The organism is Thermosediminibacter litoriperuensis (assembly GCF_008124715.1).
Classification (GTDB): domain Bacteria; phylum Bacillota; class Thermosediminibacteria; order Thermosediminibacterales; family Thermosediminibacteraceae; genus Thermosediminibacter; species Thermosediminibacter litoriperuensis.
The window spans coordinates 57,672-115,342 of the sequence record NZ_VNHO01000004.1; the positions used below are offsets into that span (position 1 = coordinate 57,672).

Genomic DNA, 57,671 nt, shown 5'->3' on the forward strand with positions numbered 1-57,671 from the left:
GCCAGCATTCCGATCCACGGAGAAATACCGAATTTGTAGAATAAAATCGTTGAAGTATAGGCACCTATGCCAAAAAAGGCTGCATGTCCGAAAGAGGTCTGGCCTGCAAAGCCGGTTATTATATTCCAGGCCTCTCCGAGCCCGGCGAAAATCAGGAAAATAACCATCACATGCCGGAAATTTATGTTTGAATTCATAAAGGGGAGCAGCAGTATAACTATAAGAATCCCGTAGAGGGTGTCAATTCTAAAATTCTTCACATTCACACCAATCACCTCACCATCCGAAAAGGCCTTTCGGCCTGAACTGCAGCACCAGCAGGTATATCAAAAATACTATAGCGTATTTGAACTGGGTGCCTAGGAAAAACCCTCCTAGAGCTTCAGAAAGCCCAATCAATACCCCGCCGTAAAGGGCGCCGGCTATATTGCCGAACCCACCCAGGGCTACGATAACAAAGGCAAGGAGGCTGTAGAGGGCCCCAGATTCGGGATAAATCGGAAAAAAGGTGGCCAGCAGAGCCCCAGCTACTCCGACGCACGCTCCCGATATTCCGAAGGTAACGGCATAAATCTTTTCCGTATTTATACCCATGAGTTTTGCTGTGTCCCTGCTCTGAGCCGCAGCCTGAATTGCCCTTCCGGTTTTGGTGTTCTTGATAAACCAAACGACCAAGAAGGTCATCATTATGCTTCCCAGAGCTGCTACCAGTTGGGGTATACCGATAATAACGCTGCCCATCTCCAGCTTTTTATCGGTCACCAGCGAGGTGGTTATAAACCGATAGTTGGGAGTCCACAGGTACTGGGCGAAATTTCTTATAAAAAGGCTCAATCCGAAAGTCGCAAGAAGAGCCGTGAGCCCGGGCGCATTTATAACCCGCTTTATAATCAATTTGTAAGTCAGAAAGCTCAATACGAAAGTGACGAGGGCTGCAATTGGCAGTGATGCGAGAGGATCCAGCCTCAAAAGGGTGTAAAGCCAGAAAACAGTGTACATGGATACCATCAGGAAATCTCCGTGGGCGAAATTTATGATATCCATGACACCCCATATCAGCGTCAAGCCCACAGCAACGAGAGAATAAACAAAGCCCACAAGAATTCCGCTCAAAATTATCTGCAACAGCATATCCATCCCCCTTCCTGCGGCAAATTTTAAAAAAAGGGGCCAAAACGCCCCTTTTTTTAACTGCTACCTCTTATCCCAGGCCGGAAAAGCAGGTATGGGCTCTTTGGTCTGGCTAGTTTCAGGCCAAACAGCCTCGTATACGCCATTCTGAATCTGGGTCATAACCGACGCGGAGTAGACGTTCTGCCCATCTTCTCCGAACTTGATCTTGCCCGATACGAAGTAGGGTGCTGCGAATTCATGGTTTTTGAGCACTTCCAGTACCTTTGCCGGATCGGTGGAACCCGCCCTGTTTATGGCTTCGGCTATCACCATGGCTGAAGCAAAGTCTTCCAGGGTCGGACCGTCAATGTCAACTCCGGCCTTTGCCTTGTATATCTCATTTATCTTTGCGAGCACAGGCATTTTTTCAAAAAGCGCGGATGTGGTTGCATTCGGACCCGCAAAATAGTCGGCGTCTTTTCCTAGATTTTTCACAAACTGGGGATCTTGGTACCCTCCGCAGTACGACAACACCACTTTGGGTACCACGTTCATCTCCTTGTATTTCTTTACAAACATGGTCATGTCTCCGATGTATGAAGCGTGGAATATAGCGTCGGGTGCCGCCGCCTTAATTTTCTGCACCTCGGTATCCACATTGGACACATTGGCAGGATATTTTACATCAGCCACCAGCTCGAAACCGTCTGCTTTATAGTTCTGTATTTCTTTTTCCACCATTTGGAAGGCATGGACGCCGTATTCGTTGTCGATATAAACCACAGCTATCTTACGAATTCCCGCGTTGTATTTTTCATTCAAGTATTTCAAATAATCGAAGAATAACTTTGTCTCCATGCCATCATGTGGGGCTATCCTCGTAAACCATTTAAGGCCCCTTTCAGTAAGAGCCGCCGAACTGGACGAACCCGCCACAAAAGGTATACCAAACCTTTCGGCGACCTGGCTGGCCGGTTTGGTAGCGGAGCTATGATAGCATCCTATTAAAGCTGCAACCTTTTCATTCTGTATAAGCCTTTCGGCTTCCGATTTGGCAACTTCCGGGTTCGCCTGGTGGTCTGCAAAGATAAACTCCACCTTTGCTCCCTTCAGGTTGGGCAGACCCGCTGTCTTCGCCAGCTCCAGGTCTATTTCGGGGTGTTCCCCGTTTATTAATTCCTGGGCAGTCTCAATAGCATACTTGAGCTTAACACCAGTAGCCGAAGCAGGACCGGTGAGAGGAAGTATGGCTCCGATTTTGATTACCCCATCGGTCTTATCCGGCTGACTCTGGTTTTGTCCGCACCCAGAAAGCGCTGTGGTTAGGACTAAAACAAGCACAAGTAAAACCGGGCCTATTTTCCTCATTTTGATCCCCCTTTTTTATGAAAAATGGTTTTTATTTTTATTAATTTTTATATTATAGTATATTAATTCTATAATCTTTTTTAAATACCTTCCATTTATTATAAAAAGGTTCACTTTTTGTATAATTCTTTTATTGGAACCGGTGGCGGGTATTAATCATATTCTATTAATTAAGAATACCCCGCTCTGTGCAAAAGATAACAAAGGGGGCTTGGGATGGAGAAACATGTCATCACCCTGGATAGACTACCCATCGGCAAAACGGGCAGGGTGGCGGCGATCCTCCACAAGGGGCTTAGCCGCCGTAGGTTTCTGGACCTGGGATTCGTCCCTGGAACGCTCATCACAACTTATTTCACCAGCTTCACCGGCGATCCGACAGCTTACCGGATCCGGGGTACAACCATTGCTCTGCGAAAAGAAGACTCTTCCAAAATATTGGTAATTACCGAATGAAGTTTTATAAGGTGAGAGATATGGATTTTTTGATGGATGATAATTTCCCCAGACCTCTTGTGGCTCTTGCCGGAAACCCCAATACCGGCAAAAGCACGATTTTCAACGCCCTGACCGGGCTGAAGCAGCATACCGGTAACTGGCCGGGAAAAACCGTGAGCCTCGCCCGGGGAACTTTTTACCACAGAAACGTGAAGTTTTGCGTCGTTGATTTGCCGGGTACTTATTCTCTTCTCGCCAATTCGCTTGAAGAACAGGTAGCCCGCAATTTTATTCTGTTCAACAGGCCCGACGTAATGCTGGTGATAACCGACGCCACTTGCCTCGAGAGAAACCTGAACCTGGCACTGCAGATAATGGAAATTACCGACAGGATTATAGTCTGCGTGAATTTGATAGATGAAGCCGCTAAGAAAGGGATATATGTGGATGGCGACGTCCTCTCGAAGGAATTGGGAGTCCCCGTGGTAGCCACCGCTGCGCGCAGGGGTATAGGGCTATTTGAGCTAAAAGAAATGATATTTAAGGTGTATTCCGGAAAAGTCAAGCCGTCGCCGCGAAAAGTGAACTACGGCGAAGAACTGGAAAAAGCCATAGGAGAACTAGTACCCCGCCTGGAAAATACCTTTTCGGGCAGAATCAATCCCCGATGGGCAGCTTTGAGTATAATATCGGGCGATTATTCAATTGAAGACCTCGAAGAACTCGTTAAGATCAGAGATGAAAGCCGGGAGGAAAGCGCATATGGATATTCATTTTTTTCACAGCTCCCGGGAAACCGGGGACTCAAATGATATTTCGCATGAATCGACAGACGTAAAAGACCTAATTGTGGAGAAAATATACGAGAAGGCCGAAAGCATAACCCGGAAGGCTGTAAGATACGACAGGTTCAGGGAAGACCTGGACAAAAAGATAGACTTGTTGCTGACTTCCAGAGTTACAGGTATTCTTTTCATGCTCCTACTTTTGGGCGTTATATTCTGGCTGACCCTCATTGGAGCCAATTACCCTTCCCAGCTTCTGGCGAAAGTTCTTTTTGGAATCCAGGGTTTTCTTGAAAGCTTCCTGATGTCGATTGGAGCCCCCGAGTGGGTCAACGGTTTTTTAGTCACCGGAATGTACAGGACCCTGGCGTGGGTGGTATCGGTTATGCTGCCTCCCATGGCGATATTCTTTCCCCTATTCACCTTTCTGGAAGACTTGGGTTACCTGCCTCGGGTAGCCTTCAACCTGGACTATTTTTTTAAAAGAGCGGGCGCCCATGGAAAACAGGCCCTCACCATGAGCATGGGCTTCGGTTGTAATGCCGCCGGCGTCGTATCCTGCCGGATAATAAACTCACCGCGGGAACGCATGATAGCCATTCTCACCAACAACTTCGTACCCTGTAACGGCCGCTTTCCGACGCTGATCCTGCTCGCGTCCCTTTTTATAGGAGGGCTGGCACCTAATCTGGGGTGGCTGCTGGCTTCCCTTACCGTATCCGGCTTAGTCGTTTTCGGAATATTAATAACGCTCCTGGTATCGAAACTGCTTTCCTCCACCCTGCTTAAGGGGCTGCCTTCATCCTTTATCCTGGAACTTCCACCATACCGCCCTCCCCATATCGGCAGTATAATAATCCGCTCCATATACGAGCGCACTCTTTTCGTCCTTGGGCGGGCTGTGGCCGTGGCGGCTCCCGCCGGGGGCATCATATGGCTTCTTGCCCACATAAAATTCGAAAACCAGAGCCTGCTGGCCCAGGCTGCGGCCTTTTTAGACCCGCTCGGCCGGCTGATGGGCCTGGACGGATATATTCTCATGGCTTTTATCGCAGGACTGCCCGCCAACGAAATAGTGCTACCCATACTGCTCATGGGGTATCTAGCCCAGGGGACCATGATTTCTCCCGACGATTTCACAAGCCTCAAGGAGCTGCTGGTGAACCACGGCTGGACCACCCTTACCGCCATCAACACCATGCTGTTTTCCCTGCTCCACTTTCCCTGCGCCACCACGCTGTGGACCATAAGAAGCGAAACCGGAGGGGCCAGGTGGGCGGTTTGCGCAGCGGCGCTCACGACCGCCGTTGCACTGCTGGTGTGTTTTATAACTGCGTCCCTTTACAGGCTGGTAATGTGGGTTATTTTTTGAAATCATCACGAAAAAGCGGTTCCCTTTTACGGAAACCGCTTTTTTCAGTGTCTTTGTTTTTCAGCCCAGCATTTCAAGAAAAGCCTGGACCCGGGTCTTTATCTGCTCCGAATCATTTTCGCTGTAATCAGTTTCAATGAGAAGAAGGGGTACCCCTTCCCTCTGCATGGGCCGGGAAAACGCCTTCTCCCGGCGGATACTGCAAACCTTCATGATGGGGACAATTCCCTAAAAATACCTAAAAAAATTCCCTCCCCGGAAGTGATCCCACCTCCGGAGAGGGAGTTCTAAAATGGTTTTAACCGGAATCGCCGCTGCCTTCATTCTTACGAATAAAGCGGTAAAGCACAAATCTTACCGCAAGAAGACTTATCACCAGCTCGGGCAATAGGTAACTGCCGTTGTAAATCGCCGAGTAGACGAGGGCATTCATACCCTCGGGAGCGTAGGAGGCAAAGAAGATTACACCTGAAAGAAGGTGCGAAAGGAACCGCCCCAAAATACCCGCGGGTATGCCGAGATAAATCCTGCCTCCGAACAACCCTGCGAGACCCAGCAGTCCGAATGCGAGCGGGTAGTCTAAAATTACCTGTGCCGGGTGAACGATGTAGGGTTCTATCACTAGCTGCAGAAGACCGTATACCGTCCCTGCCAGAACCCCTTTGGCAGCTCCATGCCGTACCGAGTAGAGGATGATGGGCACCATGCTACCCAGGGTAACGGAGCCGCCGTAGGGGGCCTGAAAGACCTTGATGAAACTCAGTATAGTGGCAATCCCAATCATCAGTGCCCCTTCGATAAATGCAGATAGATTCTGTCTTCTCATGGTCATCCCTCCGCCTTTTTAATATAAAAATAAAAGCCCACCCGTATAGGTGGGCAAGTAAATCGGCGCGATTCACGTGCTTCCCTACGCGGGCATTACCCCGTTCAGGTTCTGGGGTCGAAGCCCTACCATCGGGCTTCCTCTCAGCCGGAGCTCCCCCAGCACGTTCAACAACTATTTTATTATATTATACTATATTATACATACACGAAAAAACCATTTATTCCAATTTATTATACATCTATAGAAGATTATTGCCAATACCCTCACGTCCTATCCCGCATCAGCTTAACAAACCGGACTATGATTGTAGGGAAAGCAATAACCAGCCCCGGCAAAGAAACCCGGATGCTGGCAGGAGAAGATTTCTTCAGGCTGAAAACCTTGAAGTAAAAATTGAGCGCACCGGTGCGGGAACGTCGTTAAGCCTTTTCTCATAACTTCCTTATTTTCAACAATCTGATTCCGTTGAGAGTCACCAGTAAAGTGACCCCCATATCGGCCATAATGGCGAGCCACAGCGTCAACCAGCCCGGGAAAACGGCCGCAACCGCCAGGACTTTAATGACCAGCGACAGTGTTATATTCTGGCGTATCACCTGCAGCGCAGCCCTGCTCAGGCGGACCGTAAAAGCCACTTTGGTCAGGTCGTCGGTCATTAACACTATGTCCGCCGTCTCAAGGGCCGTATCGGTACCGGTCCCGCCCATGGCTATTCCCACAGTAGCTGCAGCCAGCGCGGGAGCGTCATTTATACCATCCCCCACCATGGCAACCTTTCCGTACTTTTTTATCAAATCTTCCAGGGCCCTTACCTTATCCTGCGGCAGCAGTTCGGCGAAAAATTCATCGACACCGGCACGAGCGGCTACAGCTTTAGCAGTGGCTTCATTGTCGCCGGTAAGCATGACCGTCCGCTCGATGCCGGCGCGTTTGAGTGAAGCCACCGTATTTTTGCTCGATTCCCTAATCTCATCGGCAACGGCTATAATTCCTATGATGCCGCTTTCCGTACCCACCAGGATGGCCGTCTTTCCTTCCTCCTGAAGGCGCTTCACGTCCTCCGTTATTCCTCCGGTCTCTATGCCCCTCTCCTCAAAAAACTTTATACTTCCTATGAATATCGTTTCTCCGCCCACGAAACCCCTCGCCCCCCGGCCTGTGAAAGCTGCGAAACCCTCAACCGGCATTATTTTTATACCCCGGGCTTCCGCGGCTTTAACTATCGCAATGGCAAGGGGGTGTTCCGATCGCTTTTCGACGCTGGCAGCCTTGCGCAGCACTTCTGTTTCAGATTCGGTGCCCACGGGTATTACATCGGTAACCACCGGCTCCCCTCTCGTAAGAGTGCCGGTCTTGTCAAAAGCGACAACCTTCAGCGACCCTGCTTCTTCCAGGTATATTCCGCCTTTTATCAAAACTCCGTTCCTGGCCGCGTTGCCTATAGCACTTACTATTGCGGCGGGCGTGGAAACCACCAGAGCGCACGGACACGATACCACCAGCAAAGCCAGGCCGCGGTACAGCCACGGCCGCCATTCATAACCTAGGAAAAGCGGCGGGACCAGTGCTACGGTACCGGCGAGCATAATCACTATGGGGGTATAAACAGCTGCAAACCGGTCCACAAAAGCCTGAGCCGGAGCGCGTCTTGTCTGGGCTTCTTCAACCAGGTGTATAATTTTCGCCAAGGTGGTATCCTGGACGAGTTTCGTCACTTTGACTTCCAGTGAGCCGTGAATGTTAAGGGTTCCCGCATAGACCTCGTCACCGGGTCCCTTCTCAGCGGGTATGGATTCTCCGGTGACAGCCGCCTCGTTTACCGCCGACTCGCCCTTTATTATGACCCCGTCCATGGCTATCTTCTCCCCGGGACGGATTACCATTATATCGTCTATATTAATCTCATCTACGGGAACATCCGCCTCGCCCCACGGCTTTTTTATTCTGGCCGTCTTGGGTGCTATGTCCATGAGGCGGCGTATCGACTGTCTCGCTCTCTCCATGGTCCAGGATTCCAGCATTTCCGAAACCGAGTAGAGGAACGACACAACAGCACCCTCTTCCAGCTCGCCAATTGCCACTGCCCCCATAACAGCTATGCTCATGAGCACGCTCATATTAAAATTAAGGCGTCTTAAAGAATAACAAGCCTTCCGGAAATTCCCCCAGCCTCCGGTGACCATGGCTAGCAGGAACAGAGGGACATAGATGTGAGTTGACATACCTGTTTTCTTGCCAATATAAGCCGCCAAAAGGGCAACCGCGGACACCGCCGTCCGGAGCAATTCGCTGTTTATCTTAATTCCAGTCCCTGCCTGAGTCTGCTCCTCTTGTTCCTCAACCGGGATTATTTTATAGTTTTCTTTAAGACCTTCCCGGCGGATTGCAGCGAGGTCAACCTCACCTTCCACGGTGAGTTTACCTGTAGCCGGGTTTAAAACAGCCCTGGTAACACCAGGCATCGCCGCCACGCTCTTTTCAAACTTGGCGGCACAATCGAGTCAGGTAATGCCTTCGACTCTATACACCTTTTTTTCATCGACTCTGTACACCTTTTCTTCAGCTCCCATATTTCCCTCCATCTCCTGCTTTAAAAATATTAATATTACGTTTGAACATTTATTTAATTGTTTGATTATATTATATACCTGTTATCCATGGCCTGCAACATTTATCCAGAAAAAAAACGGCAGGACACAGCACCGGGATCACATCGTTGAAAATTGTCAATATATTGACAGGATGCCAGAACTTGTTTTATATTAAACTCGAAAAAACTATTCTTCCGGGAAAGGAGGATATCATGTTTAACGAAAACCGTATCCGAATCTGGCGTGGCTTCTGGCAGCTCGCCGATCCTAAAATATGGATCGCCTCAACGGTTCCGATGGCCGTCGCTGCCGCCCTTGCCTATGGTCTCGAGGGAAAGTTTAACCTGTACTGGTTCTTTTGGAGTTTGCTTGGGGTATACCTAATCGAAATAGGAAAAAACGCGGTAAACGAATTTGTGGACTACGAATCCGGCGTAGACACATACGTTACGCCTGACAAAAGAACCCCTTTCAGCGGCGGGAAAAAAGTCATAGTCGACGGAATACTGAGCCTATCGGAAGTCAAGGTAATCGCAACTGTTACCATGATTATTGCAGGTCTCGTTGGCATTTATGTCGTCTTTGCGAGAGAACCCGAGGTATTATGGATAGGCGTTGCCGGTTTCGTTATTGCCGTATTTTACAGCCTGCCGCCTGCAAAACTCTGCTACAGGGGTTTCGGCGAATTCGCTGTGGGTCTTACCTTCGGCCCCCTCGTGCTGTGCGGAACCTACCTGGTCCAGACTCATAATATCTCCCTTGAGGCCGTCCTGTCCTCATTAATTCTAGGGTTGCTCATCGCTAACGTCCTCTGGATCAACCAGTTCCCCGACTACGAAGCGGACCTGAGGGGCCAAAAGAGAAACTGGGTGGTGAGGATGGGCAAAAAAAAGGCTACCACCGTGTTTGCCGCACTTTTTATTGCGGCGTTCGCCCTGAGTGCCGTACTCGCTTTCATCGCAGGCAACCCCTTTTTCCTATTGCCGCTATCCGCCTTTCCCCTTGCCAGACGTGCCGTTGATGTCGCAAGGCGGTACTACGACGATATTCCCAGGCTTATAGAAGCCAATGCAAAAACGGTCCAGGCATACCAGCTCACAGGTCTAACACTGATGATAGGGGCATTGTTAAACAAATTTTTATAATATTTCAGAAGAAGGATTTTTGCTTCTTGTGTATAATATATTATATAGAGTAGTTAAACAAATAAACATACTCATAATCAGGGGGGAAGTTTATGAAAAAATTACTCGTCCTAACACTGGTACTTGTCCTGGTCGTAGCTCTTGTAGCCGGCTGCAGCTCCCAAAACTCACAGCAGCAACAGCAGCCGCAGGAGCAGCAGAATCAGCAAAGTGAGCAGCCGCAGCAGACAGCACTGAAGGACGGCACCTACTACGCGGAAAACAAAGAGTTCGATGACCATGGCTGGAAGGGTCTTGTGACCGTGATTGTGAAAGATGGAAAAATAACAAACGTGTTCTACGATGAAATCAACCAGGAAGGCAAGCTGAAGAGCTTCGATCCAGAATACGGTCCCAGGATGAAGGAGAAATCCGGCATCACACCGCTGGAAGCCTATCCGAAACTGGAGCAGGCCCTGGTCGAAAAGCAGAAGCCCGAAGATGTAGACGCGGTAGCTGGCGCCACGCACTCGTCGGACAGCTTCAAGAACCTGGCAGCCGAAGCGCTGAAAGGTTCACCAGTTGAAGCCAAAGACGGGCTGAAGAATGGCCTTTACAAGGCAGCGGAAGCCGACTTTGACGACCACGGCTGGAAAGCCATAGCCGCAGTAATTGTAAAAGACGGCAAAATCCAGTCTGCATTTTTCGATGAGGTCAACAAGGACGACGGCCGTTACAAGTTAACCGACCAGGAGTACGCCAAGAATATGGAAGCAAAATCGGGTACTACTCCCGCAAAAGCGGTTGAAGCCCTTACAAAGTCCCTCATAGAAAAGCAGAATGTCGAACAGGTAGATGCAGTGACGGGTGCCACCGGAACGACCGCCAAGTACAAGGATTTAATGACAAAAGCCCTTTCTCTGGCAAAATAATAGCCGGAAAAAGGAAATTCGAAGGGCATACACTAGGGTATGCCCTTTCTTTTATAATTTATATAGAAAGAGTGAAGTTTCGCATGGCAAGATTCGATTTTTACCGGGAAATCTCTCATGAAATGTCCTGCCTGGAGGAAGAACTTCTCGCATCGGTAAAGACAAAAGAAACTTTTCTCTCGGAACCCCTGGAAAGGACTATAAGGGCTGGCGGCAAGAGGATAAGGCCCGCCCTGGTGTACCTTTCAGCCAGATTCGGCGATTACGACTATGAAAGAATCAAACCCCTTGCGGTGGCCGTGGAGCTGGTACATACAGCTACATTGATCCACGATGACATCGTCGACGATTCCCCCCTGAGGCGGGGCACCTCAACGGTACAGGCTGCTATTGGAAAGGACGCGGCGGTCTACGCTGGAGACTACGTGCTTGCCAGGGCTTTCAAGATGCTCGTAGACCACGGCGATTTCGACATTTTAAAGTCCGTATCCAGTGTACTCTACAGAGTATGCGAGGGTGAAGTGCGTCAGAAAAGGGAGGCCTTCGATCTCACCATAAGCTTTTTAGATTACGCCCGGCGCATACGGAAAAAAACCGCCCTTCTCTTCGCCATCAGCTGTGAACTGGGTGCAAGAGGAGCAAAAGCCGACCCTCACACCGTATCTAGCCTGAAAAAATACGGTATGATGCTGGGGATGGCTTTTCAGGTAATGGACGACATCCTGGATCTGACGGAAGACGAAAACCGGAGCGGAAAGCCAAAGGGAAATGACATAAAAGAAGGGGTAATCACTTTACCCCTCCTGTACGCCCTGAATAATAAATCTACTGAACGGGAACTACGGGAGCTTCTATCGGATAAAAACCGGATAGACGAAAGCACAATCAATACTATAATCAAAATAGTAAAGGAATCGGGCGGTATAGAATACGCCCGGCATATAGCCGGGCGTTACGTGAAAAAATCCAAGGAACAATTATCAGTCCTTGAAGACATCCCCGCCAGGAGTTCTCTCATGCTCTTAGCCGACTACGTCGTGGAAAGAACCGGGTAGCGCCGCTTTCTGGCCTCCCCCTCTGACAATCCTCTTAATAAACCTGGAGATCCAGGGGATCACCCAGCGGTCGAGCCCGAAGGAATGGCCTGCGCCCGAGAAGCACACCGCCAGCGACACCATAAAGAACCACATATCCCCCGAACCGGAGATCATGAAATTGAGCAGCATGAAGAGCGATCCCAGTGAAGCCAGCGATGTAAACAGACCTAAGAGGAGGCACGTGCCAATTGCCAGCTCGCTCAACGTTATTACCGTCTGGAAAAACAGCGCGTGGGGGAATATGAATTTTTCAACAAACCAGGCGTACCATTCCGGCGTATTCGGCCCTATCGGGCTCGTAGACGCCCCCGCTACCAGCTTATCCCCTGCCGCCAGCCATCCGGCGTGTACCTTTTCAATACCCGAAACCAGCCACCTGTAGCCCAGGTAGACCCTCAGTATGGCCAGCCATACCATGCTGGTGCTAACGCCTATATTCTCCACCACGAAGGATTTCCCACGGTTTTTCCGGAAGAACTGATGCCCTATATATTCCCTTACGAACCCCAGGCCACCAACGCCGAAGAGATAGTGCATATCAGCCGCATGTTTGATGAAAGTAGCTATAAAGCCGGTAAGTTTACGTCCCATGACCTCGGCTACGCAGTACCTTTCGCCTATTGAGACCATATTGCCGTGGAGGTTGAGCTTGAGAGCCTTCTTGGGCTTGCCGGTAATATCGGCAGCAATGTTATGCGCCGCACACTCGCCGGACTGCATCGCAGATTCCACCAGCGCCGGCATGACGAAATTCTTTTCATCCACGTAAAAGCTTACGTCTCCTATCGCGTATATGCCTTTTTCGCTGGTCTCAAGGTATTCATTGACCTTTATCCTGCCCCGGCCGCCGGTCTCAAGCCCCAGCTTTTCGGCGATGGCGTTCCCCCTTACACCGCCGGTCCATATAAGAGTATGGGTTTTTATCTTTTCCCCGGTTTTAAGGGTTAAGCCATCGGGCTCAACGCTGACAATGGGAGAATTCAAGATTATTTTCACGCCATTCCTTTCGAGATAAGAAGTCGCTTTTTTAATGAGCTCTTCGGACAGGTTGGGAAGGATTTTGGGCAGGGCTTCCACTACCATCAGCGAAACTTCATTGCGGTCGATGCCGTACTCCCTGCACAGGTCTTCCACCCACTCCACCAGTTCTCCTACCATCTCGATCCCGGTAAATCCACCGCCGCCCACGACAAAAGTGAGATATTCACGCCTTCTTTTTTCATCGGCCTCATACCTGGCCTTTTCGAACATCTCTACCACGCGCTGCTTAATCCTCAACGCATCTTCGAAAGACCAGAGTGTAAAGGCGTTTTCTTTCATGCCGGGAATGCCGAAGTACTCCGGTTCGCTGCCGCAAGCGATTATCAGGTAGTCGAAGGTATAATCCGCCTTCCTGCCCCTCAGGGTCCTGGTCTTCAAATCGGCATCGTGGATTTCATCTACTACCAGCGTAACCCCGGTCCCCTCCAGAGCTTTCTCCAGCGAATATAGCACTCCTTCCGGTTTTACCCTGTTGCCGGCGACCAGGTGAAGTTCCGTCAGGTAAACCTGATAAGGGGATCTGTTTATAAGGTAGATCTCTACGTCGTCTCGCTTGGCCAGAAGCTTGTTAAGCTTTTGGGCCGCCGTCAGCCCTCCAAATCCACCTCCCAGTACCAGAATTCGCTTTTTATCCGCCATTCAAATTCCCCCCATCTTAAAAAAATTGCTGTAATTATTAAAAATGTAAAATCGTTTGATTCAATTCTATAATACAACGTAACGGGACTTTTGACAAGAGAAAATGATTACTAGTGCTACAGAGCTGTAAAAAGGTGCAAATAAACAAACTTTTTTTATTTAAGTCCAGTAGTAGATATTCCTTTGACAAACTGCTTCTGGAATATCAAGAAAACCAGTATAGTCGGCAACGTCAGAAGCAGGGCGCCCGCCATAACCTGGTTCCAGAACTGGTAGTACTGATGGTAGAAGGAGTTGAGGCCCACCGGCAGGGTGTACATCTTCTCGCTGGAAGTGAGCAGGCTGGGCCATAGGAAACTATTCCAGTTACCGGTGAACATGAAGATAAACTGGGTGGCCAGGGCGGGTTTAGCCAAGGGAAGGGCTATCTTGAAGAATATGCCCCAGCGTGACATTCCGTCGATGACGGCCGCCTCTTCCAGTTCCTTCGGAAGGGATAGGAAGAATTGCCGCATCAGGAATATACCGAAGTTGCTGGTGAGAAACGGGATCGTAAGCCCCATGTAGGTGTTGATCCACCCAAGCTGCGAAATGATGATATAAGTAGGCACCATGACCACCTGGCCGGGGATCATCATCTAAGCCAGCACCAGCATGAACAGGAAATTTCGTCCGGGGAAGTTTATCCGGGCCAGGGCGTACCCGGCCATGGAGTTGAAGAGGATGTTGCCGGTGGTAACGATCAGGGCCACTAGGAAGCTATTAAAAAACCACCGCCCAAAGGGGAATTGCGTCAGGATCATCTTGTAGTTATCCAGCGTCAGCATACTTATATTTACGGCAAACTTGTCTATCTCGCTGGTGGGCTTCAGCGACGTTATCACCGACCAGATAAAGGGGCCCAGGGTTATTACGGCGTAAAGGATGAGCACCGCGTAAAGCAAGATTTTCGGTGATAACTTCTTAACCCCAACTCTTGGTAAGCCCGTTTCTACCTTTGTCTGAACTTTTACTTCATTTTCCATTTCCCCACCCCCTAACTCGTCTCTTCCCGGAAGATTTTCCTCTGGATGAGCGTGAGTATAAGTATTATGATAAACAGCACAAAGGCGGCCGCCGAGGCGTAGCCCATGTTGAACTCCCGGAAGCCCTGCCGATAAATAAACAGCACCACAGTCATGGTGGCGTTTAACGGGCCGCCTTCCCCTCGCGAAACCACGTAGGCCTGGTCGAACACCTGGAAGGTGCCTATGAGGGATATAATCAGGTTAAAAAATACCACCGGCCTCAGCACGGGCAGGGTGATATAAAAAAACCTCTGGATACCGCTTGCTCCGTCCACTTCCGCGGCTTCGTAGAGTTCCGCCGGTATGTCCTGCAACCCCGCCAGAAACACCACCATATAGGTGCCGACCGAAGACCATATGGCCATCATCATGATGGACGGCAGAGCAAACCTGACGCTGTTGAACCACACCGGCCCCTGGATGCCGAATTTGGCCAGGATCGTATTCACCAGTCCGTCGGCTTTGAAAAGGTAGAGGAATATCACCGCTACAGCCACCGGTGAGGTCACGGTGGGTATATAGTACGCCAGGCGGAAGAACGTCCTCCCCTTTATCTTCTGATCGAGAATTACGGCCAGGATCAGGGCGATGGCAAGCTGCACCGGCGTCACTATACTGGAGTACAGCGCCGTGTTCAGGAGGGCGCGGCGAAAGACCGGATCCCTGAACAGTTGAACATAGTTTTTAAAGCCCACCCAGGTGGCGGCTTCGGGGTTTAAAAAAGAAAAATTCTTGAAACTGATGATAAAGGCGAAAATGAGCGGGCCCAACAGGAATACCGAAATGGAGACTATGAAGGGCATCATGAAAGTGTACCCTGCAATCATCTCCATCACATGCTTTCTTCTCAAAATATACCACCTCGCCTAATAAGGAGCAGCACCGTAAGGTGCTGCTCCTTACTGCTGTAAGGCTTTCTGGGCTTTTTCCAGAGCTTCCTTTGCGCTGTTTACCTGTTTCATGATAACGGCCTCGCAGGCTTTGTTGGCCTCATCCACCAGCTTCTGGCCCACGAGCCCGTACTGGAAAGGTACCGAGTAGGAGGCGCTGTCGACGAAGGGAGCCCTCTCCGGATAGGTTTCCTTGAATCTGGCCATCATTGATTTCCTCGAGGGCAGGGCGAGCCCCGATTCGACCACGTACTTCTGGCCTTCCTGACTGGTGAGGAAGTTAAGGAGCTGGAACGCCTCTTCTTTGTGCTGGCTGTTCCTGTTCATGACGTAAGCTACCGTGAAAGCCATAGTCGCCCTTTGCTTTCCAGCGGGAAGTTCGGCCATGCCGTATTTCAGGTCCGGAGCTTTGTCTTTAAGGAAGGGGATCATCCAACCGCCTTCGATTGCCATCGCCGCCTTGCCCTCGGCAAAGGCATCGCCGTTCCATCCTACTCCCAGATTCTGAGGCGTATCGGCCGCCTTGTCCCTTAATATAAGGTCAGTGTAAAATTGTAGGGCCTCGATGTTTTCGGGAAGGTCGAGGGTAGGCTTGCCGTCCTTGAAAACGGTGCCGCCGTTCTGGTTTACAAAAACCTGGTACCTGGCAAGTTCATTGTTCAGGACTATACCCTTCACTTTGTCTTTGGTGAGCTTTGTGGCGTACTGCCTTAACTCTTCCCAGGTCCTGAGCGGTTCGGAAAGACCTGCTTGTTCGAACATGTCCTTGTTGTAAAACAGCACCAGGGTGTTAAAGTCCTTGGGCAAACCGTATACCTTGCCTTCCCATTTGAAAGCCTCCAGCAGCGCGGGCTCGAAATCCTCTATGTCGATGTTGTACTTCGTTATGTACTCGTCCAGTGGTTCCAGCACGCCCGCAGACATGAGTTGCGGAGCCGGCATGCTGTCCAGGTAGAAGATGTCGGGTGCTGTCTTTGAAGCGATCAGGGTCTGCATCTTCTGCATGTAGTCGCCGACTATGGTCTCTATCTGCACGTCGATGTTGGGATGCTTTTCTTTAAAAGCAGCGAGCTGATCCTCAACTATTTTTTTCTCTGCGGGGGATGAAGACCATATACCAACCTTAAGCGTTACCTTCTCCTCTGTTTTTTGTTCCTGCGTCTGGGCCTCTCCTCCTGTATTCTGGGGCTTGCTCGAACAGCCGGCGATAAGGGTTATTATTAAAATCGAAACTAAAACTATACTGAAGATCTTCCCCTTCATTGTCTTCCCCTCTCCTTCATGATAATCTTAATACCCTTAGACCGCAAAATTTCCAGCATTACGTCATCCCCTAACCTGTAAACCACAAAGTCAACGGGTTCACCTCCTATCAGCATTTCCCTTATCTCGATATGCTTTATATCCTCCGGCAATGCTGGATTCAACTCAACATACTTTTTGGCGGCGTCGACCCGCATTCCCAGCATCGCCTGAAGCAGAGCAATGGGTGTAGCGGCAGCCCAAGCCTGCGGTGAACACGCCACAGGGTACCTCACCGGACCGCCGTCCTCCCTGATAAACCCGCAGAAAAGCTCCGGCAGCCTGTAGTACTCAAAATACTTAGAAGCGGCTATCATTCCGTTAATTAATTTCTTAAGGTGCTCCTTGAAGCCATACCTGGCGAGTCCCAGAGCGATCAGTGAATTGTCGTGGGGCCATACCGAACCGTTGTGATAACTCGCGGGATTGTAGGCGGCCTCTCTGCTGCTCATGGTTCTTATTCCCCATCCGGAAAAAAGTTCGTCGCTCAAAAGCCTGTCGGCCACGTATGCTGCTTTTTCGTATTCCAGCATGCCGGACCACAGGCAGTGCCCGGGGTTTGAGGTCACGGAATCTACCTTCCTTTTCTCCCTGTCTAAGGCCTCGGCGATGTACTTTTTGTCCTCCATCCAGAATGCCCGGTGAAATCTTTCTTTCAAATCGGCGGCTTTTTTTAATAATCCGGCCGCCTTTTTTTCTTTCCCCAGCTCTCCGTAAATCCGTGCCATCCTCATAAAGGCGTCATAGGCATAGCCCTGAATTTCCGCCAGTGCTATGGGAGGATCGGCCAACCGGCCGTCGCCGAAGACCACCGAATCTTTCGAATCCTTCCATCCCTGATTGACCAGGCCGCTCTCTGCATCCCTTATGTATTCAAGAAAACAATCTCCGTCCCTGTCTCCGTATTCCTCCATCCACTCCAGGGCCTTTTCGGCGGCCGGAAAGAGCTCATTGAGAAATCCTTTGTCCCCGGTCCAGTTGTAGTATTCCGAAAGCAGGATGAGGAACAGCGGTGTGGCATCCAGGGTGCCGTAGTAAGGCCCGAAAGGCACCTCTTTAGTATTCACCAGCTCTCCCTGCCTGAGCTCGTGCATTATCTTGCCGGGCTCTTCGTCGCTCCATGCGTCTACCTTTTGCCCCTGGTATTTTGCCATGGTCCTCAGCGTACCCCGGGCAATTTCCGTATTAGCGAGGAGGGCCTGGATCCCCGTTATGATGCTGTCCCTGCCGAAGGGCACCGCAAACCAGGGGATACCGGCTACGGCCACCGGCCCTTCTCCGAAATCGCTCAGCAGCATTCGCAGGTCTGCCAGGGATCTCCTGTAGAGGTTGTTGAATTGACAACTGTCCGTGAGAACCTTTGTACAGCAGCCAAACCACAAATCGTAGCTTTCGCAGATAGCTTTAAAATCTTCCTCGAAGTCGGATGTTATATAATTTTCTGAACTAGTTTCGCCAGCGTGTACGCATACGTAAAGGTCAAAGCTCTCTTTGGGACCCAGCTCTACCTTAAAACCCACCCTGCCGTCTTCCAGAGAGGATATATTCCGGCTGAACGTTATCACTGTCGTTCTGAGGACGTTGTCGGAACCGGCGTATCTCAAGATTATCTTTCTCGGTTCCACAATGGAGGCAAGCTTTTTGCCCGCGCTCCTCCTTCCGGCAAACCCCCTCACCTCAAACATATGCTTGAAATCCGCATCAAGCTCGATCGTGAGAAAAAGCTCTGAGGTCCTTAAACCGTAATTTGTCATCCGTATTCTCTCGTTGAAAGTGTTTTTATAGACGTAGGATTTCCTGGCAATAATCACTTCATTTTTTTCATCGGCAAGATACACTTCTTTAAAATAATTTCTATCGGCACTGGCCGATAAAAACACCGGCTTTTTCCCGTTTATCTTGAGTTCGTACTTCGACAAGTAACGGGTATCCTGGTAAAACATGCCCAGGGTCGACTCTTCTATGTCCCCCGATTCGCTGGTTATGACAAAAACTCCGTCTTCTTTTATAACTTTATACAAAACCATCACCCTCGCTTATCTGCTTATTTTACTGCAAAATCCGGCTAAAGCTGGTACAGCCCGGCGCATACCGCTCGATCCACGGCCTTTAAGACGCGGATTCATTGCTTCGCTCCCCCGGGTTCTGCTGGACTGCGGCATCCGTGCAGTGTCCCGCTCTCCGCGTATCCTGCAGGTAGAGCCGGGTTGACTGGCGGACAACGAGCCTGTGAGGTATCACCGCATGCCTGGGTTTTTCCCCCCTAATAATCGACAGCAGAAGTTCAGCAGCCTTATACCCTATCCTGTACTTCTCCTGCCTTATCGTGGTGAGGTTCGGGGTTATTAAGGTGGAGAGCTCTATGTCGTCAAATCCCACTATCGAGATCTCATCCGGGACCTTTTTTCCCATCTCCCCGGCAGCCTTGAGAGCTCCCACAGCCATCAGGTCTGAGGCGCAAAAGACAGCAGTGATCTGAGGAACCTCCCGAAGCAGCTTTTTAAAAGCCTCGGCTCCGCTCTGCTGGGTGTAATCCCCGTACGCCACATATCGTTCGTCATACGGGATTCCGTAATGTTCCAGAGCTTTCCTGTATCCTTCCAGTCTTTCAATACTGACGGCGGCGTCTTTATGCCCATTTATAAGCCCGATCTTCCTGTGTCCCAGCTGCACAAGGTAATTTACCGCATCAAAAGCCCCCTTGACGTTGTCGGAGCTCACATACCCCACCCTTTCGGTGAGGATGGGTATGTCTATCAGTACCGTGGGAATATCGGTGCTTTTAATCTGCTCGATGTAAGGGTCGCTCAGTTTTAAGCCCTGCACTATGGTGCCGTCTACCTTTCGCTCCTTGCACAGCCTTTCGTAGGAAGTTTTTCCCTGGGATTCGGGGTCTACTGTGAAGAGTATGATATCGTAACCCGACCTGTGAAGAGCCGCCTTTATACCCGACAGCACCTCCAGAAAAAAGGGGTGGTAAACCCCCGGCTTTATTATTTCGGACACAACCAGGCCTACCGTATTTGTCTTTTTCATCACCAGCCCCCTTGCTATAGAGTTGGGGGTGTAATTCAGCTCTTCCGCTATCTTCTTTATCTTTTGCCTGGTTGCTTCGCTCACATCCGAATACCCGTTGAGCGCCCTGGAAACGGTCGTTACCGATACGCCGGCGAGCCGTGCTATATCCTTTATAGTCGGCATTCTATCACTTCCCAAAACGTTTTGGATCCAATTAAATTATAGGATATTAAGTAAAGACAGTCAATTGAAAATTATCAATCATCGCTGGTAAAAAATGACCTACACAGATGAAGATTAGGATAATAAAGTTTTTATCATACCGGACCACGAAAAAACCCCCGCACTTTTTTGCGGAGGTCTGAAAATCACTCATAGCGCACTTAATTTATTGTTGATCTCCTTTAATGTTGGATATATATCTTTATATATTTCGTAAACTTTTTCGTATTTCTTGTTATTTTCTGAAATTGGTTCAGTCCTGGATTCTATCTTGAGAAGTTTTCTTGTGGCATCTTTAACTGACGGCCAAAATCCTGCTCCTACTCCGGCCAGTATGGCAGCGCCATATGAACCTCCCTCGCCGCTATAACTTACTGTAACTACTTCTGTGCCCAATATATCGGCTTGAATTTGCCTCCATTTGGGATTAATTGCTCCCCCACCGCTCACTCTAACCTGCTTAAGAGGAACACCCAGCGTTTCAATTAAATTCAACGCATCCTTAAGGCTAAAAACAATACCCTCCAGTACAGCTCTGACAAACGCCCTCTTATCATGCATAATATTTACTCCTACAAAAGCACCTCTAGCATTGGGATCTGTATACGGACATCTTTCTCCAACTATATACGGTGTAAACAATAAACCCTTTGACCCCACTTCCACCTGCACCGCTTCATTTACAAGAATATTATACGCATCATCACCGCTAAGATTGGCAATAATTTTCTCTTCAACCCCTAAAGAATCTCTCAGCCACTTGAAAGACCCGCCCGCAGCAAGGGTACATCCGAAGATATTCCATTCTCCCGGCACACCACCTCTAAACAGCTGCAATGAACCTCCGGGATTCCGGCCGAATTTTGAAAGGGCCATTGAAGCGATGCCTGCTGTACCTATTATAAGCATTGCTATACCTTCTTCAGTCGCCCCTGTTCCTACAGCCTGTGCCAGCACATCACCTGCTCCACCTACCACTGGTGTGCCTTCTTTTAATCCCAATATCGAAGCTGCTTCAGATGTTAAATAACCACTTACCTGAGGACTTTCCACCACATCCGGGAAAATACTCCGTTTTATTTCCAACAATTCTATTAACTCTTCAGACCACTTATTGTTTTCCACATCATACAGGCAAGTGCCGCTCGCATCCGAAACATCTGTTGCAATCTCTCCGGTCAACCGGTATCTTATATAATCTTTGGATATAACAAATTTGTCAATCTTTTCATAATTATCCGGTTCTACTTCTTTGACCCAAAGGATTTTACCGATGGTATACCCGGGCAAGGCAGTATTTGCAACGTAATCAATTAACTTTTCTTCTCCGCCCACCTTGCTATGAACCTCATCGCACTGTTTTGCGACACGCTGGTCATTCCACATTATAGCGTTTCTTATTACTTTTCCATTTTTATCGAGAGGTACCAGGGTATGCATCTGGCCGCTCAGACCAATCGCCGATATTTCTTCGGGTTTGATGGCCGTTTTTTCTAGTACCACTTTTATAGTGTCGATTGTAGCTCTCCACCATATTTCAGGGTCGCTTTCCGCCCATCCAGGTTTTGGAACTATAAAATCGTATTCTTTTGTTGCCTTTGCAATAATCTCGCCAGATTCATTGACAACTATTGTCTTGCAAGCAGAAGTTCCTATATCGATACCTAAGACATAAGACATAATATTCAACCCCTTCTTGCTTTTTAATTTTTACTTAATTATCATTTTATTATTTTTGTTTATACAGTTGCATAAAGTAATATGCCACCTAATATACCACCAAGACAACCACTTACAATCGCTTCCCAGTTTACTTTTTTACCGGACAATAAATCGGCTAAAAATAAACCCCAAAATGCCGCCAGGGCTTGATCACTCCATGGTCCTGGAAAATTGCCACTCATCTGCGGCTCGAAAATCAGGCCTATACCGTGATTTAATAACCATACCGTTCCTACTACAAAGAATCCTGCCAATAATCCTCCAAAACTTTTATACTCTTCAGCCAACTTACCCCATATCAAACCTATTGTAAGAGGGAAAAAAATGCCCCCAAAAATCGTAGTTACTATGTTTTGCCAGCTCCACATTTATACATCACTCCTTCTAAATTGATATAATAAGTATCCGGCTATAGTAGCGCCTATAAATTCAAGAATTATGGTCATCATTGCTGGACCTATACTTATACCATGGTATAAACCGTAAGAAGCCCTAACTAAGCCGTTATCTACAGTTAACATTACATTTCCACCCAACAAAGATGACAACCATACTGCTAGTGCCATGTCCACCCAGGCACCGTCATTTTTATTCGGTAGTGCATTCACGTAATGGTTTACCCACCAACCTGTTGTAATTATAATCCCAGCAGCAAGCCATCCTCCAAGCCAATTCCAACGAGCCAAAGCAGAAGGCCATATCGTAAATACTCCATAACCCACAAAAGCACTTGTAATTGTGCCTACTGCAATTCTTGCCCAATTCATAATGATAACCTCCTTTAAGTCCTTTTAATTCTTTTATTTTCCTTATTATATCTCTTGTATCTTTCTTTACTATTATTTCTCCTACCATCATCACCCCTTCCAGATTAATATCCCTTTAAATTCTCACCAACGGCTTTCCTGCGAAAAATTAAAATTTTGATGTTATGTTTTTTGCTAATCAGTTTTTGTTTTAAAGGCTGCCGCATTTAAGACTATAACTAAGCTGCACTAAATGCGGCAGCCTCTTACTACTCTTTATATAAAATAGTGAATTCTGACATGTTTTTGATGCAAATATTCATATAATCCTTCTGGTCCATGCTCTACACCTATTCCACTATCGTTCCACCCACCGTAAGGAGCATTTATTACTCCCGCATCCACATTATTAATAGCAATGTTTCCAGCTTTAATTTCTTGTGCAAATCGCTTAGCCACATTTAAATCATTTGTATACACTATCGCTGCCAAACCATAATTAGTATCGTTTGCTAAAAATATAGCTTCATCTATATCTCTAAAGGGCATAACTCCTACCGCCGGTCCGAATGTTTCTTCCTGCATTATAAGCATGCTATGGTTAACATCGCGAACAATTGTAGGCTCAAAAAAGAATCCTTTTTCAAATTTTTTACCTTCCGGTCTTTTGCCACCGCATACTACTTTTGCTCCTTTAGATACTGCATCTTTCACATGCAATTCAACTTTTTCTAAACCAGATCTTGTACACATCGGCCCCATATCACATTTTTCTACCAAGTTGTTTCCTATAACTATTTTTTCAGTTTCTTCTTTAAATTTCTCTAAAAAGTTTTCATATATTTCATTGTGTACATAAATTCTATTTACTGCTATACAAATTTGTCCTGCATTTCTAAAACTACGCCTTACTGCACCCGCAACTGCAGCATCTAAATTTGCATCTTTATATACAATCATTGGCAAACTTCCACCAAGCTCAAGTGTTACTTTCTTAATACCCGAAGCACTATATTTAAGTATTTCTTTTCCAGTTTCTGTAGAACCAGTAAAAGCAACTCGTTTGACCAAAGGATGTTGTACTAATAAAGGTCCTATAGTCTTACCAGAACCTGTCACTGCATTTAAGACTCCTTCTGGTAGCCCTGCCTCTACCAAACATTCAACGAACTTTAAGGGAGAAAGAGGAGTTTCAGACGGTATTTTCGCAACTAATGTACAACCTGCTGCCAATGCACCGCCAATTTTCCACGCTAATAACTCAATCGGGTAATTCCACGGAGTAATAGCTGCTGCAACTCCAATAGGTTCATAAAGAACTATACTTTCTGTATTCTTTTCTTCATTTGCTATTACACGGCCATAAATTCTTTCCCCTTCTTCAGCATAATATCTGAGTATAGCTGCTCCTTTCTCAACCTCTTGCTGAGATTCTTTTAACGTTTTCCCTTGTTCCTGAGTCATTATCTTAGCTATTTCTTTAGAACGTTCAATTACTATCTGGGCCGCCTTTCTTAAGAGTTCCCCCCGATAAAAGGGAGTTTCTTTACTCCATTTTGGGAATGCTTTATGAGCAGCTAATATAGCCTCTTCTACATCTTCCTTTTCAGCTGCTGGAACAGTTGCAATTACTTCTTCTGTGGCAGGATTGATTACTTCTATTAATCCACCCCTTCTTGCGTCTACCCACTTTCCCCCTATTAACATTTTGTAGTGTTCGACCATTTATATTTCACCTTCTTCTAATTTCCCTGTAACCCATACAACAATTAATGGAATATTTCCTACCTGACGAGTAGTATGGAATACACGTGGGGGTACATAAAGGGCATCTCCTGGCTTTATCGGAAATTCATCTTCTCCTACAACCATTATTCCCTCCCCTTGAATTACAAAGTATACTTCTTCTTCATCATGGGAATGTCCTGTAGTAGTACCTGTAGGATAAATTATCGTATATCCTAATTTTAGGCGGCGTGAAGGAGAATTTTCTGGATCAACTAACCAGTAGGTGTCTCTTAATACTGGTTTTTCTCTGTCTTTCACCTGAGATCTCAATGACCTCGTAGGATCAAAATCGGGATCCTTTGATTGAACATTTACCACATACTTCATATTAACATCCTCCTTTTAATTTTTAGATTGTAAACCCCTTTTTTGTTAGGGGTTTTTAACACTTTGAAATGAAATTAGTAGTAACGTCATTTTCAAATTAAAAATTCTCGCAAATAGTATGCCAATTACTAATAAATAATTTTATTTAATAATTCTCACTGTACGCGCTAATTGTAATTACATTATAATGCAACTTTGCAAATATTATTTTAATATTTTATGCATATTTGCAGCACCTTATAGTTCTATCCAGCTGCTACTCATAAAAAAACCTTATCCCTTTCTGCTCCAATTCTTTAATGTTGTATATATACTTTGGTTGGCGACCTTCAAAATAATCAACGATAGCCTTTGCAGCTTCTGTTGACATCCGTATTGTAGTCTCCTTAGTCAAAGCTGCAGAGTGGGGAGAAAGAATTACATTTTCTAACTTTAGCAATTCATTATTAAGCTTTGGCGGCTCCTCAATAAATACATCAAGTCCCGCACCCGCAATTCTTTTTTCTTTTAGAGCATCAATCAAAGCTTGCTCATCTATTAGACTTCCTCTTGCTGTATTTATTAAATAAGCTGTAGGTTTCATAGAATATATAAGATCTCTTGTTATCATTCCTTTTGTCTCAGGTGTATCAGGACAATGCAATGTTACAAAATCTGCTTTTCTGAATAATTCCTCAAGTGTATCAGTAAATTCATACTCACAATCTATGAACTTTTCTTTTATATACGGGTCATAAGCAAGGATCCTCATCCCCAGGCCATAATGACACTTTTTTGCAACCAGAGCTCCAATGTTTCCCATGCCCACTACTCCAAGAACTTTCCCTTCTAATTCCACAGATAAATTTAAATTTCGGACATTCCAATTGCCTTTACGTACCGCTTTGTCCATAAAACTCAATTGTTTTGCAAGATGCATTATCATTGCTAATGTATGTTCACATACTGATAAATTATTCACTCCTGGTAGATTACAGACAAGTATACCTCTTTCTGTAGCTGCTTTTACATCTATATTGTCAACACCTGCCCCTGTTCGCGATATTATTTTTAATTTTGGTGCATTTTCGATTACTTCCTTGGTAATTTTAGAAGTTGTCCTTAAAATAATGGCGTCTACATCTTTTACCATAGAGATAAGAGTTTGTTGACTCGTATCAGGGGCTGTAAGAATTTCAAATTTACCTTCTAGCAATTTCTTTCCTTCAGGATGTATTTCTTGCGAAAGCAATACTTTTATCATGCTAATAACCCTTCTTCCTTTAAAACTTCTTTGATTTCTTCTACCTCATTTTCTTTTAGTGGCAACAAAGGTAACCTCGGTTCTGTTCCGCAATAACCAACAAGATTCATAGCTACCTTTACTGCTGCAACACCACCACGTCCAGATATTCGTTCGTTAATTTTGCGAAGTTTATTACTCAGCATTTCTGCTTCATGATATTTGCCAGCATTAAATAGCTCTTTAATTTCACAACAAAGATCAGGCAAATAGTTTGCCATAGAAAGAACTCCACCTACAGCTCCTTTTTGTAACCCTTCTAAAAACTTATTTATAGAGCCCGACAACACGTAAAACTCTGCATCTTCTGGTACAGCGTTGATGAAGTTCTCTATTTTCTCTTTAGAAGAATCTTTCATACCTACGATATTAGGATGTTGAGCAAGTACTGATATAGCTTTTGGGGATATTAATACTCCGTTTGCAGATTTTGGGACGCAATAAATCATTATTGGCACCGGTGATTTATCGGCAACTTCTGTATAAAAACGAATTAAAGCATCGTCATTCATTTTTGACGCAAAATAATGTGGTGTAAGTACACTTGCAAAATCAATGCCCATATCGGCGACCTTTTTTGTAAACTCAATTGTCGCCCAAGCAGATTCTCTTCCTGTACCCACAATTAAAGTTTTATCCTTAGCTCGGTTTTTCACTACAACTTCAACTACTTTAATAGCTTCTTCATCTGTGAGGCTTCTAAATTCTCCATTGCTTCCAAGAGGCATGTATCCCCTTACTTTGCTTGCATTCCACTTATGAATATTAGCCTCGAGTTTTGAATAATCGATCTTTTGGTTTACAAAAGGTGTCGTTACTGGTATGAAGACACCCGTTAATTTATTTTTAATTTCATTAGACATTAAAAAGCACCCTTTCTATAACATTTCGAAAAATATTATTGATTATACAACTTTCCAATTTTCTAATATAGATTTTTCACACTAAAATTAAATCCTTTAAATAATCTTTTTCTTAAACTGCAAATAAGCTTCACTTATCATTTATTTAGAGCTCTCTCTTCTAAAAAACACATTCTTAATAGACGATGTTTTTGCTTTATTAACAATTGCAAAATCTGTACCACAACGTTTCATTTCTATCAAAACCAATTTGGTTAGCAAGCAATATTTTTTACTAATGCATTTTTGCAAAAATACCATAGCACACTAATGCAGATTTACATTTCTATTGCCAATATTTTAAAGATTACCTCCTCAACGACTTTGCAGCCTCCTCTATATCCTCCGCGGTGAGGCCGTAAACCCTCATCAGTTCTTCTGGTTTGCCAGACCTGGCGAAAACATCCCGGATGCCTACTCTCTTCATTGGGACAGGCTTTTTCTCCATCAGCACTTCAGCCACGGCACTTCCCAGGCCGCCTATTATGGTGTGCTCTTCGGCGGTGACTATGGACCCGCATTCGGCAGCTTTGAGGATTACTTCTTCGTCTATCGGCTTTATGGTGTGGATGTTGATGACCATGGCGTCTATGCCGTCCTTGGAAAGTTGTTCGGCTGCTTTTAGCGCTTCCGCTATCATGACTCCGGTGGCTATGAGAGCTACGTCTTTCCCTTCCTTTAGGATGACGGCTTTGCCTACTTCAAATTTGTAGTTTTCGCCGTAGATTGTTTCCACCGGGTGGCGGCCAAGCCTCAGGTATACGGGGCCCTTAAGCATGGCAGCCGCTCTTACCGCTTGTTTCGTCTCTACGGCGTCGGCGGGACTTATTACCGTCATGTTGGGTAGTGCTCTCATGAGGGCTATGTCTTCTATGGATTGGTGGGTGGCTCCGTCTTCTCCTACGGTGATGCCGGCGTGAGTCGCGGTTATCTTTACGTTAAGGTTGGGGTAGCATATGGAGTTTCTTACCTGTTCGAAGGCCCTGCCGGTGGCAAATATGGCAAAGGTGCTGGCAAAGGGTATCTTGCCGCAGGTGGCAAGGCCCGCTGCGGTACCCATCAGGTTTTGTTCCGCTATGCCCATGTTAAAGAAACGTTCGGGAAATTTTTTGGCAAATACGCTGGTCTTGGTGGATTTGGAAAGGTCGGCATCCAATACAACTATATCTTTTATTTCTTCGCCCAGTTCGGCCAGGGCTTCGCCGTAGGCTTCTCTTGTGGCTATTTTTGGCATTTTTTTACCTCCTTTTGTTTTTGGTCTGTTAATGGGTAAAGTTTATATTAGCGATTTTAGCGCTTCTTCGGCTTGCTCGCGGGATGGGGCTTTGCCGTGCCAGTCTACCTGGTTTTCCATATATGGCACTCCCTTTCCCTTTACGGTCTTGGCTACTATTACCGTGGGTCTGCCTTTTATATTCTTGGCTTCTTCTATCGCCCCTGCTATCTCCTCAAAGTCGTGGCCGTCTACGTCTATTACGTGCCAGCCGAAGGCCCTGAATTTTTCTTGGATTATTTCCGGCGACATTACTTGGGTTATGGGGCCGTCGATTTGAAGGCCGTTGTGGTCTACAAAAGCGGTGAGGTTGTCTAGTTTGTAATGGGCTGCGGCCATAGCAGCTTCCCATACCTGGCCTTCTTCAAGCTCCCCGTCGCCTAAAAGCACGTATACCCTGTAGTCCTTGCCGTCGAGTTTCCCGGCTATTGCCATTCCGTTGGCAGAAGAAAGCCCTTGCCCTAAAGAGCCGGTGGTCATGTCTACCCCTGGCGTGTTTTTCATGTCGGGGTGACCCTGGAGCATGGAATCAATCTTGCGCAGGGTTTTTAGTTCTTCTGTAGGAAAATACCCTTTCTCTGCCAGGACAGCGTAAAGGGCCGGAGCTGCGTGGCCTTTCGAGAGCACGAACCTGTCTCTCTCTGGCCAATTTGGGTTTTTGGGGTCCACTTTCATTACGTGAAAATACAATGTCACGAGGATGTCGGTGCAGGATAGCGACCCACCTGGATGGCCAGAACCGGCTTCGGCGGTCATCTCTATGATGTGCCTCCTTATCCTGCGGGCTATTTCACTTAGTTCTTCTACCTTTTCTTTGGTTATTGCCATTTTATTATCACCTCGTTTAACTTCTTTTTTTTAATAGCGTTTTTGCGGATATCTCATGGTGTTTGATATACTGCAATCTTCTTAAACTAAAAGCACCAACCGCTACTCCCATTCTTAATAAAAAAGATCAGTTTCTGGAAAATATTTAAAATAAAGACCCTTAAAGATAAGGGCCTTTGTTAAAATCATTCCACGATTGCAGATTTATCAATATATCGTTTAAAATAATCGTTCTTAGATATAAAGCTGAGCACTTCTTCTGCTTTACCTGCGGAATTTAACAAGTTTATTTTTTCTCTTACAATTCTCTTTACATTTTCCCTTGCTACTGCACCATATTTTCTGACATCTACCAGATCTGGGTCGGAAGTTAGTTTTTGCCTCAACGCATTTGTAAAAGCTTTATTGAGCTCCGTTGCAAAGTTAATCTTGCTTATCCCCGCCTTTATGGCCTCAACGACGGATTCATCCAGTACTCCCGACGCCCCGTGAAGTACCAGAGGGACTTTTACTTTTTCCTTTATCTTCGCTATCCTTTCAATGTCTAGCCGGGCCGATTGGACTTTCATTCTGTGCGCGCTTCCTACGGAAACCGCCAGCGAATCCACGCCGGTCTTTTCGCAAAATTCTTTGGCTTCTTCAGGCGTAGTAAGGTATTTCTGTACCTCCTCCGGAGAAAGAGGTCCTTTTGCGGCATCGGGTACTTTCCCTATTTCTCCTTCCAGAGGAACACCCGCTGCGTGGGCTATTTCCGCCAGTTTTTTAGTTATTCTCACATTTTCTTCAAAGGGAAGGGAAGATCCATCGAACATAAGGGAAGTAAAACCTGCTTTTAATGCTTTAATCACCGTATTGAAATCCACTCCGTGATCCAAATGACACACTACTGGTACCGATGCTTTATCTGCCAGCGATTTCACTATAGAAAAAAGGCAGTTTTCCCCCGCATATTCTATAGCTCCCTGGCTTATTTGGACTATAACAGGGGCCTTTTCTTCTTCCGCAGCCTCTACGATTGCCTGAGCGATTTCCATATTATTTGCATTAAAAGCACCAATAGCAAACTTATTTTCCATAGCATAGATAAGCATTGCCTTGCTATCTACAAGGGGCATTTTACCACTCCTTACAACATATATTCCCTAATGGCATTAAACTCTTCGATTGAAATGCCGCCTTCTCCTAAATACCTTGGATTTACCACGCCTTTTTTATGATCGGCGTGATAATCCGACCCACCGGTAAAGAACTTTACCTTCCCGGCATATTCTTGTTTCACTAATATTTCAATTTCCGAATCCTTTAAAGGTCCCTTATAACTCGTTTTGCTATAAGGATAGCAGGCCTCAATGCCATCAAGCCCGTGGTTTATCAGTTTTTCTATATACTCTTTTCTCGTTAAATTCCTTCCGTCCGGGTATTGGATAATTTCGTCTATCAGGAAAGGATGAGCCAGTACCGCCGTTCCACCGCAGGTTTTTATTAGATCAATGGCGTCAAACGGGCTTATTTTCTTTCTCCGAACGTTTAGTTCTGGATCATCTCGCACCATTATTTTTGCATCTTTCCATGTCGGAGCATAACCTTTTTGGGCCATCAATTCGAATATATGTTTTCTTTGGACTTCATCAGGGTCCCTGTATCTTATGTTGCCCTCTTCGTCAGTATACTTTAGTATTTCATTCTCGTAATCCACAGGCATACCTTTAGATGTAAGTAGTTCACACAGTTCCCTGTAGGCCTCAGATTTGCTCCTTTTTGCTCTTTCTACTTCCTCTTTTAACAGCGGACTTTCAAAATTCATGCGGTATCCTAGTATATGAACGTCATCCACATAAGTATCGCAGGAAAATTCGTATCCTAATACCACCCCAATTCCATTCTGCCTCGCAAAAACCCTTATATCTACCTTGCCATCATCAGTTTCTAAATAAAGCGGAGGCTGTATATCGTGATCTGTAATCGCGACTACTTTAAGGCCTGCCTTGGCTGCATTTTTAATAAGTTCTTCCGGTGAATCGTTCCCGTCGGACCGCACAGTATGGCAGTGCAGATCACAATCATAACGCATTTTTCTGCCCCCTTTTAAATTAAGTTTTCTTATCCCATCTGGCGGCGATACTTCACATCTATCATATTAATCTTTTCTACCTTTGGCAAGGACCGTCCTCCCTGAAACTCAGCCTCGAGCCAGACATCCACTAATTTTTTTGCAAGCTCAGGACCCACTACCTGGGCCCCTATGGCCATTACCTGAGCATTGTTACTCTTGCGCGCCCTTTCTGCGGAATATACATCATGGCATACGGCTGCTCTCACCCCAGGAACTTTGTTTGCCACTATAGCCATACCTATACCGGTACCGCAAATTAGTATTCCCCGCTCAAAATCCCCAGAAGCTATTTTCTCAGCAAGAGCAAGACCAATATCAGGATAATCGACCGGGGTTTTATCATGTACCCCTATATCAACAACTTCTAGTCCTTTTGAATTCAAATGTTCTTTGATTATCTCCTTTAAGTCAAAACCAAAATGATCGCTTCCTATAATAATTCTCATTTTCTTTCACCTCTTTTTTCAGCTAATCTCTTTAATAAAATTCTCCACTGTTTCAGCTATTGCTCCGCTATCAAGGCCGAAATGCCGTTTTAACATTTCTTCAGAACCTGCTGTGCCGAACCTATCTTTTACTCCCATCCTCAAAAACTTCACTCCAGAACCTTTTTCAGCCAGAAATTCTGCTACAGCACTTCCAAGGCCGCCGGTAATATTGTGGTGCTCCACAGTTACTACTTTATCTAAATAAGAAGTAAGCTCTGTTAATAACTTTTTGTCTACCGGCCTTACAGTTGCCATGTTCACTACTGTGGCATAAATACCCTTTAACCGCAAAATTTCAGCAGCTTTCAAGCTATCGTACAAAGCGCCGCCGCATGCGACGATTAGAACATCTTTACCTTCTACCAAAACCCTGCCCTTCCCAATTTCAAATTTATCCTCTTTAGTAAAAATTACTGGCTCATCTTTTCTTCCTCTTAAGCGCATATAAACAGGTCCGATATAATCAAACATTGCTTTTGTAGCACTGTAAGCTTCCATCGCATCTGCAGGGTCTATTATAACTATGTTTGGTAAAGCTCTAACGGCTGCTACATCCTCCAAGGCTAAATGTGTAAAGCCTAACCACGCTGAAGAAAAACCCGTATCGGTCCCTATCATCTTTACATTTAAATTAGCTGTGGCTACATCCACGCGTACTTGTTCTATAGCGCGAAACGCTAGAAAGTTAGCATAAGATGTAACTGCCGGAATCTTGCCCGAAAGGGCCAATCCAGCTGCTACACCGACCATCGTTTGCTCAGCTATGCCTACGTTAAAACTCCTCTCGGGAAACCTTTTTACAAAATCCCCATAGCGCGAAGCCGAATCCGCTGCCACTACAACAACGTTCGAATTTTTTTCTCCAACCTCCAAAAGAGCCTCAGCAAATGAGGTTCGGGTAGACTTTTTCAATTCACTCATCGCAAAGTTCCTCCAGTGCTAGCTCATTTTTCAAGTCTTCATACTGCTTGCGTGTCAGTACTTTATAGTGCCATTCCACTTTGTTCTCCGCTATTTTTAATCCCTTGCCTTTTATTGTATTGGCTATAACAACCGAAGGCTGATTTTTGACAAAAGGAATCTCTTCAAAAGCTAATAGCAATTCTCTTACATCATGGCCGTCAACAACTTTAACTCCCCAGCCGAAAGACGACCACTTCTCGGCCAGAGGCTCAAGGCGGCTAATATTCTCCGTAAAATCTCCCAGCTGAAGCCTGTTTCTATCGACCACCACTACCAAATTGTACAGCTTATAATGGGCAGCTGCCATGGCTGCCTCCCAGTTACTCCCCTCCTGTAATTCCCCGTCTCCAGTTACCACAAAGACCTTATATTCCTTTTTATCCAGGTGGGCAGCCAAAGCCATTCCCATGCCAATGGCAATGCCGTGTCCCAAAGATCCCGTATTGGCCTCTACGCCGGGAAGCTTCATTTCCGGGTGGCCAGGTAACACTGTATCAAATCTAGAACAAAAATCTTTTAAATGCCTTCTTTCGAAAAAGCCTACTTGGGAAAGAATAGAATAGAGTGCCAAACAGCCATGTCCTTTGCTCAATATTAATCTATCTCTATCAGACCACCGCGGATTTTGTGGGTCCAGTTTTAAAATACCTATATATAAAGTAGCGAGAATTTCTGCAAGGGAAAGCGCAGGGCCGAGATGTCCTGTCCCTGCTCGGGTGCTCATCCAAAGGCAGTCTTTTCTGATTCTTTCAGCAGTCTGCTTAATCACTTCGATTTTTTCCTCGCTCACATCCAAAAGAATCACTCCTTCAACTTCCTTTTAAAACAGTGACTTAACGTATTCTTCTAAACCTACCATAGCCTTTGAAAATTGGTTATAAGTTGTAACAGTAGGCTCTAAATTTTCAAATTCTTCAGGACTAATGGTATCCTCGCCGTAAGCTTCAGCAAAATACGGAATTTTCAACAGTTTTTCCATAACTTCATCCGGGACAGATTCTTTACTTTTATCTTCTATGGGCCTATCCAAATATAACAACATAAATGACTTGATTAGCTCGGGATTCATAGTGTACACCAGATTACATCCTGCAAGTTTTTCGATATGCCAGATACACTGTATGCCATTTACTTTAGGGCTAACCCTGCTTGAAGCCACCAGCATCTTGCTGGGGTAGTTCCTCTCTGACAGAATCCTGCAAGCTTTTTTGGTTATAGCAATGCCCGCCCATCTTTTCATTTCTTCTGTAAGGTCTATACCTCTTTCTTTTGCCTGCTGCTCAAAAATTTTGGCATCTTCAAACCTTCCTATCATAATGGTAATAACCGAACGCCATCTAGAATAATCCACCCCATATTTTTCTCCGACGGCCTTTCCCTGTTTTACAGCTTCAGCTACCGCCATTATCTGAGGCAACGTAAAGCAAAGAGTTGCATTTGTAGGAACGCCGAGAGATGTAAGAATGAAAATCGCGAGTACTCCAGATCTGGTAGTGGGGATTTTTACCATTATATTTGGCTGCAGTGCTTTCAATTCAAGGGCCTGCCTCACCATTTCTTTTTCATCGGTAAAAAGCCTCGGGTCCACCTGAGCTGACACGTAACCGTATTTGTATCCGGATTTTTCAAAAAGAGGAAGGTATCGTTCAGCACCCCTCTTGCAGGCTTCCTTATATGCCTCCCAAGTCACTTGTTTGTAATCCATTCCGGGATTGGCCTTGATTATATCCCGGATTATTTTCTCCCACTCAGCTTTTAAATTATCAAATACAGCTTTTGTAAGCGGCGGATTGGTAGTCACTCCCTGAAAAACCCATTTCCCCGGCTCTAATTTTTCATCCCACAACTTTTTAAGTTGCAAGCTTATTAGTTCCTTTAAATCTTCATCGACTGAACTTATAAAATCACTGCACCATTTTTCATAAATAAGCGGATTTGAATCCCACCATAATTCCATATCTTGCGATAATGAGTTAAGCCTTTCCATAGCACTTTTTTTGTAAGTATCGCGAGTCATTTGACAACCTCCCGATTGGATAAATTCCTAAGTACCCATGGAAAGCAATATCTATGCCAAAAAAATTAGACCTCCGTATAAAAAATACGAAGGTCTTTTTGCCTTGAGCTCATTGGATTTTTTGCTTCTCTAATGTTTAAAAAAACATCAGGTTTTATGCAATTCTAAAGCCAATTTACTGCAAAAATGCATTAACACTAACTATAATAACTTCGATTCGAACTTCTTCAATTTCCTTATTATTGTTGATTGGTCTACTCCCAGTATTTCCGCAGCTTTATAGGTGCTTCCGCCTTTTTCTATGGCCCGTTTTATCAACTGATATTCCACGAGGGCACTTGCTTTTTTCAAAGGCATTATTTCAGAAACATAAACGCCTTCAGATTTATTTGTTTCTTCTCCATTTAACAATTCTACCGGCAAATCTTTTTTTGTTATATAATTGTCTTCCGAAATCACTACTAGCCTTTCAATTACATTTTCAAGTTCTCGGACATTACCTGGCCACGAATATCTCATAAAGGCCTCAATCACTTCGTTCGTCAGTTGTTTTGAACGGCCGTATTTTTCATTAAACAAGTTTAAGAAGTGATGAGCCAGAATCGGGATATCCTCCGGCCTTTCCCTTAGGGGAGGCACCGTAATAGGAACCACATTGAGTCTGTAATAAAGATCCTGTCTGAATTTTCCGTCTTTTACTAGCTCTTTTAAATCCTTATTTGAGGCAGCGATTATCCTCACATCAACTTTAATAGTTTTTATACCACCCACCCGAATAAATTCTTTTTCCTGCAAAACTCTCAAAAGCTTTACCTGTAAGGGAAGCGGAAGCTCGCTAACTTCATCTAGCAATAGTGTACCTTTATCTGCTACCTCAAAAAGTCCTGGCTTGCCCTCGCTTCTTGCCCCTGTAAATGCGCCCTTTTCATAGCCGAATAATTCTGCCTCAAGTAGGTTTTCTGGTATTGCTCCGCAGTTAATTTTCACAAAAGGCCCATTACTCCTGTCGCTTATATTGTGAATATACTTGGCAAGTACCTCTTTGCCTACACCTGTTTCACCGTAGATCAATACAGTAGATTCTACTGCGGCGACTTTGTTTACGGTCTCCATTAATTTTTCCATGGCTCTACTTCTGTATATTATCTCGGAATTTTTGATGTGGGCGATTCTCAGAGATAACAGCTCTTTTTCGTATTTTTGAAGAAGCTCCTTAGTCTGTTTCAGTTCAGTCTTCAGCTTTTCTTCATCGGTGATATCTTTAGAAATACTGACAACTCTTTTAATGCCTCCCTGTTCATCAAAAACAGGTGTAGCAGTTACCAATAATTTCCGACCGGTTTTTGTCTTTTGAGTTACTGTAACCGGTTTTTTCTCTTCAATAACCATCCGTGTAGCCGATGGAAAGTACATCCCGTTTTTTTCCAAATCTTTTACATTTTTCCCTATGAGGCTTTCAGGTTTTACTCCATAAAGTTTTTCACAGGATGAGCTTATCCTCACTTTTGAACCTGACCCATCGGTAATGCAAGCCAGATCGTCAGAACAAGCCATAAAAGCTTCCAGGTCAGTCTTCACAAGGTCCAGTTCGTTTTTAATAGATTTTATACTATTCAACATGAATGAAATTATTTCTTTATACGTTATTACACCCTTTATTTCGCCACGATTACCGTTTACGAGAAAAAATTCCCCATTATAGTTCTTGATGTCGATGCTGTCGTGTTCACCAATTATCCGAAATGAGGTTATAGGCGAGCATTTTTTTATATCAAAATTTTCAGATAACGACAATATTTTTAACGGTAAACAATCGCTATTCAGAACGACTATATAATCGCAATCTTTGGGGTCAAACGCTACGTTTTTATCCAGATCCGCTTCCTTAACCGGTAATATTTTTTTATTCATAAACCGCATGGCTTTTTCTCTCATAGCAACTCACCTGACAAAATTTTCTTTATTTGTGATGCTACTAATATTATATCATATAAATCCCAATATTTCAGTGAAAATTCGCACAGAAAATTTATCCAAATCCCCTTAAAAAGATTTTAATTGAACACCATCTTATTTTTTTCTTTTCACGAGACATAATAAGTACAAACTTAAGCCGGTGGGTAAAATTATGGATAACGAAAACAAGAAGCCAAACAGGCTTATAGATGAAAAATCTCCGTACCTGCTTCAGCACGCGTACAATCCGGTGGACTGGTACCCGTGGGGATATGAAGCTTTCGAAAAGGCCCGCAGGGAGGAAAAATTAATATTCTTGAGCATCGGTTATTCCACCTGCCACTGGTGCCACGTGATGGAGAGGGAAAGCTTCGAAGATGAAGAAGTAGGGGACATACTCAACAGATACTACGTCTCCATCAAAGTCGACCGTGAAGAGCATCCCGACGTGGACAATTATTACATGGGAGTATGCCAGGCCCTAACCGGCAGCGGGGGCTGGCCTCTGACCATTATCATGACTCCCGACAAGCACCCGGTATTTGCGGCAACTTATCTACCAAAGGAGGACTCCTACGGCCGGCCGGGACTCAAAACCATTCTTTTAAAAATAAACGAACTGTGGCAGAAAGATAGAGAAAGGTTAATCACCACCGGCAGGGAAATAGTGTCATCGATTAAAAAGCTGGAGCGCACCAGTCCCGGGGAACTGGATCCCGGGGTGATCGATAAAGCCTTTGAAACGCTGAAGGCCTCTTACGACAGGAAATACGGCGGATTCTTCGGGGCGCCCAAGTTTCCGATGCCCTGCACCCTGCTGTTCCTGCTCGGGTACTATGACTACAGGAAGGACCCCGAAGCCCTAGAGATGGTGAAAAACACCCTAAAAAACATGTACAAGGGTGGCATATACGACCATATCGGATTCGGCCTGTGCCGGTATTCCACCGACAGGCGATGGCTGGTACCCCATTTCGAGAAAATGCTGTACGACAACGCACTGGTTTGTTTTGTCTGCGCCGAAGTCTACAAAATAACCCGGGACGAGTTTTTTAAGACCTTTGCTCTCGAAATAATAGACTACGTCTTAAGGAATCTCAAAAACCCGGACGGAGGGTTTTACACCGCCGAAGACGCCGACTCTGAAGGAGAAGAAGGCAGGTTTTACACCTGGACGCCGCAGGAAATAAGGCAAGTGCTGGGCGACCGCGCCGGCAAGTTTATGGAAAACTACAATATAACCGAAAGGGGAAACTTCGAAGGAAAAAACATCCCGAACCTTATAGGCAGGGATCTCTCCTGTAAAATGGACGAGGATACCAGAAAAAAGCTCTTTGAATACAGGGAACAAAGGGTAAAACCTTTCAGGGACGAAAAAATACTGGTTTCGGGCAACAGCCTAATGATCGCCTCCTTGTTCAGGGCATACGGGATTACGAAGAACGAAAACTACAGGAAAGAAGCCGAGGTCGCTTTGAATTTTATCCTGGAAAGAGCCCGGGGGGCCGATGGGCGCCTACACGTCGGATACAGGAACGGAATTATGAAGGCCAGGGCGACCTTCGACGATTACAGCCATCTTTTATGGGCTCTTCTGGAGGCTTACGAGTATACCCTCGACACAGGTTACCTTAATAAAGCAAAGTCTCTGGCGGATGAGATGATAGACCTTTTTTACGACAAAGAAGCCGGCGGGTTTTACCTCACCGGCAGCGATGTGGACCACCTGCCCGCACGGGCAAAGGACACCGACGACGGTGCTGTGCCTTCAGGAAATTCGGTTGCCGCTTTTTCCCTTGCCAGGCTCTCGAGACTGCTCTTCGACAGCGGCATGGACGAGCTTGCCCGAAATCAGTACAGGGTTTTCGCGAGGAGAATCTCCGCAAACCCCGTTTACCACACTTTCTTCCTCTACTCTTTTATATACGCGCTGACAGGCGGCATTGAAGTCATAATAGCCGGAGAAAGGCCGGAAAAATTCACCAACCATCTCATAGAAAATTTCTTCCCATATGCGGTTTGGGCCCATGCAGACAGTTTGAAAGAGATTATTCCCGCGTATGAAAACTACGGCAAAATTGGCAGTATGACGGCGGCATACGTGTGCAAAAACGGGTCCTGTAAAAGTCCGGTTACTACGTTGGAAGAATTCAAAGAAGCACTGGGCTTTGACGGGCATAAAACATAGGCGTTAAATGCTTCACAGCAGAGTCTTTAAGATTCCTCGCCTTCGCCTTTCAGGACTCCCATGGGCTTTAGCTTCACTACCGGCTTTGTGAGGCCGGCATCAACCAGGGTGAACACCACTTCATCGATGTCTTTGTAGGCCAAAGGCGCCTCATCGAGCAGTGCCCTTAAATTGCCCGCCGCTATAACCACGTTTTTGGTCTGTTCCAGGAGCTGTTCTCTTGTGAATTCGTTCTTTGCCCTCTTCCTGGACATGACCCGGCCGGCGCCGTGGTTTACCGAGCAAAAAGTCCGGTGTATTTCAGGGAGCCCGACCAGCACGTATGAGGCCGTGCCCATGCTGCCGGGGATTATAGCTGGATGCCCAGTATCCCTGTAGCAGGGCGGATTATCGCCGTGGCCGGCGGGGAGGGCTCTGGTAGCGCCCTTCCTGTGGACAAGGAGCCACCTTCCCCCGTGTTTTTCTTTTTTTGCGATGTTGTGGGCCACATCGTAAAGCAGGTCCAGCCCCAGCTCGGATTCGGGCTTTTTCAGGACCTCTACGAAAGCCTCCCGAACGAAATGGGTTATGAGCTGCCGGTTGCAGAAAGCGTAGTTGGCCGCGCAGGCCATGGCTTTCAAGTAATTCTGGCCGTCCTCCGAAAAAACCGGGGCGCACGCCAGCCCCTTCACAGGAGCCCTCGTGCCGTTCCTCTCGGAATGCTCCCACATAATTCTGGAATAATCGGTGCATATCTGATGCCCCAGGCCCCGGCTGCCAGTGTGGATGAGCACGTATACCATGCCTTTAAAAAGCCCGAACCTGGCGGCGGTTTCCTGGTCGAAGACCTTTGCGACCCTGCCGATTTCTATGAAGTGATTGCCGCCGCCTATGGTGGCAAGCTGGTCAGCCCTTTCCCTCGCCGCCTTGGGCACCGCTGCGGCATCTCCTACGGGGATGCAGCCCCGGTCCTCGATCCTCTCCAGGTCTTCCTTTCTGCCGAAGCCTGCCCTGATAAAATACTCGACGCCGATCTGAGCCACCGCATCCAGGTCCGGTTTTCGAAGAGCCTTCACCGCACTCGATTTGCCCACTCCGGAAGGCACACGAGATGATATGGCATCCAGGATCTTCGATATCCTTTCCTCATTGATTTCCCCTGCGTCAATCCTGGTGGTCAAAAGCCTGACGCCGCAGTTTATGTCCATCCCTACGGCACCCGCCGAGACTACACCGGTTTCGTAGTCGGTAGCCATGACTCCCCCGATGGGCAGCCCGAACCCGGTATGTATGTCCGGCATGCCGATAACGGGGCTTACAACCCCCGGCAGGAGCGAGGCGTTGTAAAGCTGGTTTATGGCTTCGTCCTCCCCGAAATCCTGAAATAACCCGGGACTGAGGTAAACATGAATTTCAACCTTTGATTCGGGATTGGTGAATGCGTAGCAGTTGGTGCAAACGGGTTTCAGTTTTCCCTTCATATCAGCCACACTCCATTTTTGTGATATAAAGCTAACTAATAACATCTATTATATCGGTACACAGTTCCTCCAGTAAAAGCTCTTGATAGCCTGCCTTTTTTGTTTCCATGATTCTCTCTTTAACAGCTGCGAGTTCGGGAGATGTAATGTTATTTAGAATAGAGAGTCTTTTTTTATTTAAAGCGCTTTCTGAAAGGGATTTCTCGTAATCCTCCACTGAAAAGCGCCAGAATTTGAAGTTTTCTTTGTATCTTTTTTCCAGCTTATCCGCAATCATAAGTCCTTCCGGGTCAAAATCTCCGGAATAAAAGATCTGCGTGCCAGATTTTGCAAGCATGTCGAGCAGCACCAGAGTAGCAAGTCTCGGCTGGCCGAAGGTACATACCATCGGCGGAAGCGGAGATCTTCCGTGGAAGAGATCGACCAGCGCAGTAAAAACGCCGGGATTTTCCAGGGCGAATACTATTTTTAAAGGGCTTACGACCCGCTCAACTCTGCTTAGATTCAAAAGAGGCACCTGTAATACCTGAGAGTTTTGAAAAGCCGCTTGCCATACCGGATCGCCGGCATCTCCTTTATATGCGGTAAGGCCGCACAAAGTAGTGAAGTTAGATATTTCGTCGATTATAAGCCCGGCCCTGTAGTATGCTTCGGCCCGGGCCTCACCACCTTTTAGTTCCTCGTCGAAGAAAAGGGTGAAAAGGGCGTTTAAAAACAGCGCACCGCAAAAGGTGTCCGGATCAAACCAGTGGGGATCTTTTGTTATCCGGGATGAAAACACCGGAAGCCTTTCCCTCTCATTTTTACCGGCCGGGAGATTATCGAGGGCTTCGCATACCAGCTTTATATCCTCGAAGAGTCCTGACCTATCGCTTTCCGAAACAAACCTCCGGTGCACCATCTTCCAACCGGCGGCCTGCATTTTTGCCACCTTTTCGAGCCAGATCCGGCTTCTATCCGATCCGCAGGCTGTCAAAAGCTCACCGAAAAAGTGCTCTTTTGCTTTCAAAAAGGCATCCTCTTCTTCCCTTTTACAGGTCAGAGGACTTCCGAAATAAGCCTCCAGTAGCTGTAAAAGGCTGTATTCCTCAAACCTGGTGCCCTTTAAAGATTCTTCAAAGGCCAAAAGGCCGACGGTGGCTTCATACGCTCGCGAGTAATCCCGTCTGAAATGAGCAGAAAGTACTTCTTTCTCTTCCGGCGTTAAATTTACGAGTCTGACGCTGCCCCCAACCCGGCCAAGGCTCCTGTATCTTTCCCGGAAGGCGGTAAAGAGCCTCTTATAGCCGGAGTGAGATTTAAAATATTCCAGGTCTTCCTTTTTCAGTTTAGTTCACCTCTCTGCTCCGACGCCGCCGCCTCATCCAGCGCATTCAACAACAGAATCCGCTTTTCCCCATCCCACAGGTATCTTATAACGGTAACACAGTTGGAGTTCTTCGGCCTTAACAGTTCACAAATAGAAAGCTGCGGCACCGTGTCATAATCGCCCCACAATACCTGAGAATTGATTATATAATTGAACCTCAGGTCTTCCATCAGCTTGAACATATCCCTTATGTTGTTGTCGTCTACACCGGCAAAAGCCTCATCCAGCGATATCACCCTCGGTGCGTCGGAACGGGCGGCTTCGTAGCGGGCATACACCGCCGAAAAAAGCGGTATATACATGGCCATGGCCTTTTCGCCGCCCGAAAGCCTGTTGAAGGCGCTGTCGGTGAGCTCCTTTCTGCTTTCCCCTTCTTTTTTGTAATAAAGTCTGAACTCGAACCAGCGCCGGTAATCGAGCACTTCTTTTATTATCCGGTGGAAAGTCTCGGCTGCCGGCCCTTCAGCGATCTTCTTCGCCGCTTCAACCTTTGATCTGAAGTGCCGGGTAACCCTCTCGAAATCTTCGGGCTTTAACATCTGAACACCGGATTTTAAAATTTCGACGAGTTCTCGAGTATCCATTTCCTCATCGGTCTCGGCGGGCAGCGGTTTCCAGGCGAGGGAAAAAGTGATGCCGCTGGAAGTATCCCGTTCGGCCATGAGGCGGTTCATGTTTTTTACCCAGTCTTCGGCCCGGAAAATTTTCGCCCTGATTTTGGCTCCCACATTTTGAAGCATGATTTCCTCGAAAAGCTTCCTGTCGGTTTCCCGAAGCAGGCTCTCGTTTATAGCTATCTCCTGCTCGACCGTCTCGAAAAGGGCATAAATAGATACACTCTTGCCCCTGAGATTTGCCGTTATTTGGAGCCTCCTCAGCCGCCTTACAGCTTCTGCCTCGTGTTCCGTTAAATTTTGGGTTTCTTCATCGAAGAGATAACTCATCGAAAGACCGTAGTTCAAAAGCTGATTGACGTTAATATGGAATGCATCCTGGAGCCTCTGGGTAATTTTCTCTTTGTCCTGGCCGATTTTTTCGATCCTGTTCCTGAGTTTCAAAATGATTTCCCGAGAGGTCTTCACCTGATCTTCTTCAGACCCGGCGATGGTACCGGTATCCCCAACTTCCCTGACAAATCCGAGTTCGAGTTCTTTTTGTAAGCCTTCCCGGTATTTGTCAAAAACTCTTTCAGCCAGAGAAATTTCGCCTTTGAGTTTTTCTAACTCTGCGCTTATGTTTTCTATCCTGGCTTCTGTTTTCGATATCCTGGAAGACACATCGCGGATTTCTCGGGGAATTGCGCTGAGCCTTTCAATGCAGGATTCCAGTTCAGCCTGAATCTCTCTGATCCCCAGAGCATCGAGGGCATCCTGCAGAGCTCGTATTTCTACTTCCATCGTTCTTATTCTTTCCTTTATCCCCTGCAACTCTACCTCCAGGTTTTCCGCATCCCGCCTTGCTTCCTGCGCTCTCTCCACCATCAAATCGATGTTTCCTTTAATTGATAGGAATTTTGAATAGTTTTTATCCAAGTCCGAAAGCGCATCCAGGTACCTATAAGCTTTTTCTTCTGCTGCTCGAAAGCTTTCCAGATTATGTCTTATCCTGAGGCCGGACGCCGCCTCCCTCGCTTCGGCTTTTGCCTTCTGGAGAGAATCGAAGAGGTCCGATACTATCTTTTTCTGTTCTGATAAATCTTCCTCCACGCGGTCCAGCCTTAGTTTTACGTCCTTCAGGGTTTCGAGCGCAGCCCTCAGGTCCTTGTCTGCCGGGAAGGAGCGGTAATCTTCTTTCAGATTTTCGATCCTTTTTTCAACGCCTTTGATCCTGCTTTCGACTTCCTGGATCTTCTGCCTTATCGCCTCCAGCTCTTCGTTTAATGCCCGTATTATTTCCTCCCGGTACCTCTTCCTCGCCTCAAAGCCGATAAACCTGGAAGCGACGCCGCCTGCCGCTTTACCCCTCAGCGCGCCGATGCCGAAGTAGCCGTCCCCGGTTACGAAAGTTTGCCCTTTCTCCTCGAAAACCGTTATATTTCTCATCGCTTCGTCCACTGCCCCGGCAAGTTCCCCGTTATCTTCCGGAAGGGACACCCTAAAATACTGAAAGAGGTCGAGCTTCATGCTGAATTCACCGGGCATTATGAACTTATCGCTTGAGTCTTTGTCCATGGCCATGGCCTGTTTTAAATATTCTTTAGGCACTATTAAAGCGTCTAAAATCCCCATTTCCTCAAGAGCAGCTTCAATTAGCCCCCGCGTCTCTTCGTCGATTTCCTCCCGAAACTCCACCGCTTTATAAAACGGTATATGTGGGATTCCCAGTTCCGCGAGCCTTTTCCTGTTCCTTTCCACCTGCTCGCTTCTTTCAGGTTCGGGTTCCTTCTTACTCCTCCACTCGGAAAGTTCCTCAGCTTTCTCGCTGTACGACTGTTCCATTTGTTTTTTTTCATTTTTCAGAAAGTGAAGCTCCTCCTGAAGCACTCCGTAATTTTTATCGTAAGCATGCCTCACTTCTGAAAGGATTTCGTCAAACCCGCCTTCTTCTCCGTAACGCAAGACCAGGCGGGCAATAGATTCCAGTTCCTGCCTTTCTAACTTCAGTTCTTCGTTCTTATCCGACCAATCATAAATTTTTTCCACATACTCGGTCTTGGCGCCTTCAAATATCTCTCCCCAGTTCTTCAACTGCCTTTCAAGGTCCCCGCGCCTCTTTTCCAGGTCTTCTCGATCCTTGAGAGCTTTTTGGTACTTTTCGGTAACGTCTCTTTCCCGCTTCAAAAGCTCGGAGACTTTCTTTATCTTTTCCCTGTGGCCCCGGGCCAGAGCTTCCCACTGGGAGAAATCAAAACCTCTACCGAAGGCACTGTTTAAATCGCCCGCAAAAAAAGAGTGTTCGACAAAATCGATCTCCTTTGAAAGTTCGTCCAATATCTCCTGGTCGTTGTGAATAATATTCTCAAAGCAGCACTTTTCTTCCTGCGCCTTTGCTATCTTATCTTCCAGATTTCTTATATCCCTTTCTTTACGGGATAATATTACTTCCTTTTCATCTTTTGCCTTCAAAAGCTCTCTAAGATCCCTTTCCTTATCTACAATCTCCTTTTTGATTTTGAAAGCATCGCTTTCCCTGAGGCTTTCCTCCTTTTTCCTCAGGGCTTTTTCCTCTTCCTCCAGAAGCTTCAACCAATCGTGAAATTTTAAAAGATTATCCCTGTGTTCTTCCAGCTCCGCTTCCAAACTCCACTTGCTTTTCCTTAGATCGCTCAAATTAGAATGCGACTTTAAAAACATGTTTGCTTTTTCGTAAAGCATGAACCGGTTGTAGTCGTCGTACTCCCCCTTTATCTTCGAAAGGGCTTTTTGGCTCCTTTTCAAATCCTCCAGTCGCAACTTTATTAGATCCATGTTCTCTATGGTTTCGGAAAGAGGGCGCAGGTCATCGTCGCTAAGGGCCGGAAGAGAATCCATTAAAATTCCGTATATTGTAGAAGGCTTAAAGTCCTTTGAAAGCTTCGGGCTTCTTAGGTACAGCAGGATTTTTATCAGATCTTCGTATTCTTCAAGGTTGTCGAAGCCGAAAAGGTACCGGTTTACCAGCTCCATGTAATCCCGCTGGCTTTCCACCACCTCACCGCCGCTTCCGATCCTGTTTTTCAGCTCCCGTTTGGAAAGGGGAACCTTCTCCCTTTGGCCTTCCTCTCCTACTTCATATTTGTACAGGAAAAAATCAACCCCTATTCGCCTTCCGTCCAGAATGATAAAGTACCAGATATCCAGGCCCTGTCCCCGGCGGGCTCTCAGACCCATGCCGGTGGTTATGTAGTTTTCAACCTCTTCCCTTTTGAACTCCATAAAGAGGTAACCGGTGCGCTCGTCCAGGCCGTTTATCTCTTCCTCGCCCAGAAGATAATCTTCCAGCTTTCTTGCCCTCGAGCCGAAAGGGTCAAGCCTTTCCGGGCTCCTGTTGCCGTCGAGCAAAAGCGGTATGAAGCTTTGCATGGTTACAGACTTGCCGGCACCATTGGAACCGCGAAGCAGCAACCTTCCGCCGGCAAATTCGAACACCTCTTCGTCGTAATACCAGAAATTTAAAAGACCGACCCGGTTAATCATCCAGCGACTCTGCATTTCCAACTTCCCCTTTTTTGTAAAAATCGGGCGGGTAGTCGCCCTCGAATTTCCCAAGTATGGGCAGGATCCTGACCGTACCCGAATCTTTCTCAACTTCTATCATCTTCCAGAATTCCAGAAAGGTTACTACCTCTTCATAGAGCTTTTCAAAGAACTTCTCCCGGTAGGTTTTGTACCAGCCTCGCTGATAGCGGTCCTTAATCTTTTTGATTTTTTCTTTAAATTCCGGTTCAGCCATCTCGATGCTGTCGTCGACGTTTACTTTTAATGCTGAGGATTCTACCTCCTCTCTTATAGCGCGGGAAAGGAGGAGGGTTATATCGGATATATTGCTGTTCGTTTCGGGAAAACAGGATTTCAGGTATTTTGACCGGTTTAATATCAAAAAGGCGGAGCTTTTATGGACGTGGAGCGCAGCCCCCAGGTATTTCTCAAAGTCCCGATGAATAGTGCCCCTGATATTCTTTATATATAAGAAATCTTCGTCCTGGGGGCTCTTGCAGTAGACGGCAGGCGTAAGCAGAAGTTTCCTGTATACCCTGTGACGCCTGATTTCAGGGCGGAGTCCCGCTTCTTCTGAAAACTCATCTATCAAAAAGTCCTCGGGTGTAAAATCTTCAGAAAATTCCCTTCCAAGGGCCCGGAAGAAGAACCTGGATACTCCGGTATTCTCATAAAGTACCTCGGTATCCCGGTCATCAGCAAACCGTTCCTGATCCCCGTCATCTATTTTTATCAAGCCTATTTCAGCAGCAAAATTCAGGGTACGCACTAAGGATTTCCTGTGGGTATATAAAGTCCAGTCGACTTTTTCCTCGCCGGGAAAGGATGCCTCGATAAACTCGGTAACGCTGGATAGCACGAATTGCTCCTCGGGACCTTTATCCTCCAGAAAAGCAAGGAGCATACATAAAAAGGCGTAGTCCAGGGGTTCCTTAAACTGCTGTATGCCCATCCATTCTTCCGGTTCCGCCGGTATCTTTTCCAGTTTTATAAGCTGCGAATTCACTATGAGACGAAAGCCCAGCTTTTCTTCAATGAAATTGGCTATATTAGGCAGCGCATCGCGCACCTGATGGTAAAGTTCTCTGTCTTTTCCCCGTAAAATCCAGAAGTTTTCGAGGAGGATTTCCAGTTCTTCCAAAGGTATCACCCCGCGCTTTCAAACTCTATGATGAAAGCCGGCATATATATGTTGCCGTCGACGGACCTCATCCAAATCCTTTCCCCGTTTTCGGGGAAAAGCACCCTGTATGCTATACCGTCTTCCGTTCTACCCGTGTTTCCTTTAGTGCCCATGGCCTTTCCTATCCATCTAAGAAGCGTTGTTCTGACAAAGGGAGCAACTTCCGGCAACTCTCTCAGATCTATCCTGCCGTTTTTTATATAACTTCTTATGACATCCCGCTCCCTTTCCTGGTCTTTCAAATGTTCGTTCAATATTTTCAGCCTTTCTGCGCTAGTATCCCGAATGGGGCTCCTGGCAGTGCCATCGCCGTAACTTCTCGTCTTCGGCTTTATCACGATAAAGCCGGGCCTTTCTTCCCATACGCTGCTCGTTATGCTGTCTGTAGCCCGTTCAAAATCGCCTACCAGATGGCGAGTATTAAAGCAGCCGAAAACAACAGCCGAGAGCCTGTGGGCTTCTCTTAAATCTGGGCACTTTGCGAACATCAGCGCCAGTTTCATATAATCGTTCTTACGGCTCGCTGCCCTGCTCTGGCTTTCAGCGATCCTCGCGGCATAGCGGGTTATCCTCCTAATTATTTCGTTAGTGACGTTTAAAAGCCTCTGGGCTTCGCTTTCTCCACCCCCGTATCCCAGAAACCATCCAGCGATATTTTCCCAGCGGTTCAGCACGCTTTCCCTTATTTCATCTCGGCTGGGTATTACATCCAGTCTCGGTATGCTCAGCTCATACTCCACTACTCTGTCAAGGGCAGAACTCAAATCGCTTTTTTCAAGGTTTCTTAAGAAATCTTCGATGGCCGGGCAAAAATGTTGGAGGTCCTTTATAAAGTCCCTTAAGTATTTGACCATCTTGTCTTTATAGATTAAAAAAGCTTCGGTTCTCATGAGCTCATCAGCCCTGGCACTGTGAAGCCCGGCGATGTAGTCGGTGGCATTGTGGTAGATGCTTTCAAAATATCCGTTCAGTTCCTGCCACCACCGGCTTATATAAGCCTGATCCTCGCTCTTTGCTACTTCCGTGATTTTCGTTATACTGGTAAATACCCTGGCAAAAAGTGAGGGCTCCAACGATCCGCCATATCCCACCATGCTTTCGAGCTTTATAGCCACCCTCTCCAGCTCAATGGAATACGGTGTGAGCTGGTAGCGAAATTTTTTATTTCTAAACTCTTCCAGCGTCGCAGCCTTGCCGGTATCCTGTGTGGCTATTAAATTTTTCCACTGAACCAGGGTGTTCAAATCCTGCTCGCACTTTTCCATAGTATAGTCGAAAAAAGCCTCTACTTTTTTAAGGTAATTAAAAACGTCTTCTTTGTAAAGGAAATAGCGAAGGCGCTGGTGCTGCTCATAAAAATACCTCATGATCACCCGGTATCTCGAGGCGTTGTCCGCCGTCAAATACCTGGCTTCATCGAGAGGTTTCAACAATTCTGGTTTTACGTTCATATTGATCACCGCGATCTTTCTAATTACCGGCCTTTAAATAAAGTTTATCATTTGATAAACGGGAATTCAACACACATTAATTGATAATACATATTAGGGGAAAAATAAAACTGAGGTGAAAGACTATGGATCTCTTTATCCCCAAAAGGGCTTATTTTGAACGCGAGGCCCTTGACTACCCCCTGGGAAGGCAGATATATTACAAAATGCAGGAACTCGGCGTCGACATTTACTTCATAGGGTCCCATAACAGGGTTACCGGCATACCCGGAAAGAATCCCCAGGAAGCTTATTTCGAAGCCAAGAGGACCCTGGTCGTCGGCATCCGGCGCAGCCCGGAATTCCAAAGCTGCAAGCCTTCCGCCCACTACCAGCTTCCTCTGGTTACCAGCTGCATAGGCGAGTGCGAGTACTGCTACCTCAATACGACCCTGGGGAAAAAGCCTTACATCAGGGTTTACGTAAATATTGACGAAATACTGGACCGGGCGAAAGAGTACATTGAAAAAAGGCTGCCGGACACCACCATTTTCGAGGGCTCGGCCACTTCGGATCCGCTCCCGGTGGAACCGTATACCGGTGCTCTCAAAAAGACCATCGAGTTTTTCGGAAAACAGGAAAAGGGCCTTTTTCGGTTCGTTACAAAGTTCACCAATGTGGGTTCACTTCTGAATGCAGAGCACTGCGGCAGGACCACCTTCCGGTTCAGCATCAATTCCGAAAGTGTCATAAAAAATTTCGAGCACAGGACCCCGCCTCTGGAAGAAAGGATCGACGCCGCTTCGAAAGTCGCCATGGCGGAATATCCGCTGGGCTTCATAATAGGCCCCATCTTCCACTATCCCGGCTGGAAACAGGAATACGGCGAATTGCTGGAAAAACTCAAAAAGGAGCTTTCCGGCCGGGTAAAAAATCCGCCGGAGTTCGAACTCATAACCCACCGCTTCACCGCCAGGGCAAAGAAAAACATCCTGGATGTGTTCCCCAAGACTAAGGTACCGCTCGACGAAAGGGAACGGGTATTTAAGTTCGGCCAGTTCGGCTACGGCAAGTACGTATATCCGCCCGATAAAATGGAGGAGTTAAAGGAGTTTTTCGAAGAAAAAATCCGGGAATGCTTCCCGGATGCTAGGGTTCTATACTTTGTATGAGTTCATCGATTTCGTCGTTGAAGGAGAGAATTATCCTCTTGGCCTTTACCCTTTCGAGGGAATTAAGTTCATTTTCAAGTTTTTGTATATCTTCATCGGAGCCGCAAAGCTGGAGTATAATGAGGCCTTCGTTGGAACAGTTTTTCTCATCTACATCGTGAAGCCCCAGGCGAACTCTGATATTGCACCCGTATTTTGTAAGTATCTCCTGCACCTTAGGGGCCGACTGGGTCCGGTTGTCTTGCAAAATAGCCATTATGGTTTTACAATTCATGAATAATCCCACCCGTCATAATGTTTATTATTGGCTTATCTTCCCAGCCATTTAATATTTTTTTACCTTTCAGCCCCTAATATGCATCCGGCCGCCGGTCCTCAAATACGGGTATATATCCCCTCACCTGATCGACGACGGAAAGATCAATAGTTGTTTCAAAAACGCCTTCCCTTTCATCACCTTCCAGCAGTACTTCCCCCCACGGGTTCACAACAAGGGACATGCCCGGGAACACGGCATCGCCCTGGTTCCCCACCCTGTTGACGCCCACCACGTAAAATTGATTCTCTATAGCCCTTACAATATTCAGGAGCTTCCAGTGCATGTGCCTGGGTTTGGGCCACTGGGCCGGCACGAAAAGAATTCTGGCCCCTAGCAGCGCTATTTTCCGTATGAATTCCGGGAACCTGATGTCATAGCATATAGCAAGGCCGCAAGTTATGCCGTCCAAGTCGAAGGTGACGGCCCCTGCACCCGGCGCCAGATACTTTTCCTCGTCCATGAGCCTGAACCTGTGAACCTTATCGTACCGGGCGACAACTTCCCCGCTCCTGTTGATGACGTAAGCCGTGTTGTACACCCGTGGCTCTTCCGCTGGTGAGTCAATCCTGAAATCAGCTATCGAACCCGCCACTATGTTTATGCCGTTCTCCGCTGCCACTCTTTTGAGCCACTCCACAGTGGGCCTACCGTCCCTGTCGGCTATGTTAGAGAGTCTTTCCAGGGCATAACCGGTGTTCCACATTTCCGGTAGTACAACTACATCGGGCTTTACCCTTGGTTTCAAAGCCTCCCGCAACAGCCCTTCCAACTTCCGGCGGTTTTCCTCCGGGTCACCATGAACTACATCCATCTGAATAAGGCTCAACTTAAGCATAATAGATCTCCTTTCGTAAAAATTACCGAAAAATACAAAGCCCCGGTGTATGGGGGCTTGTCAGGTTGAAAGCAACTACAAGAGGGCTTTTATTTTATCTATTGCGTCCTTTATGGCAAGAAACAGCGGTTTTTTTTCGATGCCGAGGACCGTGATGTCTTCGTTGTCTATGATGGGTATGAGGATTTTTCTGGCGCTGCAGGATGCTATGGCCTCCGCGATCTTTGGGGTTATCTCACCCATCATGCAATTGGGAATAACTATACCCAGGGAGCCGACTATAACGTCGACTTTCTTTACGTTGTATAAAATGGCGTTTTCCCCGGTGGCACCCTTGTTGGCTTTTTCCTTCATCATGTTTGAAGTGGCGGTGGAATTGGTCCCCAGTGCGTATATTTTTATGTCCTGGGGTAGATCCTGCCGCAGCAGGGCTATAATCTGGCTGCCTATGCCCCCTCCCATCCCATCTACAACCGCAATTATCATTTTTTATCTTTCCTGCTTTCCAGTATTATTTTGTGTTCCAGAAGTTTTACTTCTTTGATTACCGCATCTAGGATTTTTTGCTCCCCCAGAAGGCTGTACATGAACACCCTGCCATCCTGTGGTTCTATATAAACCACATTTTCCATTATCTCTCTTTCTTTTCCGTTTTCAAGCAGGTAAACCTTCGACTCGCACATAATACGCACCCCTCATATGTATTTCTTCGCTTCCAGGAGAAAGTCGCTGGCCGCCTTCAAGGCGTCAGCCGCTCTTGTTATCATTTTGGAGACTTCGCCTTTCCCCAGCTTTTCTGATTTTTCGGCCCACTGCCGGAAATTTTCTTCATGGGATCGATTGTGCTCTATCCAGTGGGCAAGTAAGATCCGCAGGGTTTCGATATCTTTGTTTTTTTCATCATTGCTGGTGGTTTGATGACCATCGCCCATATTAAAAACCCCCCGCTATATTTTCTACTTTTATTTTAAAACACAAGCCACTTTTTGCAAGTGACCTTTCAGGGTAATTTAACCGATTAATTTACATTTAACCACAACGGAGGTTTTAAGGTAATTTGGATAATATCCTGGTCCAACCATAGGTAAACACCAGCGTCAGCAAGGTGCCGACTATGCCCGCCAGTGCTGTGGACACCTTTTCGCTGTGTATAACGGTGATTGTGTAGTCAGGCATGGGTGAAAACCGGACTGCCGGCAATTGACCGTTCTCGGAAAAGGCCAGGTCCTCCGCAACCCTTTCAAGGCCGTCCGGATGAGGTGATGCAAAAGGTGACAGAAAGGCCGCGACAATCAGCGCTGCCACAAGTATTATCCCCCATCTCTTCAATTGACTCCACCTCCAGCGTCAGGATTCATAGAGACTTTTGCCTTTAAGTTCAATACCCTGCCCACGTAGGCCACCGCCGCACAGGTTATAAGCCCCTCGCCGATTCCTATGACGGCGTGGACGATCATCATCGGAGTCAGCACCGCACCGAGGCGAACGGTTCCCGACAGGGCCAGTTCCGCGCTTGTCAGAAACGCCGCCGCCATAACGGAAAACCAAGCCGAAAGGAACGTGGCCGCAGTACCACTTCCCGCAAAGTTAAACTTTCTCACGGCATTATAAACAAACTGGGCCACAAAGGGCGCCGCCACGGCTATGTTGAGAATGTTGGCACCAAGGGCAGTCAGACCCCCATCCTGGAAAAACAGGCACTGAACTATAAGCACTGTGGTCAAGATGAGGCCCGCACTGTAAGGCCCAACCAGTACGGCGGCCAGAGCCGCCCCCAGCAGGTGGCCGGAGGTTCCCGCCATCACCGGAAAATTCACCATTTGAGCGGCAAAAATGAATGCAGCCATCACCCCCAGCGCCGGCAGCTCCCTCTCGTTCAACTCTTCTTTCACTTTTGCCATATTATGCTTCAGCGCAAAGGCGCTGGCGGCTGCGGTGGCAACCACGGTTTTGGCATCGAGAAATCCATCGGGTATGTGCATTAAAAACACCCTTCCTTTTACTCTTTATTATGTAATAAAAAAGCCATGACGGACCCCGGCGGATTCATCCACCAAAGACCTTCATGGCAGGGTTAACGTATCTTCATGATACTTCCCGTAAATTTTTCAATTATTACTGGATTATATTATAAGGTATTATTATATTTTTGTCAATTTTAAAATAACCTGATTTTAGTGTACAGGGGGTGAGGAGTTCTTCAGAAATCTTCTGATGCACTCTGCGGCTTCGTCGATATTCCTTGGAGCTTTCTCCAGCCGTATTTCGGGTATCTTTTGAAAAAACCTGACTATTGTAGGATATTCCAGCCCGGACCGGTTTATTACTTCCTCCCGGGAAAGAACTTCGGGCCCTCCCTGGGCCTGGACCGCCCCGTCCTTTATGACCACCACCTCATCGGCCCATTCATAGGCAAAATCCACATCATGGGTGGCAACTATGACAGTCCTGCCTTCACGGTTTTCCCTCTCTAGAATCCCGGAGAGGTCCGCCTTACTGGCAGGGTCAAGAAAGGCATGGGGTTCATCCAGTACCAGAATCTCAGGTTTCACCGCCAGGACACCCGCTATGGCCACCCTTTTCCTCTGGCCGTAACTTAAATGAAACGGCATTCTTTGGGCAAATTCCTCCATTCTCACAGCCTTCAGTGCCTCATCCACCCGATTTTTGATCTCGTCCTGGGACAAGCCGAAATTTGCCGGCCCGAAGGCGACGTCATCCCACACGGTCGGAGAAAAAACCTGGTCGTCGGGGTCCTGGGACACAAGACCTACCATTTTTCTCACACGTTTTTCGTTTTTTCGGTTGACCTCCACACCCAAAATTTTGACCGTGCCCTGCTGGGGCAGGTAGATACCGTTTAAATGCAGGAGCAGAGTGGACTTACCTGCGCCGTTGGGCCCCAGAATGGCGGTTTTTGAGCCCTTTTTTATCTTCAGAGTAACGCCCCTTAACGCCACGGTGCCGTCCCTGTGGCGGAAAGCAAGGTCACGTATCTCTACCGCGTAATCCACGACACCGCCCCCAGTTCCGCAATTTTAAAAGCCAGCGGCACGGCAACCACGGCCGCCCCCACCAGCAAATCTTTTTTCCCCGGCTTTTCGGGAATTTGCACTAACCTTATATCGCCGCTGTAGCCCCTTGACAGCATGGCAGAATATACCCTTTCGCTTCTTTCAAAGGAACGCAGGAATAAAACGGCCACCGTCTGCCCTATCACCTTCATGGCGTTCGTATGCCAGAAATTTTTACCCCCGGCATAGCCTCTTGCCTTTCTTGCTATCATCATCCTGGAAAGTTCGTCGGTCAGAATATCAGCATACCTGACGGTAAAGCCAACAAGATTTACCAGCACATCGGGGACATGCAGGGCCCTCATGGAAAAAAGCAGATCCCGGAACGTCATACTTGAAATGGCGGTGTTGAGCACTAAAATGGCACATAAGGCCCTTAAAAACAGCACAGCGCCCCTTCCGTATTGCTGATTCGCATAAAAATTAATAAAAATCAGCGCGGCGTTCATGACGCCTACAAATAAAACCGGCCAGATGATGCGGCGCAGGGCATTCAAAACCGGAAACCCCAGAATGCAGAGCAATATCAAATACAACAAAAAACAGGCAACCAGATACTCCCAGGTATGAATAGTCGTAACAACAGCAACGTAAAGAACCGCCGAAATCAATTTTACACGGCCATCCAGCCTTTGAAAAAGATTGCCTTTTTGCTCTTCTAATTCAAATGCATTATTCAAATCTTACACCCCTGACGGAAACTAGCCGCGTATAAAAAAGTAAAACGGAGTATTCTGCTTAAGTGGAGTTTCCTAATCTATTATATAATAAAATCAGTTTCACGCAACCCCGCAAGGTAACTCGAAAGACTCGCTTGTCTTGAGGATCAATTTAGACCTCACCGCCGGAACGGTCAAGGGATAGCAAAAAAAGCCATAGCGCGGGCTATGGCTTTCAGCTCATACGCAGGTATTTTTTCAACTTGCTCAAAGCCCTGTTCTTTATCTTATTTACCGCCGGCTGGGATATTCCCAGTCTTTCGGCTACTTCTTTCTCGGTGGCACCTTCAAAGACCGTCGCCATTATGACTTTTTGCTGTCTTGCTGTTAGCAGCATCAGGGCTTCTCTGACGAATATCCTGTCTTCCACCCGGGACAGTACATCTATTCCGTCAGCTAGGGTATCTATCAATTCCGGAGATTCACCATCGGCATCCCTGCCCACCCTGTTGTTTAAAATCAGGAGCTCGTGTTGTTTCAGTTTTTTCTGCTTCAAGTAAAGCCTTATCGCTTCTCTTTTAAGGCCCTTTAAAAACCAGGCCGCAATCCTAGCATCTTCGGGGTCGAGTTCGTAGAATTCGGGGATACTGACCATACACATTCACCTCCCCGGCTTATTTCCCTACCATATAAAGAGAGGACATGAAGCCGTATTATAACCCCCTGCCAAAATTATTCTTGCTTTTTTATATCGTTTTTCTCTCTCAGACCGGCCAAATAGCGATTCAGTTCTTCCCTGCCCCAGTTGGTATCAGGCTGGTAGCGCTTCACCGCCTTGACAATCCACTCCACCAGGTTGGAATACATTTCTCCGTTACCCACCCTGCGCGTGTATTTTTTAACTATGGGCACAAACCTTTCAACTAGCTGGACAAGGGCCTCCTCATCACCGTCTTTTGCCCTATATATTAATTCCCTAAGCTTTGGTTTCATTCCCATACCAAAACAGTGCCCCCCTTCCTGAGTCTATATCGAAAACAAAAAAGACCCGCCACCGAAAAAGAGAGCGAGCCAGACCGTTTTGGTCAGCGGCAACCAGGCTGTCATAGTGCAAAAGCACCTTAGACCCTATGGCTTTGCGCCCCCACCTTTCGGTGAGTTTGCCCTTTTCGCTGTTTATGTATTTTCTCTTTTTAAATATTTTTACAATATATATTTCTACAAATTCCTTTATTTTCCTGCTGATATATTCATAACCGTAAATTTTTTATCTCCCATTTCCTAAAAAGGGACATAACAAAGCGGGATATTTCCCGCACTTTTGAGTAGAGTCAGCATTTTTAAAAAAGTCTTTTCCATGAAAGCCCGCCATCGCCGGTACGAAGCACTCTCGTTCCTATTTGTGTGGTAATGGAGCTCGGTCCAACAAAAAAGTTAAAAAAAAAGACGGTTTAATAGGCTTTACTTGGGAACTAATCCTTTTCAAGACCTATTAACCGTCTTTTATTTCTTACTTTATTTTACTTTAAATATAATTATTACCTGGCAGCCTTAGCAGCTTCCACGATTGCCTTTACATAACCGTGGGTATCAACTAAGGTTGCACCGGTTACCGCATCCACCATATTTTCCGGGGTTGTTTGTGCAAGTTTTGCCTCTAATTCGCTGATGGTCTTCCCTTTTACGTAATTTACAATTGCTGCGAAGTTCTTATCTATGGGAATCGTAGAACCGGCCTTTGTCTTCATATTATTGCTGTAGTATTCCGCATTGGTTAGCTTCGATCCCAATACATACCCTTCAGGATAACTCTTGCCGAATTCCTGATCGGAATTGGGCACTCCCTTTGCCACATCTTTGGGCATGAACTGGTAGTCATCTATATACGCAGCAACTATTTTGTCCCCCGCCACCGCAGCTATCGCAACCGTAAAGCACTTGGTGCCGTGAGCCGCATAGTCAACCTTCCCTATCTTTACCGCAACTTTTTCACTTTGTGGCACCTGCTGCTGTGTTGGCTGTGCGGGTTTTGTAGCTGCCGTTTGAGCAGGAGCCGGGTTAAGTTTTGCAAGGGTTTTCGGACCTACTATTCCGTCTACCTTAAGGCCGTTTTTCCTTTGGAAGTCCTTTACCGCCGCTAAAGTCTTGGGCCCAAATATTCCATCCACCTTAAGCTTATACCCGCGCTGATTAAGCAGGGTTTGGAGGAATTTTACATCCTCACCATAGGAGCCCAAGGCAAGTAAGCGTTTAATACTATTTACGCTGGAGGTCGTTGTAACGGTAGTTGATTTTTTAACAGTGGTTTGCGTTTGGGTGGATTTGGTAGTCGTTGCCGGTGTCGTTGTGGTTTGTTTTTGGGTTGAGGTATTTTCCGAATTTGTTGCCGCCGAAACGGCATCTACCTTAAAAAATTTGACGCTTTGAACCGGTGCTATGATGGAAAGAGTAAGTGCAACGATCAATGAAAAGGCCACGAGATATACTTTTTTGTTCATACAATACCCCCTTTTAATAAATTATTTTAGTTAATGCAACCCTCAAAATCGAGGGGTTGCATCCTGGAAATAATATGTTCAAATAATCACTTTTACCAATATTATAATATACAAAAGTATAAATTTCAACAAATTTTAAAATGATATGTTATCCCTCTGTGATATTGTCAGGGTGAAATCCATCTGAGAAAATGTAAGCATGAGCGGGGAGATGATTGTTTTGTCACAGGTTGCTGCCGGAGCGGGCTGTAAGGCGAGCACTACACCAGTTCGCAAACCCGCTCACCTGATATTTTCATTGGCGCTTGACATTTCCGAAAAGGGACATAAAAATAGCGGGATATCATCATATCCCGTAGCTTTAGCATTATCGTAATTCTAGGTTATACCAGCTCCTGATCCTCTCCCATCTCTTCTCCGCCACCGTCCAGTCGACGTTTCGCATGAACGCCCTGATGTAATCGGCTTTTCTCGTGCCGTAATCTATAAAGTAAGCGTGTTCGTACACGTCGAGCACCAGTACCGCCATGGTATTCTGAACGACGCCGTGGTCGTGGGCGTCCAGCAGGTAATTGTGAAGCCTGCAGTCGCGCGGGTCGTAGACCAGCACCGCCCAGCCCCTGGCGGAGATCCCTGTAGCCGTAAAATCCTCAAGCCAGCTCTGATAGGAACCGAAATCCTTCTCCAACCGCCTCATCAGGTCTCCCCGGGGCATTCCGCCGGGGCCTCCCAGGTTCTCGAAGTAAAGCTCGTGCAGTATGACCCCGTCTATCGCGTAAGTTTCCCCCTTTTTCAGGCCTCGGAACTCACTGTAAGTGGCGTTCGCCTTCTGGCGGTCGGCCGCAGGAAGCAGGGAACGAATCTCGTTCACTTTGTTCACGTAACCTTTATAAAGGACTTCAAAGTGTTCCAGAATCTGGCACTCGGAAAAGCCCGGCATCATCAAAAGCCTCGGGTTCAAAGGTATGGGGATGATTTTACCTTCGTAAGTCTTCATATCCCTCGCCTCCGGATGAATTGTTGGTCCTTATACATAATATTCGGCGAGGACTTTTCTTGAACCAGGATTATAAACATCCGCTCTTTAGCTCCATCAACTTATGCCGATCTTTTTA

53 protein-coding genes, 1 pseudogene and 2 riboswitches (1 of these 56 only partly in view) are annotated in these 57,671 nt (G+C 46.6%); of the genes and pseudogenes, 8 read left to right on the top strand and 46 right to left on the bottom strand.

Translation table 11 applies throughout. From position 1 onward, the window contains the following. The 3 genes from LZ11_RS02395 to LZ11_RS02405 form a co-directional block, all read right to left on the bottom strand. Positions 1-266: the beginning of a branched-chain amino acid ABC transporter permease gene (locus LZ11_RS02395; RefSeq protein ID WP_222927155.1), read on the bottom strand. The gene continues 724 nt to the left of window position 1, outside the view; only the first 266 of its 990 coding nucleotides appear in the window; the start codon lies at positions 264-266; its stop codon lies off the left edge, out of view. A gap of 10 nt (positions 267-276) precedes the next feature. Continuing rightward, the gene (locus LZ11_RS02400) at positions 277-1,131 is read right to left on the bottom strand and encodes a branched-chain amino acid ABC transporter permease (protein WP_148866298.1); all 855 of its coding nucleotides are present in this window, start codon (positions 1,129-1,131) and stop codon (positions 277-279) included. Between the two features lie 63 nt (positions 1,132-1,194). Then, on the bottom strand, positions 1,195-2,481 hold the full coding sequence (locus tag LZ11_RS02405; RefSeq protein ID WP_148866300.1) for an ABC transporter substrate-binding protein: 1,287 nt from the start codon (positions 2,479-2,481) through the stop codon (positions 1,195-1,197). 216 nt (positions 2,482-2,697) lie between these two features. Between LZ11_RS02405 and LZ11_RS02410 the strand changes: the two genes are divergently transcribed. From LZ11_RS02410 to LZ11_RS02420, 3 genes are read left to right on the top strand one after another with little or no spacing between them, the layout of a single operon-like run. Next, a complete protein-coding gene (locus LZ11_RS02410; RefSeq protein WP_148866302.1) occupies positions 2,698-2,937 on the top strand; it encodes a FeoA family protein in 240 nt (79 codons plus the stop codon). Between the two features lie 20 nt (positions 2,938-2,957). Continuing rightward, entirely contained in the window at positions 2,958-3,731 is a 774-nt protein-coding gene (locus LZ11_RS02415; RefSeq protein WP_222927156.1) for a FeoB small GTPase domain-containing protein, read from the top strand. Continuing rightward, positions 3,682-5,076 carry a nucleoside recognition domain-containing protein gene (locus LZ11_RS02420; RefSeq protein ID WP_187695046.1) on the top strand — a complete coding sequence of 465 codons (1,395 nt, stop codon included), beginning with the start codon at positions 3,682-3,684 and terminating at the stop codon, positions 5,074-5,076. The genes LZ11_RS02415 and LZ11_RS02420 overlap by 50 nt, the downstream gene beginning before the upstream one ends. A 60-nt stretch (positions 5,077-5,136) precedes the next feature. Here LZ11_RS02420 and LZ11_RS02425 read toward each other — a convergent pair whose 3' ends face one another. The 3 genes from LZ11_RS02425 to LZ11_RS02435 all read right to left on the bottom strand — a co-directional run bounded on the left by LZ11_RS02425 (position 5,137) and on the right by LZ11_RS02435 (position 8,475). Further along, entirely contained in the window at positions 5,137-5,289 is a 153-nt protein-coding gene (locus LZ11_RS02425; RefSeq protein WP_246110678.1) for a 2-hydroxyacyl-CoA dehydratase, read from the bottom strand. Between the two features lie 85 nt (positions 5,290-5,374). Next, entirely contained in the window at positions 5,375-5,902 is a 528-nt protein-coding gene (thiT, locus tag LZ11_RS02430) for an energy-coupled thiamine transporter ThiT (RefSeq protein WP_148866306.1), read from the bottom strand. Between the two features lie 64 nt (positions 5,903-5,966). Beyond that, positions 5,967-6,072, bottom strand: a riboswitch (TPP riboswitch). A 264-nt stretch (positions 6,073-6,336) separates the two neighbouring features. Next, on the bottom strand, positions 6,337-8,475 hold the full coding sequence (locus LZ11_RS02435; protein WP_148866308.1) for a heavy metal translocating P-type ATPase: 2,139 nt from the start codon (positions 8,473-8,475) through the stop codon (positions 6,337-6,339). 233 nt (positions 8,476-8,708) lie between these two features. On the opposite strand from LZ11_RS02435, the gene LZ11_RS02440 reads away from it, so the two are divergent. From LZ11_RS02440 to LZ11_RS02450, 3 genes are all read left to right on the top strand, one after another. Further along, positions 8,709-9,641: a prenyltransferase gene (locus LZ11_RS02440; protein WP_148866310.1), complete on the top strand. Its 933-nt coding sequence runs from the start codon at positions 8,709-8,711 to the stop codon at positions 9,639-9,641. 92 nt (positions 9,642-9,733) lie between these two features. Further along, positions 9,734-10,552 carry an FMN-binding protein gene (locus LZ11_RS02445; RefSeq protein ID WP_148866312.1) on the top strand — a complete coding sequence of 273 codons (819 nt, stop codon included), beginning with the start codon at positions 9,734-9,736 and terminating at the stop codon, positions 10,550-10,552. Positions 10,553-10,635: 83 nt separating this feature from the next. Beyond that, complete coding sequence (locus tag LZ11_RS02450) at positions 10,636-11,607, top strand: polyprenyl synthetase family protein (RefSeq protein WP_148866314.1); 972 nt, start codon at positions 10,636-10,638, stop codon at positions 11,605-11,607. On the opposite strand, the gene LZ11_RS02455 is transcribed toward LZ11_RS02450, so the two are convergent. From LZ11_RS02455 to LZ11_RS02560, 22 genes and pseudogenes are all read right to left on the bottom strand, one after another. Then, positions 11,575-13,329 (bottom strand): FAD-dependent oxidoreductase, encoded by a 1,755-nt coding sequence (locus LZ11_RS02455; RefSeq protein WP_148866315.1) that lies wholly within the window; start codon positions 13,327-13,329, stop codon positions 11,575-11,577. The genes LZ11_RS02450 and LZ11_RS02455 overlap by 33 nt on opposite strands. Before the next feature lie 155 nt (positions 13,330-13,484). Continuing rightward, a pseudogene (locus LZ11_RS12975) lies at positions 13,485-14,354 on the bottom strand (carbohydrate ABC transporter permease). A gap of 11 nt (positions 14,355-14,365) precedes the next feature. Continuing rightward, positions 14,366-15,229: an ABC transporter permease subunit gene (locus LZ11_RS02465; protein WP_148866370.1), complete on the bottom strand. Its 864-nt coding sequence runs from the start codon at positions 15,227-15,229 to the stop codon at positions 14,366-14,368. 66 nt (positions 15,230-15,295) lie between these two features. Then, positions 15,296-16,549, bottom strand: a complete 1,254-nt coding sequence (locus LZ11_RS02470) for an ABC transporter substrate-binding protein (RefSeq protein WP_148866317.1) — start codon at positions 16,547-16,549, stop codon at positions 15,296-15,298. After that, complete coding sequence (locus LZ11_RS02475; RefSeq protein ID WP_170240263.1) at positions 16,546-18,609, bottom strand: amylo-alpha-1,6-glucosidase; 2,064 nt, start codon at positions 18,607-18,609, stop codon at positions 16,546-16,548. The genes LZ11_RS02470 and LZ11_RS02475 overlap by 4 nt, the downstream gene beginning before the upstream one ends. Positions 18,610-18,697: 88 nt before the next feature. After that, positions 18,698-19,789, bottom strand: coding sequence for a LacI family DNA-binding transcriptional regulator (locus tag LZ11_RS02480; RefSeq protein ID WP_246110679.1), 1,092 nt, complete (start codon positions 19,787-19,789; stop codon positions 18,698-18,700). A 189-nt stretch (positions 19,790-19,978) separates the two neighbouring features. Beyond that, complete coding sequence (gene xylB, locus LZ11_RS02485; protein WP_148866321.1) at positions 19,979-21,508, bottom strand: xylulokinase; 1,530 nt, start codon at positions 21,506-21,508, stop codon at positions 19,979-19,981. A gap of 59 nt (positions 21,509-21,567) precedes the next feature. Further along, complete coding sequence (locus tag LZ11_RS02490; protein ID WP_148866323.1) at positions 21,568-21,918, bottom strand: Lin0368 family putative glycerol transporter subunit; 351 nt, start codon at positions 21,916-21,918, stop codon at positions 21,568-21,570. Beyond that, complete coding sequence (locus LZ11_RS02495) at positions 21,919-22,317, bottom strand: Lin0368 family putative glycerol transporter subunit (protein ID WP_148866325.1); 399 nt, start codon at positions 22,315-22,317, stop codon at positions 21,919-21,921. It lies immediately after the preceding gene. A 255-nt stretch (positions 22,318-22,572) separates the two neighbouring features. After that, positions 22,573-24,021 (bottom strand): aldehyde dehydrogenase family protein, encoded by a 1,449-nt coding sequence (locus LZ11_RS02500; RefSeq protein WP_148866327.1) that lies wholly within the window; start codon positions 24,019-24,021, stop codon positions 22,573-22,575. Next, positions 24,022-24,411, bottom strand: a complete 390-nt coding sequence (locus LZ11_RS02505) for a dimethylsulfonioproprionate lyase family protein (protein ID WP_148866329.1) — start codon at positions 24,409-24,411, stop codon at positions 24,022-24,024. Between the two features lie 256 nt (positions 24,412-24,667). Then, complete coding sequence (locus LZ11_RS02510) at positions 24,668-25,654, bottom strand: hydroxyacid dehydrogenase (RefSeq protein WP_148866330.1); 987 nt, start codon at positions 25,652-25,654, stop codon at positions 24,668-24,670. Continuing rightward, positions 25,651-26,556 carry a dihydrodipicolinate synthase family protein gene (locus tag LZ11_RS02515; RefSeq protein ID WP_148866332.1) on the bottom strand — a complete coding sequence of 302 codons (906 nt, stop codon included), beginning with the start codon at positions 26,554-26,556 and terminating at the stop codon, positions 25,651-25,653. The genes LZ11_RS02510 and LZ11_RS02515 overlap by 4 nt, the downstream gene beginning before the upstream one ends. Before the next feature lie 346 nt (positions 26,557-26,902). Next, positions 26,903-27,829 carry a transketolase family protein gene (locus tag LZ11_RS02520; protein WP_148866334.1) on the bottom strand — a complete coding sequence of 309 codons (927 nt, stop codon included), beginning with the start codon at positions 27,827-27,829 and terminating at the stop codon, positions 26,903-26,905. 42 nt (positions 27,830-27,871) lie between these two features. Beyond that, a complete protein-coding gene (locus tag LZ11_RS02525) occupies positions 27,872-28,696 on the bottom strand; it encodes a transketolase (RefSeq protein ID WP_148866336.1) in 825 nt (274 codons plus the stop codon). Positions 28,697-28,881: 185 nt separating this feature from the next. Next, the gene (locus tag LZ11_RS02530) at positions 28,882-29,811 is read right to left on the bottom strand and encodes a class II fructose-bisphosphate aldolase (protein WP_148866338.1); all 930 of its coding nucleotides are present in this window, start codon (positions 29,809-29,811) and stop codon (positions 28,882-28,884) included. Between the two features lie 11 nt (positions 29,812-29,822). Then, positions 29,823-30,767, bottom strand: coding sequence for a PHP domain-containing protein (locus tag LZ11_RS02535; protein ID WP_148866340.1), 945 nt, complete (start codon positions 30,765-30,767; stop codon positions 29,823-29,825). A 29-nt stretch (positions 30,768-30,796) separates the two neighbouring features. Beyond that, complete coding sequence (gene rpiB, locus LZ11_RS02540; protein WP_148866342.1) at positions 30,797-31,255, bottom strand: ribose 5-phosphate isomerase B; 459 nt, start codon at positions 31,253-31,255, stop codon at positions 30,797-30,799. A gap of 18 nt (positions 31,256-31,273) precedes the next feature. Beyond that, a complete protein-coding gene (locus LZ11_RS02545; protein WP_148866343.1) occupies positions 31,274-32,218 on the bottom strand; it encodes a transketolase family protein in 945 nt (314 codons plus the stop codon). Next, positions 32,211-33,056 carry a transketolase gene (locus LZ11_RS02550; protein ID WP_148866344.1) on the bottom strand — a complete coding sequence of 282 codons (846 nt, stop codon included), beginning with the start codon at positions 33,054-33,056 and terminating at the stop codon, positions 32,211-32,213. Before LZ11_RS02550 ends, LZ11_RS02545 begins: the two co-directional genes overlap by 8 nt. 24 nt (positions 33,057-33,080) lie before the next feature. Further along, complete coding sequence (locus LZ11_RS02555; protein WP_148866345.1) at positions 33,081-34,277, bottom strand: transaldolase family protein; 1,197 nt, start codon at positions 34,275-34,277, stop codon at positions 33,081-33,083. Positions 34,278-34,478: 201 nt separating this feature from the next. Continuing rightward, the gene (locus LZ11_RS02560; protein WP_148866346.1) at positions 34,479-36,212 is read right to left on the bottom strand and encodes a sigma-54 interaction domain-containing protein; all 1,734 of its coding nucleotides are present in this window, start codon (positions 36,210-36,212) and stop codon (positions 34,479-34,481) included. Positions 36,213-36,405: 193 nt separating this feature from the next. Between LZ11_RS02560 and LZ11_RS02565 the strand changes: the two genes are divergently transcribed. Next, positions 36,406-38,421 (top strand): thioredoxin domain-containing protein, encoded by a 2,016-nt coding sequence (locus tag LZ11_RS02565; protein ID WP_148866347.1) that lies wholly within the window; start codon positions 36,406-36,408, stop codon positions 38,419-38,421. A gap of 26 nt (positions 38,422-38,447) precedes the next feature. Here LZ11_RS02565 and LZ11_RS02570 read toward each other — a convergent pair whose 3' ends face one another. The 5 genes from LZ11_RS02570 to LZ11_RS02590 are packed head-to-tail and all read right to left on the bottom strand — an operon-like array spanning position 38,448 to position 48,020. Beyond that, positions 38,448-39,881 carry an RtcB family protein gene (locus tag LZ11_RS02570; protein ID WP_148866348.1) on the bottom strand — a complete coding sequence of 478 codons (1,434 nt, stop codon included), beginning with the start codon at positions 39,879-39,881 and terminating at the stop codon, positions 38,448-38,450. A gap of 31 nt (positions 39,882-39,912) precedes the next feature. Continuing rightward, positions 39,913-41,208 (bottom strand): TIGR02679 family protein, encoded by a 1,296-nt coding sequence (locus tag LZ11_RS02575; RefSeq protein WP_148866349.1) that lies wholly within the window; start codon positions 41,206-41,208, stop codon positions 39,913-39,915. Beyond that, positions 41,205-45,380 carry a TIGR02680 family protein gene (locus tag LZ11_RS02580; protein ID WP_148866350.1) on the bottom strand — a complete coding sequence of 1,392 codons (4,176 nt, stop codon included), beginning with the start codon at positions 45,378-45,380 and terminating at the stop codon, positions 41,205-41,207. Before LZ11_RS02580 ends, LZ11_RS02575 begins: the two co-directional genes overlap by 4 nt. Continuing rightward, positions 45,358-46,527: a TIGR02678 family protein gene (locus LZ11_RS02585; RefSeq protein WP_148866351.1), complete on the bottom strand. Its 1,170-nt coding sequence runs from the start codon at positions 46,525-46,527 to the stop codon at positions 45,358-45,360. The genes LZ11_RS02580 and LZ11_RS02585 overlap by 23 nt, the downstream gene beginning before the upstream one ends. A 5-nt stretch (positions 46,528-46,532) precedes the next feature. Beyond that, positions 46,533-48,020: a TIGR02677 family protein gene (locus tag LZ11_RS02590; protein ID WP_148866352.1), complete on the bottom strand. Its 1,488-nt coding sequence runs from the start codon at positions 48,018-48,020 to the stop codon at positions 46,533-46,535. 125 nt (positions 48,021-48,145) lie between these two features. Between LZ11_RS02590 and splB the strand changes: the two genes are divergently transcribed. Beyond that, the gene (gene splB, locus LZ11_RS02595) at positions 48,146-49,171 is read left to right on the top strand and encodes a spore photoproduct lyase (protein ID WP_148866353.1); all 1,026 of its coding nucleotides are present in this window, start codon (positions 48,146-48,148) and stop codon (positions 49,169-49,171) included. Here splB and LZ11_RS02600 read toward each other — a convergent pair. The 13 genes from LZ11_RS02600 to LZ11_RS02660 all read right to left on the bottom strand — a co-directional run bounded on the left by LZ11_RS02600 (position 49,149) and on the right by LZ11_RS02660 (position 57,553). After that, positions 49,149-49,445, bottom strand: a complete 297-nt coding sequence (locus LZ11_RS02600) for a CPF_0552 family protein (protein WP_148866354.1) — start codon at positions 49,443-49,445, stop codon at positions 49,149-49,151. The genes splB and LZ11_RS02600 overlap by 23 nt on opposite strands. Positions 49,446-49,521: 76 nt before the next feature. After that, on the bottom strand, positions 49,522-50,325 hold the full coding sequence (locus tag LZ11_RS02605) for a carbon-nitrogen family hydrolase (RefSeq protein WP_148866355.1): 804 nt from the start codon (positions 50,323-50,325) through the stop codon (positions 49,522-49,524). 75 nt (positions 50,326-50,400) lie between these two features. Continuing rightward, on the bottom strand, positions 50,401-50,811 hold the full coding sequence (locus tag LZ11_RS02610; protein WP_148866356.1) for a DUF3842 family protein: 411 nt from the start codon (positions 50,809-50,811) through the stop codon (positions 50,401-50,403). Continuing rightward, a complete protein-coding gene (locus tag LZ11_RS02615) occupies positions 50,808-51,008 on the bottom strand; it encodes a CooT family nickel-binding protein (RefSeq protein WP_148866357.1) in 201 nt (66 codons plus the stop codon). Before LZ11_RS02615 ends, LZ11_RS02610 begins: the two co-directional genes overlap by 4 nt. Positions 51,009-51,020: 12 nt before the next feature. Then, positions 51,021-51,257 carry a DUF8180 domain-containing protein gene (locus LZ11_RS02620; RefSeq protein WP_148866358.1) on the bottom strand — a complete coding sequence of 79 codons (237 nt, stop codon included), beginning with the start codon at positions 51,255-51,257 and terminating at the stop codon, positions 51,021-51,023. A 115-nt stretch (positions 51,258-51,372) separates the two neighbouring features. Continuing rightward, the gene (locus tag LZ11_RS02625) at positions 51,373-51,654 is read right to left on the bottom strand and encodes a PDGLE domain-containing protein (protein WP_148866359.1); all 282 of its coding nucleotides are present in this window, start codon (positions 51,652-51,654) and stop codon (positions 51,373-51,375) included. After that, positions 51,651-52,307 carry an energy-coupling factor ABC transporter permease gene (locus LZ11_RS02630; protein WP_148866360.1) on the bottom strand — a complete coding sequence of 219 codons (657 nt, stop codon included), beginning with the start codon at positions 52,305-52,307 and terminating at the stop codon, positions 51,651-51,653. Before LZ11_RS02630 ends, LZ11_RS02625 begins: the two co-directional genes overlap by 4 nt. 192 nt (positions 52,308-52,499) lie before the next feature. Continuing rightward, positions 52,500-53,339: an ATP-binding cassette domain-containing protein gene (locus tag LZ11_RS02635; protein ID WP_148866361.1), complete on the bottom strand. Its 840-nt coding sequence runs from the start codon at positions 53,337-53,339 to the stop codon at positions 52,500-52,502. After that, complete coding sequence (locus tag LZ11_RS02640; RefSeq protein ID WP_148866362.1) at positions 53,324-54,079, bottom strand: energy-coupling factor transporter transmembrane component T family protein; 756 nt, start codon at positions 54,077-54,079, stop codon at positions 53,324-53,326. The genes LZ11_RS02635 and LZ11_RS02640 overlap by 16 nt, the downstream gene beginning before the upstream one ends. Before the next feature lie 214 nt (positions 54,080-54,293). Then, positions 54,294-54,713 carry an RNA polymerase sigma factor gene (locus LZ11_RS02645; RefSeq protein ID WP_148866363.1) on the bottom strand — a complete coding sequence of 140 codons (420 nt, stop codon included), beginning with the start codon at positions 54,711-54,713 and terminating at the stop codon, positions 54,294-54,296. Positions 54,714-54,790: 77 nt separating this feature from the next. Further along, positions 54,791-55,057 (bottom strand): helix-turn-helix domain-containing protein, encoded by a 267-nt coding sequence (locus tag LZ11_RS02650; RefSeq protein ID WP_148866364.1) that lies wholly within the window; start codon positions 55,055-55,057, stop codon positions 54,791-54,793. 88 nt (positions 55,058-55,145) lie between these two features. Next, a riboswitch (cyclic di-GMP riboswitch) is annotated at positions 55,146-55,233 on the bottom strand. 363 nt (positions 55,234-55,596) lie between these two features. Beyond that, positions 55,597-56,556 (bottom strand): peptidoglycan-binding domain-containing protein, encoded by a 960-nt coding sequence (locus LZ11_RS12845; protein WP_148866365.1) that lies wholly within the window; start codon positions 56,554-56,556, stop codon positions 55,597-55,599. Positions 56,557-56,923: 367 nt separating this feature from the next. After that, complete coding sequence (locus LZ11_RS02660; protein WP_148866366.1) at positions 56,924-57,553, bottom strand: superoxide dismutase; 630 nt, start codon at positions 57,551-57,553, stop codon at positions 56,924-56,926. Between the last annotated feature and the right edge of the window lie 118 nt (positions 57,554-57,671).

What these genes read in the sequence shown, in the direction of transcription:
- LZ11_RS02530 (WP_148866338.1), bottom strand. Translation starts at nt 29,811, where the DNA reads ATGCCCCTTGTAGATAGCAAGGCAATGCTTATCTATGCTATGGAAAAT.
- LZ11_RS12845 (WP_148866365.1), bottom strand. Translation starts at nt 56,556, where the DNA reads ATGAACAAAAAAGTATATCTCGTGGCCTTTTCATTGATCGTTGCACTT.
- LZ11_RS02440 (WP_148866310.1), top strand. Translation starts at nt 8,709, where the DNA reads ATGTTTAACGAAAACCGTATCCGAATCTGGCGTGGCTTCTGGCAGCTC.
- LZ11_RS02645 (WP_148866363.1), bottom strand. Translation starts at nt 54,713, where the DNA reads ATGGTCAGTATCCCCGAATTCTACGAACTCGACCCCGAAGATGCTAGG.
- LZ11_RS02480 (WP_246110679.1), bottom strand. Translation starts at nt 19,789, where the DNA reads ATGCCGACTATAAAGGATATAGCACGGCTCGCCGGCGTATCGGTAACG.
- LZ11_RS02490 (WP_148866323.1), bottom strand. Translation starts at nt 21,918, where the DNA reads ATGTGGAGCTGGCAAAACATAGTAACTACGATTTTTGGGGGCATTTTT.
- LZ11_RS02400 (WP_148866298.1), bottom strand. Translation starts at nt 1,131, where the DNA reads ATGCTGTTGCAGATAATTTTGAGCGGAATTCTTGTGGGCTTTGTTTAT.
- LZ11_RS02605 (WP_148866355.1), bottom strand. Translation starts at nt 50,325, where the DNA reads ATGCTTAAGTTGAGCCTTATTCAGATGGATGTAGTTCATGGTGACCCG.
- LZ11_RS02525 (WP_148866336.1), bottom strand. Translation starts at nt 28,696, where the DNA reads ATGGCAATAACCAAAGAAAAGGTAGAAGAACTAAGTGAAATAGCCCGC.
- LZ11_RS02570 (WP_148866348.1), bottom strand. Translation starts at nt 39,881, where the DNA reads ATGAAGGGAAAACTGAAACCCGTTTGCACCAACTGCTACGCATTCACC.
- LZ11_RS02615 (WP_148866357.1), bottom strand. Translation starts at nt 51,008, where the DNA reads ATGTGCGAGTCGAAGGTTTACCTGCTTGAAAACGGAAAAGAAAGAGAG.
- LZ11_RS02505 (WP_148866329.1), bottom strand. Translation starts at nt 24,411, where the DNA reads ATGAAGTATGTGGTAAATGTTCAATCAAAGGATCCCGATTTTGATCCT.
- LZ11_RS02495 (WP_148866325.1), bottom strand. Translation starts at nt 22,317, where the DNA reads ATGAATTGGGCAAGAATTGCAGTAGGCACAATTACAAGTGCTTTTGTG.
- LZ11_RS02620 (WP_148866358.1), bottom strand. Translation starts at nt 51,257, where the DNA reads ATGGGCGATGGTCATCAAACCACCAGCAATGATGAAAAAAACAAAGAT.
- thiT (WP_148866306.1), bottom strand. Translation starts at nt 5,902, where the DNA reads ATGAGAAGACAGAATCTATCTGCATTTATCGAAGGGGCACTGATGATT.
- LZ11_RS02450 (WP_148866314.1), top strand. Translation starts at nt 10,636, where the DNA reads ATGGCAAGATTCGATTTTTACCGGGAAATCTCTCATGAAATGTCCTGC.
- splB (WP_148866353.1), top strand. Translation starts at nt 48,146, where the DNA reads ATGGATCTCTTTATCCCCAAAAGGGCTTATTTTGAACGCGAGGCCCTT.
- LZ11_RS02580 (WP_148866350.1), bottom strand. Translation starts at nt 45,380, where the DNA reads ATGCAGAGTCGCTGGATGATTAACCGGGTCGGTCTTTTAAATTTCTGG.
- LZ11_RS02630 (WP_148866360.1), bottom strand. Translation starts at nt 52,307, where the DNA reads ATGCACATACCCGATGGATTTCTCGATGCCAAAACCGTGGTTGCCACC.
- LZ11_RS02560 (WP_148866346.1), bottom strand. Translation starts at nt 36,212, where the DNA reads ATGAGAGAAAAAGCCATGCGGTTTATGAATAAAAAAATATTACCGGTT.
- LZ11_RS02445 (WP_148866312.1), top strand. Translation starts at nt 9,734, where the DNA reads ATGAAAAAATTACTCGTCCTAACACTGGTACTTGTCCTGGTCGTAGCT.
- LZ11_RS02500 (WP_148866327.1), bottom strand. Translation starts at nt 24,021, where the DNA reads ATGGTCGAACACTACAAAATGTTAATAGGGGGAAAGTGGGTAGACGCA.
- LZ11_RS02425 (WP_246110678.1), bottom strand. Translation starts at nt 5,289, where the DNA reads ATGAAGGTTTGCAGTATCCGCCGGGAGAAGGCGTTTTCCCGGCCCATG.
- LZ11_RS02405 (WP_148866300.1), bottom strand. Translation starts at nt 2,481, where the DNA reads ATGAGGAAAATAGGCCCGGTTTTACTTGTGCTTGTTTTAGTCCTAACC.
- LZ11_RS02455 (WP_148866315.1), bottom strand. Translation starts at nt 13,329, where the DNA reads ATGGCGGATAAAAAGCGAATTCTGGTACTGGGAGGTGGATTTGGAGGG.
- LZ11_RS02565 (WP_148866347.1), top strand. Translation starts at nt 36,406, where the DNA reads ATGGATAACGAAAACAAGAAGCCAAACAGGCTTATAGATGAAAAATCT.
- LZ11_RS02515 (WP_148866332.1), bottom strand. Translation starts at nt 26,556, where the DNA reads ATGTCTAATGAAATTAAAAATAAATTAACGGGTGTCTTCATACCAGTA.
- LZ11_RS02610 (WP_148866356.1), bottom strand. Translation starts at nt 50,811, where the DNA reads ATGATAATTGCGGTTGTAGATGGGATGGGAGGGGGCATAGGCAGCCAG.
- LZ11_RS02600 (WP_148866354.1), bottom strand. Translation starts at nt 49,445, where the DNA reads ATGAATTGTAAAACCATAATGGCTATTTTGCAAGACAACCGGACCCAG.
- LZ11_RS02465 (WP_148866370.1), bottom strand. Translation starts at nt 15,229, where the DNA reads ATGGAGATGATTGCAGGGTACACTTTCATGATGCCCTTCATAGTCTCC.
- LZ11_RS02650 (WP_148866364.1), bottom strand. Translation starts at nt 55,057, where the DNA reads ATGGGAATGAAACCAAAGCTTAGGGAATTAATATATAGGGCAAAAGAC.
- LZ11_RS02420 (WP_187695046.1), top strand. Translation starts at nt 3,682, where the DNA reads ATGGATATTCATTTTTTTCACAGCTCCCGGGAAACCGGGGACTCAAAT.
- LZ11_RS02470 (WP_148866317.1), bottom strand. Translation starts at nt 16,549, where the DNA reads ATGAAGGGGAAGATCTTCAGTATAGTTTTAGTTTCGATTTTAATAATA.
- LZ11_RS02510 (WP_148866330.1), bottom strand. Translation starts at nt 25,654, where the DNA reads ATGATAAAAGTATTGCTTTCGCAAGAAATACATCCTGAAGGAAAGAAA.
- LZ11_RS02520 (WP_148866334.1), bottom strand. Translation starts at nt 27,829, where the DNA reads ATGCCAAAAATAGCCACAAGAGAAGCCTACGGCGAAGCCCTGGCCGAA.
- LZ11_RS02545 (WP_148866343.1), bottom strand. Translation starts at nt 32,218, where the DNA reads ATGAGTGAATTGAAAAAGTCTACCCGAACCTCATTTGCTGAGGCTCTT.
- LZ11_RS02410 (WP_148866302.1), top strand. Translation starts at nt 2,698, where the DNA reads ATGGAGAAACATGTCATCACCCTGGATAGACTACCCATCGGCAAAACG.
- xylB (WP_148866321.1), bottom strand. Translation starts at nt 21,508, where the DNA reads ATGTCTTATGTCTTAGGTATCGATATAGGAACTTCTGCTTGCAAGACA.
- rpiB (WP_148866342.1), bottom strand. Translation starts at nt 31,255, where the DNA reads ATGAGAATTATTATAGGAAGCGATCATTTTGGTTTTGACTTAAAGGAG.
- LZ11_RS02660 (WP_148866366.1), bottom strand. Translation starts at nt 57,553, where the DNA reads ATGAAGACTTACGAAGGTAAAATCATCCCCATACCTTTGAACCCGAGG.
- LZ11_RS02590 (WP_148866352.1), bottom strand. Translation starts at nt 48,020, where the DNA reads ATGAACGTAAAACCAGAATTGTTGAAACCTCTCGATGAAGCCAGGTAT.
- LZ11_RS02555 (WP_148866345.1), bottom strand. Translation starts at nt 34,277, where the DNA reads ATGACTCGCGATACTTACAAAAAAAGTGCTATGGAAAGGCTTAACTCA.
- LZ11_RS02535 (WP_148866340.1), bottom strand. Translation starts at nt 30,767, where the DNA reads ATGCGTTATGATTGTGATCTGCACTGCCATACTGTGCGGTCCGACGGG.
- LZ11_RS02415 (WP_222927156.1), top strand. Translation starts at nt 2,958, where the DNA reads ATGGATTTTTTGATGGATGATAATTTCCCCAGACCTCTTGTGGCTCTT.